Origin of the sequence: Nitrospira sp. (assembly GCA_005116745.1) — a bacterium.
Lineage (GTDB): Bacteria > Nitrospirota > Nitrospiria > Nitrospirales > Nitrospiraceae > Nitrospira_D.
The window spans coordinates 292707-338331 of record SWDS01000010.1; the positions used below are offsets into that span (position 1 = coordinate 292707).

The following is a 45625-nucleotide window of genomic DNA, read 5'->3' on the forward strand; positions in this document are numbered from 1 at the left end:
GTGGCCAGCGGGAATTTGTCGAGCCGTTGGCGTGCGCCGCGGCCGGAGCGGGTGTCGATGGATTCTTCATGGAAGTCCATCCCAATCCAGACGAGGCGCTGTCTGATGGGCCCAATATGGTCCCATTACATCAACTCAAGTCCTTGCTGGAACGGGTTCTACGCATATGCGACGCGGCCAAGCCGAGAAGCTGAAACCTTCAGCGCGGCGCGGTCAATCTACGACGGTGAAGGCAGCTCATCCAGTCGCGAGGGTTGCGAAAAGGCGACGTGACACTATGACAGTGAAGCCATCTGGCCGGGATTCGAAAATTTCGAAAATAGAAGAGAGTCTGGCCGACGGTCGGCGCGTGCTTGAAATTGAAGCGCGAGCCGTCCAATCGCTTGTGGACCGGTTGGATGCCAAGTTCGCAAAGGCGGTGCAGTTGCTTGTTCAGTGTAAGGGAAAGGTCGTCGTGTCGGGCATGGGGAAGTCCGGCTTGATCGGTCAAAAAATCGCCGCGACGCTTGCCAGCACCGGTACGTCGTCGTTTTTTTTGCATCCCGCCGAGGGCGTGCATGGAGATCTGGGCATGTTGGCGCGACGTGATGCGTTGGTCGCGATTTCCAACAGCCCAGAGGGTACCAGAGAAACGGATCCCCGTAGCAAGCTACGGGGAATCACAAGTTCAAACGAATAAGTGAACAAATCAAATATAACCAACCGTGGTTGGAGTGCAATTTCAGGAAAACCAATTACGTGAATCTGGGCTCGCTGCAAAACGTAATAACCCACCAATCCTATTTTCTTGCTTGACTCCTCTTTTCACCGTTTCTTGGATTCAAAGGAGGCAAGGGGGTCGCCACTGCGCTTGGCTCTGTCCTCGGTGTTGCACCGCTGATCGGACCGTTGCTGCTGCTGGCCTGGATCGGAGCGGTGGCTCTCTGGCGCTACTCTTCCGGTGGTGCGCTCACTGCCTTTGGACTCTTTCCCGTCCTTGCTGCCTCTCTTCGACCGACGGCTCCCTTTGCGTTGTTCTCCGTGCTCGTGACCAGTCTCATTGTGATCAAGCACAAGGGAAATATTAAACGGTTGTGGAAGGGGACGGAGAGCAAGATGGGGCAAGGTCGTCCCGGTTGATCCAAGTGCTCGCAGAACCCCCACGTCTGCCTATCAGTATTCCAGTGAAGGAGAACAACGTGGTCGCTCCATGCGCGCAGTTTTGGATTCAACCGGGCCACCCTTGTGAGAAGGGAGGGTGAAGCATCATTATTCGGCAGCCATAAGAGTATAGAAGCAGATGTTATTTGCCAAACAGGGAGAGTTAACCTCGGCAATGAGCTGCTGGCCAACAACAACCAAATCGCCGCTGTTGAACGGTCGGTTCGATCGCTTCGTTGAGCGACAAGAATCCTAAGGGTTCTGGAGTTCTCGCTGCAGCTCGCGGATTCTGGCGACCACTGCGCTATCTACTTGGGCTCCACTGACAGATGTGAACACTCGCTCAACCGAACTAAGACCTGATAGATCACGGATCATCTGCAACGCGCGCTGATACTCTCGCTGGAACTCTGAGATTGCAGCCTCGCGCTCCGTTGAGTCCTGGATATCAAGAATGTCCGGCGGGTCGAGCCAGAGCGCAGTGCAATGCAGACCAACTTCCTCGATATAGAGGCTGAGTCGATCCGACAATTCTGCTATTGCGAGGCCCGCGTGCATGATTGCATCCTTGGCCTCCTTCCGTTTTGAAGGTGGTGCTTCAAGGGACGCGGAGAAGACTCTCCGAGCGTTGCCCATTGCGTGGAATAGAGCCTCAAACGCCTCGAGTCGCCTGCTGAAAATTGCCTGTGCGAAGGATTCCGCTCGGTTCCGCCGCCTGATAAATTCGTTCAACCCGACTCCGGTCAGTGCAGCGCTTGCCCCAATCAGTGGGCCGAGGAGTGAATCAAAGCTCATTGTAGCTCTCGGCCCTCGCCACCCAATTGTTGAGCATACTGACCAGCATAGTTCCGTTATTGCTGTGAATTGCCACCCTTGGACCAGCGCATCTACTGGACTGCGTGCGCGTTGTCCACCTCGATTCAACACGTTCGTGTCGATTATAGTCGTTCTAGCAAAAGAGCCGAGTCATTGTACTTTTTCTAATAGGGAATGAAAAGTACGAGTAAGAGGTATGTGGGAAAGCCGCTACTACTGTCTTGTGCCGAATGATGCCGAACTCAACGTATCGGAATGTGCTATGGAAAACAATCGGGCGACGATGCTGACTTGTGCAGAGTAGCCTAGTTAAGCAAGGAGATGCTCGCAATCTTCCCAGGTGAGGCCAAATGCGTGTACGTCGGCGACGCCGAGCTCGCCACAACCTCACGAATAGTCGGAGGATAGGCTGGGTCGAATTCGCCGTCCATCATTGCCGATTCGGCCCAGGCACCAGGTTGCCCAGCGACAATTCATGGTGCAGGTGGGTAGCAAGCTTTTCAGCAACGGTCTTACGTATGATGAGTACCATGGCCGTTAGACTTTGATGCCCTAAGTCTTACGCAGCGCGTCGTCGTTTGGCGCGCCCGCTCGAACGCGTTGTGAGACGCGATGATTTCTCCGTGAATCGGCCTGTCACGAACTTGTGTAGCACACTGGCAATGAGCGTTTGGTAAGGCACTCCTTCTTCGGCTGCACGGGTTTGGATATCCATCAAATCGGGTGAGGACAATCTCACGTTGACACTCCGGTTCTTGATGAACGTCGCCCGGGCCGCTTCTTTGAAGCGGTTGAGTTCGGCCTTTGAGGGAGCAACGGACTTAAACCGGCCTTTCTCATATTCTTTGGCAATTTGTTCTTCATACGATGGTCGACGTTTTTTCATTTACACACCGCCTTTCAGGTAGTCACGGGTCGCCTTCCTGTTCGGAATGATCGTTTTAAGGAAGTAGTGGTCGGCTTCTTCCACGAACGGAACCAAGTAGGCATAGTGCTCGATCGCGACAACAAACATTCGTTGACGAGGGTATCTGCCGAGGTTGGGATGTACCACGATATCAAGCACTCCATCGGCTTCAATGGCAAGCACGATTTCCTCGAAAGAAATATTTCGTTCAGCTTTCAGTCGTTCATTCTTTTCGTGGCTCCAACGAAACGGCTTCATGGGCCAGTTTAGCCCAATGTGTGTTTCATGTCATCACTAGCTGAGGACGCTCGATCGTCACGTCTGTGTTGAACATGATGCTATGCCTGCACTGGAAAATTAGGTTCGCGGTTCCACCATTGAATTGACTCTCCCTCACCCCATTCATATAATGCGAGTCGCTCTTAGTTCCCTCTTATCTGACAGTCACTTATGCCATCACCCACCAAGGACCGAATGGCTCAAAAACTTGCGAAAGTTCGTATTGGATTGCGCCATGCGTTTGCCGTTCGACCTGAGACTGAGTCCCTCGCCATTGAAGATGTCCAATTGCTGGAACGAATAGCCGAGATGGTCGTCAAGCGTGGTATGGCGGCTCCGGCGACGATGTTTTTGGAATCCATGGGGCCGATGAATTTTCTTGGCAGTCAGGCCCTGCATTTCATCACGCCGATCATTGATTGCGTGATGAGTGCCAAAGAAGTTGAGCAGGTCGCACGATTGCTCGAGCGCCGGGATACGGTGACTCATCTGATTGCCATCATTGAAGCCAAGTCTGCTCCACAGGGAGCAACGGCTCAATGACAGCTTCTGCCTCCAGTCCTCCTAAGATTGATCGCCCCCTCAATGTGATTGTCGCCACCGATTGTGGCAGCACCACGACGAAAGCCATTCTCATCGAAAAAGTCGGTGATGAATATCGACAGACCTATCGCGGTGAAGCGCCGACGACGGTGGAAGCACCGTTTGAGGATGTGACACGCGGTGTTCTGAATGCCATCGCGGAAATTGAAGAGCTTTCGGGCCGGAAGATTCTGGATGGGGACAAGATCATTACGCCTTGCCGGGGCGACAAGACGGGCGTCGATATTTATATCTCGACCAGCAGCGCCGGTGGTGGCTTACAGATGATGGTGACTGGCGTCGTGCAGAATATGACCGGTGAAAGCGCGCAGCGCGCCGCGCTGGGGGCCGGCGCTATCGTCATCGACGTGTTGGCGGCTAACGACGGCCGGTTGCCTCACGAAAAGATCGAGCGGATTCGTTCCATGAGACCTGACATGATTCTGATGTCAGGTGGGACTGATGGAGGGGCGGTCACCCACGTCGTGGAGATGGCGGAATATATCGCTGCGGCGGAACCACGGCCACGGTTTGGCGTGACCTACAAGTTACCGTTGATCTATGCGGGCAATAAGGAAGCCCAACCGCAAGTGAGAAAGATTTTGGAAGATAAGTCGGCGCTGGTGGTGACGGAGAACATCAGGCCGGTCCTGGAGCGAGAGAACTTGGCGCCGGCGCGGAACAAGATTCACGACCTGTTCCTTGAGCATGTGATGCAGCAGGCGCCTGGTTATAAGAAGCTTATGGAAATGGCGGGGGCGCCGATCATGCCGACTCCCGCTGCAGTCGGCCTCATCATGGAGGCGATCGCCAAACGGGAACATCTGAACCTGATCGGTGTGGATATCGGAGGAGCGACGACGGACGTGTTTTCCGTCTTCGACGGCCTATTCAACCGGACGGTCAGTGCCAATCTCGGCATGTCGTATAGCGTGTCGAATGTGCTTGCGGAGGCGGGACTGGCCAATATCATGCGTTGGGTGCCGCTCACGATCGATGAGCAGACGTTGCGCAACCGGATCAAGAACAAGATGATCCGCCCCACCACCATTCCGCAGACGCTCGATGAACTGCAGATCGAGCAGGCGATCGCACGCGAAGCCTTGCGATTAGCCCTGATCCATCACAAGTCCCTTGCGACCGGATTGAAGGGTGTGCAGCAGGAACGAACGATCTCCGACGTCTTCGAACAACAGACCTCCGGCAAGACACTGATCGATATGTTGAAGCTGGATTTGATCGTCGGAAGCGGGGGGATTCTGTCACATGCTCCGCGGCGAATCCAATCGATGTTGATGATGGTCGATGCCTATGAGCCGATGGGCTGTACGCGGTTGTCCGTCGACAGCATCTTCATGATGCCGCATCTTGGAGTGCTCTCCACGATCAATGAGAGGGCAGCGACCGACGTGTTCGTCAGAGATTGCATGGTTTACCTTGGGACCTGTGTGGCGCCGATTGGGCAGGGAAAGGACGGTGATCACTGTGCCGACTATGAAATCACCTGGCCCGATGGGAAGACCACGAAGGAGCCATTGAAGTTCGGCGAGTTGCGATTGTTTCCATTGGAGTCCGGCAAGCAGGCCACGATCAAAGTACAACCTGCCAAGGGGGTCAACATGGGGTCAGGGGCGGGTGTGGCCGTGACCAAGGAAGTTCATGGCGGTGTCGTCGGGCTCTTGCTCGATGGCCGTGGGCGACCGCTCCGACTTCCAGCTGATCAACCAGGCCGTGTCACAGCGCTGACGAAATGGTTCAATGCCGTTGGGCTCTATCCAGGACCGAGTATCGAGCGATGAGAAACGAGGCAGACCTCCGCACCAGTCTCTTTACTCAGCACTCAGTCCGCAGCATTCAGGATTCTCGTTAAATGGCCCATTCGTACACCCCTGGCTTAACAGTGACGGATCAGACGGTCATTCACCGTCGGCGCATGTTGCCGTTGCCGGGGACGGTCGTGGTCACTGTCGGCGATCTGGTCCGTTCCGATCAAGTTGTGGCGCGTGCAGAGTTGCCGGGGAAAGTGTTTCCGGTCAATCTTGCCAATCAGCTCAGCGTGGCTCCGGGTGAGATCAAAGACTATCTGATCAAAAAAGAAGGCGATGTTGTCGAAAAGGACGAAATCCTCGCTGAGAACAAACCGCTGATCAAATGGTTTAAGACGGAGATTCGTTCGCCGGTCGCGGGGACGATCGAATCGGTGTCGAGCATCACAGGACAAGTCCTCTTGCGCGAACCTCCACGAGTGCTTCAGCTGCTCGCCTATGCGAACGGCATGATCATCGAAACGATTCCGCAGCAGGGCGTCGTGGTCGAAACGACGTGTAGCCTGGTCCAGGGGATCTTCGGCATCGGTGGAGAAACGTCCGGGGAGATTGTCATGGCGGTGAAGGGGCCTGATGAAGCGTTGACGCCTGGACACTTCAATAGCGCCATGAAGGACAAAGTCGTGGTCGGGGGATCCTTCCTTTCAGCCGAGGCGATGAAGCAGGCCAAGGCGGTTGGTGTTGCCGGTTTGGTGGTCGGTGGGATTCACGATGAAGATTTGCGCGCCTTGCTAGGCTATGACCTGGGTGTGGCCATTACTGGAACAGAACAGGTGGGGTTCACGCTGATTCTAACTGAGGGGTTCGGGACGATTCCGATGGCGGCTAAGACCTTCAAGCTACTTTCCTCGCATGTCGGCCAGAAGGCCTCGATTTCCGGTGCCACCCAGATCAGGGCCGGTGTGATTCGTCCTGAGATTATTATTCCTCAGGAACACACCAGTTCGAAGGGGGCAGCTCAGTCACAACGCGAAGGCATTCGTCTCGGCGACCCGGTCCGGATCATCCGCGATCCGATGTTTGGGCGTATCGGTGAAGTATCGGCGCTTCCATCAGGGCTCACCAAGATCCCCACAGAGAGTGAGGTGCGGGTCTTAGAAGTGAAATTTGCCGATGGAAAGAAAGCCGTTATCCCGCGGACGAACATCGAGGTGATCGAAGGGGCATGAGCGACGTGAATTCTCAGGCGTTAATCGGGCAACGGAGCGTCTGTATGATTGTCTGGACACTACTGGTGTCTGGCTGGCTCTGTTCCTCTGCCTTGGCACAGACATCGATCAGTGCGCCTCAAGATATGCGGGTCTTCGATACGCCGAGTGATGGTGGAGGCAGCCTCACGGTGCAGTGGGCTCCTTCGTCATGGGATGGTCCTGATGCACGGTATCAAGTCTTGGCCGGTGATGCGGCTGTGACCGACCCGGCAGCGCTCACGATCATCGCGGAGTTCCCAGGGAACTCGAAGTACGTCAAAGATGCAAAAACCGCGTGGTGGACAAGGAACGTCGACAAAACCTGGCATCAGGTCCTGGTCAGAAGCGCGAAGGGATTCGAGGTCAAGGATGGGACATCCTATGCCGTTGCTGTGGCAGCCGTTCAAGGCGACCAGCGGGTCTTCAGCCAGGTCTTGGTGGCCAGTCCTTCGCCGGACTGGTTTAATTGGAATCAGCTCAATAATCTCATCATCGCGTTGTCGTTCGGCGGGCTCGTGTTTTACTCGATCAGCTACGCGAAGCGACACGAGATCTTCCTACGGCGGATTCCAGGTCTTGATGCAGTTGATGAAGCGATCGGACGTGCGACGGAGCTGGGTAAGCCGATCCTCTATCTGACCGGCGCGCATGATCTGCATGATCCTTCGACGATCGCCGCCGCGGTTATTTTGGGGAAAGTTGCCAAACGGGCCGCGCTGTACGAAACCGAACTGCTGGTGCCGCACCGCGAACCGATCACGATGGCAGTCTGCCAGGAAATTACCAAGCAGGCCTATTTGGAAGCGGGCAAGCCGGATCTTTTCAAGGAAGACGCCAACTTTTTCATCACGGCCGATCAGTTCAGTTACACGGCGGCAGTGGATGGGATTATGTTGCGGAAGAAGCCGGCCGCGAACTTCTTCATGGGTGCGTACTTCGCCGAATCGTTGCTGCTGACGGAGACAGGCGCAAGTACCGGTGCCATTCAGATCGCCGGCACCGACTCAGATCACCAGCTGCCGTTCTTTGTGACGACTTGCGACTACACCTTGATCGGCGAGGAGCTCTACGCTGCCAGTGCATACCTCTCCAAAGAACCGGTGCAGATCGGGACGCTCCTCGGTCAGGATATCGGGAAGGCGGTCATCCTGAGTGCCATCGGTATTGGCATCGTATTGGCGACGATGGGAGCCGTCACCGGCGCACAATGGCCCCAGTTGTTTCTCGATCTGTTAAGGGATTTAAAATGATCTTTCTCCGCCGACAGCTCCCCCTCTTGATCACCTTGGTCACCGGCCTTCTGTTTGCCGCCCAGTATTACGTCCCGCATCCCGCTTCGGAACAGATGCTCACCTCCGCGACAAAGTGGTTACAGATCGTCGGTGGGTTTGCCTTGATCTTGGGAGTGACCAGTCTGTTTCATCAGCATGCGGTGAAGATCAGACGCCAAGAAGCCGGGTGGGGCTACAGTCTCGTACTGTACGTCGGGATGCTCGGCACCATCGCGGTTGGGCTCTGGGCCAATGGCAAGGAAAGTGTCGAAGGGACCATGACGGCCTTCGGCTGGGTCTACAACTACATGATGGTGCCGCTACAAGGGACCATGTTTGCCATCCTGGCCTTCTTTATCGCATCGGCTGCCTATCGCTCGTTCAGGGCCAAGAGTCGTGAAGCGGCCGTGCTGTTAGTGGCAGCTGTGATTGTCATGATGGGACGGGTGCCGTTGGGTGAGTATTTGATTCCCCTGAGCGGCGATGTGTCCTCGTGGATTTTGAATGTGCTGAACTCATCTGTGCGTCGCGCCATTCTGATCGGAGTGAGTCTCGGGGCCGTGGCGTTGTCCTTCAAGATCATCTTTGGTGTAGAGCGGTCGTATCTCGGGGGAGGGAAGGACTAGTGCAGGCTGTGAGCGAACGATGTGGATGGCGGGTATGACCTTCTCGGAAAAAATGCTCAAGATTGATCGGCGGATCATTTTCATGATGATCGGTCTCTGCACGCTCTTGCCGCTGCTCTATCCGGTTGGCTTGCCGATCAAGACTTCATCGGAAGTGCGTGGTGTGTATGACCATATTGAATCGTTGCCGGAAGGTTCGGTGTTCCTTCTGTCGATTGATTTCGACCCGGCCTCCAAACCCGAGCTGTATCCGCAAGCGATCGCGCTGCTGCGTCATGCGTTCAAAAAGAACCTTCACGTGATCACGATGACACTGTGGGTGTCCGGAACAGGAATGGCGGATCAGTTAGTGACGCAAGTTGCCAAAGAAATGGGCAAAGAAAATGGCACGGATTACACATTTCTCGGGTGGAGTCCCGGTGGCCAAGCAGTGATCATCAACATGGGACAGGACCTCTACTCGGCCTATCCCAGTGACTATCGAGGCAAGCCCACGAAGGAGTTGCCGATTCTTGAAGGGGTGCGCAGCTTGAAGGATGTCAGCTACCTGGTGAGTTTGGGGGCAGGACGGCCGGGGGTGGAAGAGTGGTATGTCTTTGGTAAGGATAAGTATAAGTTTGAAATGGGTGGTGGGTGCACGGGCGTGATGGCTCCCGGTTTATATCCATTGCTACGGAGCGGTCAGATCAACGGCCTCATCGGGGGGCTCCGTGGCGCAGCGGAATACGAAAACCTGATCGGACAGAAAGGCAAGGCCGTGGCTGGGATGGACGCGCAGTCGGCCACGCATCTCGCCATCATTGCGCTGGTGATCATGTGCAATTTGTTCTATTTTTCTCTACGCCAGCAAAGAGGGTGAAGCACCAGTGACGACGATGCCGTTTGAAATGATCGTAGGCGCGTGGGTCGCAACCGGGTTGACCCTCCTGATCTTCTCGTTCCTCTACAAAGACAACCCGCTGTTCAAACTCGCGGAACATCTCTATGTAGGGGTGTCGGTCGGCTACGTGATCGTGAAGACCTACGATACGGTCATCGTGCATCTGGTCGTCAAGCCGATCGTTGAGAATGGTGAAATCGCCCTGCTGATTCCCGTTGCCATTGGGATGCTGATGCTGACTCGGTATGTGCCAAAGGTGGCCTGGATGTCTCGGTATGCGTTCGCCTTCATTGTGGGAATGGGCGCTGGGTTGGCGATCCCAAGAACGGTGTCATCCTTCATTCTCAAACAAGTCGAGGATACCATTCGGCCGTTGTTGTCGATGACTGGGTCGGAAGGCGTCACGTTCTCGATGAATCTGCTCAATCCGGCCAGCCACCTCAACGCGATCATCATCTTCATCGGTGTTAGCTCGGTGTTGTTCTACTTCTTTTTCTCGATCGAGCATAGCGGAGTGGGGAAAGCGGTGGCACGAACCGGTATTCTCTTCTTGATGATTTCGTTCGGCGCCGGGTTTGGCTACACGGTCATGGCACGCATGTCGCTGTTGATCGGCCGCTTGACGGACTTGATCGAATTCTCCGATACCTCCTATGGTCGTCCGACTGTTTGGCTGTCGCTACTCACGGTTGGGGCTCTCTTTCTGCTCGCTCGACGGGGTCGAGAGCAACCTCCTGATATTCATTGAGAAGGAGGGGTCGTCGAAGCGGTTGCAGCTGTAACCGTTTGTCCCCTACAATGTCCTCCGCTATGACCTCCGGTATCGCAAAAAGTCCTGCTCAATACCCTGCCTTGCGGAATCTGCAATTTTCTCCCATTAAGCAGGGAGAGGATCAGCTGATCGTGCTCTGGGATCCCAGTGGTTTGAGCAAGGAGAAGTTGGTCCTACCGCTCAATTTCTTCTTCATCGTGCAACATTTCGATGGAGAACATTCCATCCAGGACATCGGTGCGCTCTATCTGAAACGGTTTGGCGAGTTTCTGATGCCGAATAAGGTAGAGCAGCTCGTGACGGATTTGGAGCAGAAACTCTTTTTAGAGGGGGAACGGGTCGAGGCTGCCAAACAACAGGCCCGGATTGCGTATCGGCGGCAACCAATCCGGCAGGCGGCGTTTGCTGGCCGCAGTTACGAGGCGGACGGTGTCAAACTGAAGAAGCAGATCGATGGGTTCTTTACATCCGGTGAGGGGCCGGACTTTAAGCCGTCAGAGAACCAAGGCAAATTGATCAAGGGGCTGGTCGCCCCCACGTATGACCTTAAACAAGCTGGATCGGTCTACGCATGGGCTTACAAGGAGCTACAGGAAGCTCAACAGCCGGATGTCTATGTCATCATCGGGACTGCCCATGCAGGCCTGGAGAACTTCTTTGCCGTCACAGACAAGGATTTTGAGACACCATTAGGAGCGGTGCCGGCCGATCGACCGATCGTGGATCAACTGAAGGGGATGGTGCCGAAATTCTTTGACGAAGAGATGGCTCACCAAACAGAACATGCTATTGAATTTCAGCTGCCGTTTCTCCAGACCACTGTTGGTAAACCGTTCACGATCGTCCCGATTCTCTCGTCATTTTCTGCGCTCAGCCTCAATGATCCAGCTGTTCAGAGCTCTGTGGAGCAGCTTCTTAGCGCATTCCGAGAGGTGATCGCGGCGTCGGGAAAGACCGTGTGTATCATTGCGGCAGGGGAATTGGCGCATCTGGGGATGCGCTACGGCGATAGTGCGCCACCCACCGATTTCTCTTTCCATCGTTCAATGCAGCAGGACCTGGAAATGTTGAAACCGGTCGAAGAGCTCAAGCCGGCTGGATTCTCCGGGTATATTCAAAAAGAAAACGATCAACGGCGGATATCCGGCTTCTCACCGATCTATAGTCTGCTCCGATTAATCCAAGCCGAAAAAGGCCAAGTGCTCCGCTACGACCGCGGCATCACCGATCAGTACAATTCCACCGTCACCTACGCCAGCCTGGCGTTCTTCTAGCGCGGAACCAATCGAACAATTGCCGCAAGAGACTGCTGGCAGAGTCCTGCCCGATCTGGGTGACGGGTGTGACCTGGTGATCGAGACAACTTTGAGAGATGAGCGTATCTGCGAGTTTGGCCCAATGGCGTTTCTTGAGATCTCCACTCAAGGAAGACCGGTGCACTCATAGAATCTTTCGATTAGGGGAAGAGTGGGCATCGGGAACGACATGGATGGTGGTTTCTCCTGGTGGCCATGGCAACAGCTACAACCAGAGCCCACCTGTATCCAAAACATTTCTGCACAGAATCATTTTAGATACATGTCTCATTCTCACCGATTGCTAGTGTATCGCTTTGATACGATCTAATTTTGACCGAAGACCATCCTTTGTTCGCGATTCAACAATAAACCTCAATGAATCAACACCGTTGAGACCTCTTCAGGATGATGTGTGAGCGGTGGGGATTTATCTGATTCGAAGAGACTTACATTCCGCCTTAATGGAATGATTGTTGTGTGAGCCTTCATCTTTGACGAGGGTAACGTCTAAGCGTAAGTGAGGGACCCGCTACAAGTAAGGGAGTGCGATCGGCACCAACTCATGGTTGCGATGGAACCTCAAAGAATTCGGGTTATTGAAAGTCAAGATATTGGTGATGGCCTACCGCTTCTTGCGTTGCTGAAAGGAGATAGAAAAATGGACAAGCGCCCTAAAGTCTGTATCGACCGGATCTTGCCAAGAGATCTCATGCGGTTGCAGCGGACCAAACCGATGCGCGACGGCGGGAGGCGTGCCATTGCTCCCATCGGGAAGACCTGGATGAATGGCTCGACGCTCAGGGTGCGGTTTATGGGAGGCACTCCAACCGAACAGACCGTTGCCCGGCAACAGGCCGAATGGTGGTCTCAGGTGGCCAATCTTACGTTTGTATTCAACGATGCGCTGAATGCGGAAATACGGATCACCTTCGATCAGAACGATGGAGCCTGGTCCTATGTCGGCACTGATTGCCGCGGCATTCCATTGGATCAACCCACCATGAACCTCGGCTTTCTCGATGGGGGGACTGCGGGCCATGAGTTCGGGCATGCCATTGGATTGGCGCATGAACATCAAAACCCGGCGGGAGGCATCCAGTGGAACGAAGCCGTGGTGGTTCGTGAAACCGCAAAATCACCGAACTTCTGGGATGAGGCGACCACGCGCCACAACATTCTTCGCAAGTACAGCGCGAATCAGGTCAATGGGACGTCATTCGACCCGGACTCCATTATGCTGTATTTCTTTCCCGCCTCATGGACTCTCAACGGGATCGGCACCAAAGCGAATGAGGTCTTGTCCACGGTGGATAAGGCCTTCATCGCCGGTGCCAAAATGTATCCAAAGGCCGGGGGGACAACGTCGACCGCTGTCGATCTCCTCGTGAATGCCACGCGCCGCACACAGGCGTCGATTGGAAAGGTGGGTGAGGAGGACTTGTACAGGTTTACGGCTGCGGCGGACGGGCGTTATGTCATCGATACGCTGGGACCGACGGATGTGGTGATGAAACTGTTCGGGCCAAACAGCGAGACCGCCTTGATCGCAGAAGACGATGATTCTGGCCTCGACAGCAACGCCAAGATCGCAGGGGATTTCATTGCCGGGGAATATTTTGTCCAGATTCGACACTATTCTCGCGTGAGTGGAAGAGGAAAATATTCGATCAAGGTGCGAAAAGTGTGAGAGCGGCGAGGGACGGAGGCTGCGATCTGTAGAGCAGCCAGGGGGTCAGAGCGCAAAAGGGAGTTCAGTTATGCTTATTTCCGTCATCAATCATACCAACGGCAAGATTCTGGATGAGCATGTGCAGGTCGCCTTGCGGGCGATCAACCGGCAAATTCGCGAAGACTATGAACCCTATTGGCACATCGGAGGGGAGCTCCGATTGGAGGGGAAAAGCGGCAAGAAGCCGTCGAAGCAGAGTCTTGCCGACATGCGGGGCGATGCCGTGTTGTATTTATGGGACTCGATGGATGTCGACGACGCGCTCGGCTATCACGACCGCAATAATGCGGGGGTGCCCTACGGCTTTGTTTTTACCGAGCTGGCGAAACAGCTGAAGGAAGATTGGACGGTTACCTTGTCGCATGAAGCGCTGGAGTTGCTCGGAGATTCGGAGGTGAATCTGCTGGTTCAAGGCCCGCATCCAGCTGATACAAAGCGGACGGTTTTTCATTGGTATGAAATGTGTGACGCCGTGCAGGCGGAAATCTATGAGATCGACGGAGTCAACGTCTCGAATTTTGTTCTACCCTTGTACTTCACGGGTGGCGAGGAGAAAGGCGGCCGGAACGATTTCCTTGGTCGAGCCTATCAAGGTAAGACCTTGCACTCATTTGGAGTGAATCCTGGCGGATATGTCGGGTACTTCGACCCCGAAAAGGGAGACCATGACACATTTTCAATAGACGGAGACCAGGTGGCAGCGAGACGTCTGAAGTTCAAGTCCCAGGCTAAAGGCGCGCGGCGTGGGATTCGATATCAGCGATATGCCGCACAATCATCCAGGAGGCGAAGATGAAGAGACAAGGGCTTGTTCTCAAATACAGGGTTATCGTGGCAATGCTGGTTACGAATCATCACCAATAGCGTCATAGAGGGAGATCGTAATGAGGCGCAAAGGCAGTGTGCTCCAAGGAGACAACGATCCCCATTGAGAAGAAGCAAGGCTCGGACGATCGCTATTGCGCGAAGTTCAGGCCTGTCCATCGAAGACCATCGCTTGGTGGGAGATGACGTCTCCTTCGTCGAGACCCCAAACCAAAGAGGAGTCCTTGCTCCACGCTATCTGGTGTTCCATTACACCGCTGGGAAAAGTGCCACGAGTTCAATCACCTGGTTGATAAACCAGGAATCGAAGGCCTCCGCTCATATCGTACTAGGCAGGGATGGCTCGATTACTCAACTTGCTCCGTTCAACGTCAAGACGTGGCACGCGGGCATGAGTCATTGGGATGGGTTGAGCGGCCTGAACAGTTATGCCATTGGAATAGAGATGGATAATGCAGGCCCGCTCACGAAAGTCGGCGACAAGTATCAGGCCTGGTTCGGCACGCTCTACGACGAGGATCAAGTCAGCTATAGCAGGCACAGACTGGACGGTGAACTACGCTGGTGGCATGCCTACACCGAAGTGCAGATCCAAGGCGCCTTGGATCTCGCACAACTCCTGGTTCGACGCTACGATCTGAAGGATGTGATAGGCCATGACGATATCGCTCCCGACCGAAAGCGAGATCCCGGTCCCGCCTTCCCATTGGAGCATGTCCGTGCCTCGGTCCTGGGTCGTGAAGAAGAGGAGCCGGAGCGGTATGAAGTGACAGCGTCCACGCTGAATATTCGAAACGGTCCCGGTGTAGAGTTTCCCTCTGTTGCCGAACCGCTCAAGAAGGGAACGATGGTCGTGCTGTTGGAGAAGCGCGACCGATGGAACAGGGTGGAACTGGCAAAGAATGGAGATATTGAAGGTTGGGTGCATAACCGGTTCTTGGCCAAGATCTGAGGCTTCAAGAGTATAGCTATTCTATTGATGAACCAGGCTGAGTTACTGAGAAAGGCTTCCCGTGGCTCCTGCCGTGTAAGCAGTGACCGATATCGTCTGTACTCTCGTCCAACCGACTCCCTTCAGTGCCCTCGTCTCTTGTAGCTAGATTGCTCCCAGCGAAATACGAAAGACACAAGCACCCGGTGCTACACAGCGCTTCAATTGCCCCTTCCTGCCCCAATTTCACGATCAGCGCTGTCTAGGCAAGTAGACAGCGTAACGTTCTGTATTTATTAACATTGCGTGGTTTTGGCGTAGCTGCTGGTTCATCCTGTAGAAAAAATCGCCACAAACGAACGATGAGTTTCCCCTATCTGAATCGCTCTAACAATCTGTTTTGACGAGATATTTCCCATTGATGCTGTTCGTTGCCGTTTTTCGGCACAGCGATTGCTGACAATAATTGTCGCTGGTGAAGGTATGGGTGATTTTGGACCGGCCTCCGAATGACCCATTCCTTCGCAAGAAGGAACCCTTCACCAGCTCTTACCCCTCCTGAGATGCGAGGCCGGAAGTGGTTCGGAGGCCGGTTCTTGTTCATAGAGATGATGAAGAGAGGATTCTTCAAAAGAGAGGATTCTTCACATGATGATCAACCAGCAGTTGTCAACTCACTGCCTAATAGGGCAGCAACACCAGGGAGAGGAGGCCGAGACATGAGGTCTATTCAGTTTAAGCAGTACTGGAGGTGGAGGTGGTCTAGTGCGGTGCGGATGCTCCAGTCCGTGTTGTTAACGGGCAGTCTGCTTATCGCACCCGGGTTGTTTGCGGCGGAATCGGGTGATCGTCAGCATGGGGGGCATGCGACACCGGTGGCAATGCCGGGCTGGACTCAACAGCTGAAGGGGCAGACGGTGGTAGAGAATGCCATCGAAGGGCGCGCCGACAATGCGCAAAAGATGGAGATGCAGCATCATCGCCTGATGGAGAAGCTCGGACAGCAGGCTCAAACTGATGCCCAGGTGCAACAGACGTCTGGCGCATTCAATGGCATGTCGATGATGCACCAGTACATGGGGCAGGATGGAAGCAGCTTCCTTCTCATGACGGATCCAGGAAAGGGTGAACCGGTCCTCAACTCTGGAGGGAAGTGCCCTGCCGGCGTGCCGGTGAAACAGTTCGATGTGTCGATGGTCAACATCGAGATCACATTAAACCGTTGGCTCGATTTTTATCCGGGCTATATGTATGTGTTGTTGGAAGATCTCGATAAGGTTCGAGAGGAAGAAGCAAAGAACAAAGACGCTCGAGAGAAGGATGGATTTGATACGGGCGCTGTCACGACCGGTTTGCAAGGCGATATGATTCAGCCGCTCGTCATGCGGGCGAATCCCGGTGACTGCGTGAAAATGACGCTGCGCAATCAAATGGAAGGTGAGGATGGGAGTCTCTTCATTCAGGCGTCCAGCATGGTCGTGAGCTCGACGGGCAAGCCGGCGACAACCACGAACCCTGAATCTATTGTGGCGCCAGGCAAGGCGCAAGAATTTGAGTGGTATCTTCATCCACAGATGCAGGAGGGGGTGCGCCAGTTTCATTCCTTCAGCCATGACCGCGAGCTGACGGTGTTGGGCCTCTTCGGGGCGTTCGTTGTGGAGCCGAAGGGTTCCAAGTACGTCGATGCCTTGGGGAGTGGGGGGCCTGCGCCTGAGGTGAAGAGTGGTTGGCAGGTCAATATTGATAATGGGTCAGGACCGGATTTCCGTGAGTTCGTGCTCTTCTATCATGAGATCGGCGACGAAGCGTTCCGACCACTAAACAAGAAGGGCGACTTCCTGCCTCAGCGTGACCCGCTAACGGACGCCTATCGTCCGGGTGGTCGTGGAATTAACTATCGCAGTGAGCCGTTCGGGATCGATCAGATGCATCTTCAGCACGAGTATTTCGGGTTTGAAGATGAATCGATGGCCTATAGTTCCTATACGTTCGGCGATACGCCGACCACGATCGCCCGTGGCTACTTGGGCGATCCAGTGAAGTGGCGGATTGTTCACGGTGGTTCAGAAGTGTTCCATTCACATCATCCGCATAGTGGGACGATACGGTGGCAGCGGAGCCCCGGCACTGAGCCCAACAATCTTTGGGCCATGGGTGCGGATGGGCCTGTGAAGTATCCGGTGGTGCGAACCAAGTCCGATCGTGTGGACGTGGAAGTCATCGGTCCATCAGAAGCATTGGATCTTGAGCCAGAATGCGGCGGCGGCGGGTGTCAGCACCTTGCCGGTGAGTTCCTCTATCACTGCCATGTGGCCCACCATTATGTGGCTGGGATGTGGGGCTACGGTCGGTTCTACAATACGCTCCAAGTAGGAGCGGCACACACGGACAGCATGCCGGATCTCCGGGAATTGCCGGATCGTCAAGGCCGGATGAAGCTCGGTGTCTCTTCGGATAAGTTGATCGGCACCACGGTCGATTGGTTCGGAAAGACGTTTAAGATTGTCGATAAGGGTCAGAAGACCAACTGGAAGTCTAACCCGGTCGTGGTGAACATCAAGGATTGGGTTGAGATGTTTGTCCCGGCACAAGGAAAGCCGGGCCATACCGAAGATGAAAAAGGGCAGATCCTGTCCTACGATTCAACGGTGTGGGATTGGAAGTGGGACGGGAATATCGCGCGCGGTGAACGGGAAAGTACTGCGCAGAATCCCAAATATGCATGGGCGGCCAAGTGGGATGACAGCACCAGGCCTGCCATTTTGTTCGACCCGACCACAGCCAAAATGGCGTGGCCGTTGTTCAAACCACATTTCGGCAAACGTGTGCCGTTCTCAGCGAACCATAGCGGCGCGCCCTGGCTGGAACCGATTCACCAGGATGAAAATGGCGAGCGGACCTCCGAGCCGGCCAAGCCGGGTGAGCAGGGTCGATGGAGTCTCTGTCCGGATAATGCCAATCGCAAGCACTACAACATCCACTTCGTGCGGATGCCAATCACTCTGGCCAAGAAGCAGGGGAAAGAGCCGGCTATGGTCGATAAGGACGGCTTGATCTACGTGCTTCATGAGGAAGAGCGTTTGACCAGAGCGAATGACGATTTGAAGCTCCCCGCGGTCATTCGTGCCAACGTGTATGACTGTGTGGATGTGCTGCTGACGAGCGAGTGGGATGACGACGACTACACGAATTTCCAGTCGTCCAAGATCAACATCCACCCTCATTTCTTCCAGTTCGACACGGGGAACTCGGATGGTGTGATTTCAGGGTTTGAGTATGAGATGTCGGTCCGGCCCTTCACCATGTGGGGGAAGAAGACCAAGCATGGGTTGCCGGCGCCAATGGTCGGTAAACTGGTTAGTGGGGCGAAGGCCGGTGCTAAGTCGGTCAAAATCCAGATGGCTCCAGGCGCGACGAAGTTTCATGTGAATACCGAAGTCATGATTGGGATGGATTGTTTGGAGAAAGGTAACGATCCCACAGCATCATTGCCTCGAGATAAGAGCTGTCAGGAAGTGGCACGGATCAAGGAAATCACGGGTGATCAGATTACGTTCTTCAAGCCACTCAAGAACAGTCACCCGGCGAATGATCTTGTGTCGCCGGAGTTTGTCCGCTATCGCTGGTGGGTGGACGTAGATCTGGGGACCGTGTTCTGGCATGACCACGCGTTTGGCGCAACGACCTGGCCACATGGCGGGTTCGGCGTGACGATCGTGGAACCGTTCGGATCCACCTATCATGATCCGAAGAACGGCAAGTTGGTCTACAGTGGTCCGATTGCGGACATCCACAGCAACGAGCCGATTGGGGCCGGTGTGAGTGGCAGTTTCCGTGAACTGATGGTATCGATCCATGACACGGTGCCGCACACTGTGAACGTGATCGAGGCCGGCAATCCTCCTGGACAACCGGTAGAAGTGGCGTTGGAAGCCGGCAAGACGGTGTCGTTCCAGATGCCGGAACATATCCTGAATGCGCCGAATAAGTACATCAACGGCGGGACGCATACGACCGGCAGTGGCTTCAATTTCCGCGCGGCTCCGTTTGCACAACGCCTGTCCAACAATCCGGATACGTCGAAGCTGTTCAGCAGCGCGATCCATGGAGACCCGGGTACGCCATTGGTCCGCGCGTACACAGGCGACACCATGGTGTTTCGTCTGTTGCATCAGCTGATGAACGAATCCCATGTGTGGACCATTTCGGGCCATACCTTCCTCACAGAACGGTATGCGGCGGATGCCAATCGGAAGAACTCGATTCACGTCGGGATTGCCGAACGGTATGATTTGGTCACAAAGGCTGGCGGATTCCAGGGCATGCCTGGTGACTACATCCACTTTAATGGCAGAAGTTCACACTTCGCGGAAGGTGGATGGGGTATCCTTCGGGTGCTTGATCAGCAAGTTCCCGACTTGATGCCTCTGCCGAAGGGGACCAATCCTTTGAGCATTCCTGCCACGCCGAGCTCCGTCTGCCCGGCGGATGCACCGGTGAAGAACTTCAGTGTGGTGGCATTGGATCGCCCCATGAAGTTGAATCCGAAGGCGCCGGACGTGATCGAAGTGGATTTCGAGCGGAAGATTGAAATGACCATGCCGGAAGGCAAGATCTTCGCGCTTGAAGGGGAGGCGACAACGGTGTCCAGCGGTGCAACGCCGCATCCGCTGACGCTACGGGCCAATTTGGGCGACTGTATCAAGGTGAATTTGACCAATAAGATGAAGGCGAGCCGGGCCTCGTTCTTTGCGCCTGGATTGGCCTTTGATCCGAAGGACAGCCAAGGTTTAAACGTCGGCAACAATGGTGGCGACCAGACCATTGGCCCAGGTGAAAAGCGTCAGTATACCTACTATGCGCATCCGTCGAACAAGGAGACGACCTCCTTGGTGTGGGACGGTGGCAACATCGTGGTGAACCCACGGAACGGATTGTATGGCGCGATCATTGTGGGCCCACGGGGATCTCAGTACCGTGACCCGGTGACCGGTGGGGACATTTCACAGAAGAATTCCTGGCGAGCGGACGTGATCGTGGATACGACGCTCCCAGAGAACATAGGTAAACGGAACTACCGAGACGTAGCCCTTTTCTTTCAAGATGAGGACAACATCATCGGAACGGCATTCATGCCGTATGTTCAGAATGTCGCGGGGTTGACGTCTGTCAACTACCGCGCGGAGCCGTACAAGTTCCGTGAGGAGCAAGGTTGTTCGCTGGGTAAGATTTTCCAGCCTTGCGTCGTAGGCAAGCCGGAAGATCCGGCGACGCCTGTCATCGAGGCCCATGCCGGTGATGCGCTGCGCATCCACGTGATCGGCGCCAATAGCGAGCAAAACGGGATGTTCGGGATCGAAGGCCATGAGTGGCCGATCGAACCGTATATGCCGGGTGCCGATATGATCAGTGTGGTGGAGTACGCCGGTTCTGAAACCCTCGATGTGTTCCTCCGGGGTGGTGCGGGTGGTCCGTACCGTCAAGTTGGTGACTTCGTGTGGTCGAATCAGCGGTTGCCCTACACGCAGTCCGGACAGTGGGGGTATCTCCGAGTATTGCCGGCTGGTGATACACGGATTCAACCACTCGGCGCTGTCGGAGCCGCAGTTAAGCGGGCTGACCTGGCACCGCAACCTAAAGCTACTCCGACCGCGATGAAATAGCGGAACGGAGAGAGTGTCGCATCTGTGGGGGAGTCGCCTGTTTCATGCGGCTCCCCCACTTGCGTTTTTGGTAGGATGCACAGGGATCTCGAGAAGGATCATTGAGGACGTGCGCACTGGGAATGGCATGGAGACGGGTATGCAGGGGAAAGACTGAATACTCACTAGAGGTGACGAGGCGAGGGAGGCTGGAGGGATCGAACATGAAGCTCATAACTCGATGTATGGTGGGGCTGGTCTTGTTGTCGTTGTCCGCCCCGGCGCTTGCGTATCAGGAAATGACGGTGTCGGATGGCGGGACGATCACAGGTACTGTGAAGCTCGATGGGCTGGTTCCCAAGCCAAAGGGCTACAATCTCACGACGTTGCCGGACCAATTCTATTGTGGGCGGATTTCCGATGGGCAGGGCTGGCGTATTCTACAGCCGTTCCAGATTGGAGCAGTAGGCGAGTTTCGCGAGGTGGTGGTCTATCTGGAGGGAATCGAGAAGGGCAAGCCCTTTGAAGAAGAGAGTGTGCCGCAAATTGAAGCAAGAGACTGTCTCTTTCTCCCATTTACAACCATCGTGCGGGATGATCAATCGGTGACGGTGGTCAACATGGACCCTGTCATGCACGACATACAGGCGTATGAAACCTCACATCTCGGTGCGCGTGTGTTGTTCAACGTGCCGCTGCCGATGAATCCGGAGCATCCGCGAAACTTCAAGGATCGCAGTGATGTCGGACTATATCACAAGCACATGGCTGGCCCGCCCATGAAGCAGTTGGTGAATCTCAGTAAAGGCCGGCGGATCTTCGTGATGCAGTGCGGGTTTCATGCCTATATGGAGAGCTGGGGGATCGCGGTGAATAATCCCTACTTCGCGAAGACCGACGAACAGGGACGGTTCACCATCACCAATGTTCCTCCGGGTACTTACAAGTTGGTCGTCTGGCATCCGTATGTGAGGACACCGGTTGAGCAAACCATTACTGTGCGTCCGAAAGAGACGATGGAAACGACGCTGATGGTTCCGGCCCCGACGGGCCGGCTCTATGCTAATGAGGTCTTAGTGCACGATTATGTCCGCTACAATGTGACGGAAGAAGCCCAGAAAGAAATCGATCCCATGATCCAAAAACAGACACGCTGAGGGATGTTCGGATTGAGACAGGTTGAGGGACAGGCGCGATCACTCGTCGGTCTCAGGCAATATTCATGGATCGTTGTCTTGTGTAGTCTGCTGGGGCTTATGGCAGCCCCGGCGTGGGCTGATCACGAAGGCTCCAAGCAGCCCCCACTGTGGACTCCACAAGATGAAGCGGAGCGATTGGGCGCCATGGAGGTGCCGGGTGGAATGGTACTGGTTCCGGCAGGATCGTTTCTCATGGGGAGTGATCCTCGAAAGGACCGTGCCGCCGGTCCGCAGGAACAGCCGCAGCACCAAGTCTATGTTGATACCTTCACGATCGACCGGTTCGAGGTGTCAAACGTTACGTATCTTAGATTCGTGCTTGGGACTGGAGTCGCCTGGCCGAAATTCTGGCGAGAGAATCCCTTTCCGGAAAAGGCTGCCCTCCACCCCGTGATTAACGTCAGTTGGTATGAAGCCGACGCCTTTTGTCGATGGGCCGGCAAACGGCTCCCCACTGAAGCCGAATGGGAGAAGGCGGCACGTGGGGGGGACGGTCGGATTTTCCCGTGGGGCAACGAACCGGCCGGTTGGATCAAGAGCAATATCGCCCATCCTGGGTCGAAGCGTGGATTTAAGTACCCACCGCTCGCCAATATCAATCGCTATGACAAAGGTGCCAGCCCATACGGCGCCTACCAAATGGCGGGTAATGTCAGCGAATGGGTGTCGGATTGGTTTGATCCTGAGTACTATCGGCAGGGTCACGACAAAAATCCGCCAGGGCCCAAGAACGGAGAACTCAAAGTGTTTCGTGGAGGGTCTTGGAATGAAGACCCGGAGGTTGCTCGCTCCGCCGGCCGCAATGCCGGTCCCCCAGATCGGGAGAGTTATCTGACGGGGTTTCGCTGTGCGAAGTCTGGAGACGATGGAAATGGTGACGCGTCGAATATCGACCAAGATGGTACCGCACTGACAGTGATGTGGTTTCCCGAATGACGGACGATATGCGATGAATCATAAGATCAGGGATGAAAGGTAAAATCATGAAAGAAGGAAGAGTGCGGAAATGGAGCTGGGCTGGTCTGGCCCTAGGCGTGACAGGCGTCATAGTTGTAATGACACACAATGCGTGGGCATTGGATATTCAGGATATTAGGGTGGAGTGGACGGACGCGGGAAAGCAGCTCGCCACCGAGCGCGTGGTCAATTGGAAATCTAAGGGGGAGATGGTCTTGATCCCGGCGGGGGAGTTCATCATGGGCAGCGATAAGAAGACGGATCGGCTTGCCTATCGGAGTGAAATTCCTCAGCGACGTGTCTATCTCGATGCTTTTGAGATTGGGAAATATGAGGTGACGGCATTGGAGTATCTCAAGTTCATCCTCGCGACGAATCGTCCCCCGCAGCTGGATTGGCGGTACGATGGGGGGAATTTCCAGGAATCGATGGCGCACCATCCGATCATGCACGTCACCTGGTCCGATGCCGATGCGTACTGCAAATGGGCAGACCAGCGTCTCCCGACTGAAGCCGAATGGGAGAAAGCAGCGCGTGGGATGGACGGACGGCTCTTTCCATGGGGACATGAATATGCCGGCCCGACACGCGCGAACTTCGGGCGTACTGGACTCTCCGGGCCTGTTAGGGATCGCCCCGAGCGATTGCTACTCTACCCACCCATTATTTCAGTCGACAAGTATGAGAATGCCGTGAGCCCCCATGGACTCTATCAGACGATCGGTAATGTGGCAGAGTGGGTCTCCGACTGGTATGATCAGGATTACTACAAGTCCGCACCGGATCGAAACCCTCAGGGGCCGGAAACCGGAACTCAAAAGGCGTTTCGTGGCGGGGGCTGGATGGACAGTACCACCACGATGAGAGTGGCGATGAGAAACGGCACCGATCCGAACACCAAAATAAATTGGCTGGGATTTCGTTGCGCAAAGTCGGTGACAGACGATCAGCTATCAGGTAAGACCTCTCGCATGCACGATGAGTTGCCAACCTTGGAGGCTTCACGCTGATGGTACTCACGTGGTTTGCTTCGTACAGGACTCGCGCGGCAGCAGCCAATCGACGATTCGCCGCTTGCTTGCTTGTTATCATGATCCCGGTGGCCTTTCCGTACGAGAGTGCTGCAGCGCCTGGAGGAAAGACAGAGGTATTGCCAATACAGAAAGCCGCTCCTGCGGCGGTCGTGATTGAAACCGCCGGGAATGAAGTGGAGTTGCGCCGTCACATGCGTGCCAGAACTGGTGTAGTCGAACTGAAGACCGAGAAGGTTCGTTTTTCACAGGCTCCGACCGGGAGTTTCGGCTTCATTGCCCCACCGTCTCTCGGGATCGCGTTGGTGATGCAGAGTGCCGATCTCGAACTGGATAAGGTGGCTCCTGTCGCTAATGCCTACGAAGTTCATAAGCTTGCAGATGGCAGCGGATTGTTAGTGGGGTTTATGGGAAAGGAGCTTGCGCCAGAGGTCTCCTCCAGCGAACGACCACATACTCTTCGAATCGCAATCTATTCCAATCCGTTGGGAAAAGCGCCGCTTATCGTGGCGGTGCCGATCATCAAGCTGATGGTCGACCGAATGCCGATCCGGATTGAGCCCAAGAAACTCGATAGTGCCGTGATGCTAGAAATGGATTTGCAGAGCACTGCGAACCGAAAGTCACCTATTGGGCAGTGACGGTACATGATGCGGAGAAACCATGCGCCTACATAGTGATTGACAGGAAATATGAAGTTGAGTATTTTACAATCCCAATTCAATGAATTCTAACAGCCCTCCGAGTTGAGAGGGGTCGATGAAATTGATCAAATTCTGGGTGCCTAAAGTTCTCTATTGAGCGTGACTAAAAGCGGAGGAGGAGTGGGCCGAGTGGCATTGCTACTCGGTATTTCTTAAGGAGGCCGGTCCATGTTTTACTATCGTTACTCATCAATGAGATTCATGAGCGGGCTCGCTGGTGTCATGTTGTTGGTCGCACCGGCATTCGTGTCCGCAGAGTCTTCATCGCATGTTGCCATGAACCATCAGCTGCCGGGTTGGGCGGAACAGCTCAAGGGGCAGACGATCGTCGAGGACGCCATGTCTGGAAGAGCTGATCGATCCGCAAAGGTCGAGCAGCAGCACCAGCGTATCATGGATCATATGTCGAAGGATCCACAGGTGCAGGCCGTGAACACCGGCATGTACAACACGTCGGCCATGATGCACCAGTACGGAGCCGGCGGGCAGGATCTGTTGCTTATGTCCGACCCTCGGGTCGAGCCGGTGGCTGCAACTGGGGGAGGCAAGTGCCCAGCGACTGTACCGGTGAAGCAGTATAATGTGTCCGCGATCAATGTCGAGATCACGCTCAATCAGTGGCTCGATTTCTATCCCGGCTACATGTATGTGTTGGACGAAGATATCGACAAGGTGAGGGCTGAAGAAACCAAGAACAAGGAAGCACGGGACAAAGAGGGGTTTGATCCAGGGGCTGTAATTCCTGGTGTGCAAGCGCAGTGGATTCAGCCCTTGACGATCCGTGCGAATCAGGGAGATTGTGTCAAGATCAAGCTGAGCAATAAATTAGAAGGCGGCGAGGACGTCAGCCTGCACATCCACGGGTCGTCGATGGTGGTGAGCGCCACGGGTGCGGCGGCGACGACCGCGAATTCGGATGCAATTGCGAATAAAGACAAGTCTGTGGACTTGGAATGGTACATCCATCCCAGCCTGCAGGAGGGGGTTCGTCAGTTTCATACATATAGTAACGATCGGGAGTTGACGGTCATGGGCATGTTCGGTTCTTTTGTTGTGGAGCCCAAAGGCTCCACGTACTGGGAACCGCTCGGAACCGGAGACGCGACCACGGCGACCAGTGGCTGGCAGGTCATGATCAAGAATGGGACTGGTCCTGACTTCCGTGAATTCGTGTTGTATTACCACGAAGTTGGTGACGAAGCCTTTCGTCCGCTCAACAAGAAGGGTGATTTCTTGCCACAACGTGATCCGTTGACGGATACGTACCGCCCTGGCGGCCGCGCGATCAACTATCGAAGCGAGCCGTTCGGGATCAACAACATGCACTTACAGCATGAATATTTTGGGTTTGAGGATGAGTCGATGGGGTATAGTTCCTATACTTTCGGCGACCCTTCTCCAACTATCCCGCGATCCTATATGGGTGACCCGGCGAAGTTCCGTCTTGTGCATGGTGGGTCTGAAGTGTTCCATAGCCACCACCCACATGGTGGAACCATCCGATGGCCGCGGAGTCCACGGGCGATTGATGATATGAATCTGTGGGCCACGGCGATGAACGGTCCGGTCAAATATCCTGTCATCCGTGCCAAGACCGATCGCGTCGATGTGGAAGTTATCGGCCCATCAGAGGCGTTGGACCTGGAGACGGAGTGCGGGTCCGGTCTCTGTCAACAGCTGGCCGGAGATTTCCTCTTCCATTGCCATGTGGCGCACCATTATGTGTCTGGGATGTGGGGCTACTGGCGCGTGTATAACACGATTCAGCAGGGTGACCTGCGGAACGATGTGATGCCGGACCTGCGCGAGTTGCCAGATCGCAAAGGCCGCATCAAAACGCCGATTTCGTCGGATAAGCTCATCGGTCAAACGGTGGATTGGTTCGGCACTCAGTTTAAGATCATCGAGAAAGGCCAGAGCAACTGGAAGGGCAATCCGGCGACGATTACGATCAAGGATTGGGTCACGATGCAGATGCCGACGGCTGGGAAGCCTGGCCACAAGGATGATGAGAAGGGTCAGATTGTCTCGTATGATGCGACGGTGCTGGATTGGACTTGGGACGGCAATCGTGCCATGAGTGAGAAGGAAAGCACGATTGTAAATCCGAAGTATGTATCGCCGCATCCGGGCAAGCGGCATCCGATTATGTTTGAGCCGTTGACAGGGAAGGTGGCTTGGCCACATCTCACCCCGCACTTTGGAAAACGTGTGATGTTTTCTCCGAATCACAGTGGGGCGCCATGGCTGGAAATGATCCGACGTGACGACAATGGAGAAGAAAGCCTCGATCAAGCCAAGCCCGGCGAGCAAGGGAATTGGAGTCTCTGTCCGGTGAATGCCGGGCGGAAGAGCTACAATGTTCATTTCATCAAGGTGCCGATCAAGATTGCCAAGGCGCAAGGGAAAGAACCGGCCGTCATCGATCAGAACGGCTTGATCTACGTGTTGCACGAAGAGGAAGCGGCGATTCGGGCCAACGACGATCTCAAGTATCCGTTGGTCGTGCGCGGCAATATTTACGATTGCGTGGACTGGACCCTGACCAGTGAGTGGGATGACGACGACTACACCAATTTCCAGGCGTCGAAGATCAACACGCATTGGCACTTCCTGCAGTTCGATAATCAGGCATCGGACGGTGTGATCACTGGATTCTCCTACGAGCAATCGGTCCGCCCGTTCACGATGCTCGAGAAGAAAAATCCCAAGGGGCTTCCTGCTCCGATGAATACGGTGTTGACCTCGGCTGTGAAGAAGGGCGCGAAAACAATCTCGGTGAAGAACGCCAAGCAGTATCACGTCGGAACCTTGATCTTGGTCGGCGCTGATAATGTGAAGGGTAATGAAATCTCACGCATCGTAGCCATCAAGGGCGATCAGATCACGTTATCCAAAGGGTTAAAGAACGATCACCCAGCCAAGGACATCGTGACGGTTGAATTCGTCCGTCAGCGGTTCTGGGTGGATGCGGATGTGGGAACCGTGTTTTGGCACGACCACGCCTTCGGAGCCACGACGTGGCCGCACGGTGGATTCGGGACCTTTATCGCCGAACCTGTGGGATCGACCTATCACGATCCCACGACAGGGAAACAAATCCGTAGCGGTCCCATCGCGGATATTCATACCAACGAGCCTGTGGGTCATGGGGTGAATAACAGCTTCCGTGAGCTCATGGTTCAGGTGCATGATACGGTACCGCATACCGTGAATATCGTCACGGCAGGGAATCCTCCTGGACAGCCTATCGAGGTGGCTCTGGAGGCAGGGAAGACCGTGTCCTTCGCCATGCCAGAAAAAATCTATATGACTCCCATGCCGTTCTTGAATGGCGGGACACATACAACAGGAAGCGGTTTGAACTTCCGGGCCGGACCAATCGCCCAACGTTTGGCGACGAATCCGGATGTATCACAAATCTTCAACAGCCAGATCCACGGAGATCCCTATACGCCACTTCTGAGAGCGTACACGGGCGACACCATGGTGTTCCGACTGTTGCATACCCTCATGAACGAGACCATGACGTGGACCTTGTCAGGCCATACATTCTGGACGGAACGGTATGCGCCCGATGCAAACCGCAAAAACTCCATTCATATCGGCATTGCCGAACGGTATGATTTGGTGGTGCCGGAAGCTGGTGGTCCTCGTCATCAAGCGGGTGATTTCATTCACTTTAACGGCCGATCTTCAAAGCTGTCGGAAGGTGCATGGGGCATTGTGCGTGTGTATGACAAGGAACAGTCGGATCTGAAGAAACTGCCGGCGGGGTTCTCGAACAAAGGCGAGATCCCGAAGGCGTTGCCGGTGTGTCCCGCCGACTCTCCGGTCAAGAGTTTCAACGTGGTGGCGATGGACTATCCGTCGATGACCTTTAATCCAAAGGCTCCGGAAACCATTGAGGTGGATTTTGAGCGAAAGATACAGCTCTCTAATCCAGAGGCTAAGATTTATGCCCTGGAGGATGATGTGGCAAAGGTATCCGGGAACTCAAAGCCCATGCCACTAACCATTCGGGTTAATATTGGAGACTGTGTCAAGGTTCATCTGAAGAACAAAATGAAGGACAGTAAGGCATCATTCTCCGCCATCGGACTCGCGTTTGACCCCAAAGATTCGATGGGAGCAAACGTCGGGAACAATCCTGGCGATCAGACGATCGCTCCCGGTGGTGACCGCGTCTATACATACTATGCCGATCCCTTTAACGGTGAGACCACTTCTCTCGTGTGGGATTGGGGTAATGTCATGACGAATCCGAGAAACGGCTTGTTCGGTGCGATCGTGGTCGGTCCGAAAGGATCGAAGTATCGGGATCCAAAGACCGGCGTCGATCTGTCGAACAAGAATGCCTGGGCAGCCGACGTGATCATCGACAGGTCTGTTTCTGGAAACGAAATGCGTCCGAACTATCGCGATGTCGCCTTGTTCTTCCAGGACGAGGACAATATCATCGGCACGAGCTTCATGCCGTATGTGCAGAATGTCGCGGGTTTAACCGGTATCAACTATCGGTCTGAGCCGTACTTGTATCGGCAAGATCAAGGTTGTTCTTTGGGGAAGATGTTCCAGCCGTGCAAGGCGGACAAGCCTGAAGATCCGGCAACGCCCATCATCGAATCGCATGCCGGCGATCCGGTGCGTATCCATGTAATCGGCGTCAATAACGAACAGAACGGTATGTTCGGCGTTGAAAAACACGAATGGCCGATCGAGCCATTTATGCGCGGCGCGGACCAGATCAGTGTCGTGGAATTCTCCGGTTCCGAAGTTCTTGATGCCTTCATCCCTTCGGCTGGAGGGCCATATCGATTGCCTGGCGACTATGTATACAGCAACCAGCGGTTGCCGTATTCTCAGTCGGGGCAATGGGGCTACTTGAGGGTCCTGCCAAATGGGGACAACAGACTCCAGCCGTTGAGTGCTGGTGGAGTAGGCTCTAAGCATGCGGAGAGTGACCATCAACCTCAGGTTGTTCCGACGGCGATGAAGTAGACGCCCAGGAATTCTGGGGAGGAGCGAGAAGGGGGAGCCGCGCTGAAGGCGCGGCTCCCCTGTTTTTTATCAAGTCTCATGAGCCCTGCAATCGTGCACGGATATCGGTATAATAGTTTTTTTAAGATCCGACCACTCACGTCTGTATGGTGAGAGGAGCAGAACAATGAAACTGACACGCTATGTGCTCATTGCGGTTGCGACGATAGGTCTCTCTTCGTCGGCCTACGCGTATAAAGAGGTCACCGTATCGGATGGTGGCACCCTCACCGGCACCGTGAAGCTGGAGGGTCAGGTGCCCAAGCCAAAAGGCTACAATCTCACGACGCTGCCGGATCAGTTTTACTGCGGACGTATTTCTGATGGTGAAGGTTGGCGTATCCTGCAGCCATTCAATGTTGGACCGGAGGGTGAATTTCGTGATGTTGTGGTCTATCTGGAGGACGTTGAAAAAGGTAAACTCTTCGAGGATGAGGGTGCACGGAAAATTGAGGCGAAAGATTGTCTCTTCGTCCCATTCACAACCGTCGTGCGTGAGAGTCAACCGATGACAGTCGTCAACATGGATCCGGTCATGCATGACATCCAAGCGTATGAGACGTCACATCTTGGCCCACGGGTATTATTCAACGTTCCCCTTCCGATGAATCCGGCCCATCCGCGTAATCTCAAAGATCGCAGTGACGCCGGGATGTATCACAAGCATATGGCCGGCGCGCCGATGAAACAATTGGTCAACCTGAGCAAAGGCAGACGGGTGTTCGTCATGCAGTGCGGATTTCATGCCTATATGGAGAGTTGGGGAGTCGCGGTCACCAACCCATACTTTGCCAAGACAGATGAGCAGGGGAGATTCACCCTCACCGATGTACCGCCTGGGACCTACAAGCTCGTCGTGTGGCACCCCTATGTCCGGAGTGCCACCGAACAGACAGTGACGATCGGACCGAAGGGGACGGTCGAGACTCAACTGATGGTGGCAGCCCCGACCGGGCGACTCTACGCCAATGAGGTACTCGATCATGCGTATATCCAATATAATGTGACTGAAGAAACAAAGAGAAAAATTGATCCGATGATCAAGAAACAGAGCCACTGAATATTGATAAGAGGAGAAGAAAGTGAGCGTAGGAAGTACGTCGTTCACGTTGGGAATCGGGGCCCTCATCCTATTGATGAGGATAGTGCCTGGTTACGCTTATGAAGCTATCGAGATTGAGCACGGTGGATCAATAGAAGGCACGATCACCCTCGATGGATTAGTGCCTGAACCGAAGGGGTTCAACCTCATTACCTTTCCCGACCCTGCGTATTGTGGTCGCATTTCCAACGGTCGTGGGTGGCGCTTACTCCACGACTTTGTCGTGAGCCCCCTGGGAGGACTGAAGGATGCCATTGTCCTGTTGGAAGGGGTCGAAGCCGGGAAACCGTTCGAGATGTCTGTTCCGTTGATCGAAGCACACGATTGCATGTTCCAGCCGTTTATGACGGTCGTTCGGAACGGGCATGCAGTCGAAGTGATGAATATGGATCCCGTCATGCACGACATTCAAGGGTATGAAACATCGATTGAGGCTGGTGCGCGTGTCTTGTTTAACACACCGCTTGTCATGAACCATCAGCATCGACGAGGAGATCTCCATGCGATGCATAACCATGCTCCAGGCAAATCACTGGTCGGGCCAATTTATCTGAATAAGGGCCGCCGTACCTTTTATATGCAATGCGGATTTCACGCCTATATGGAAAGTTGGGCGATGGCGGTGAACAATCCCTATTATGCGCTGACCGACGCTGAAGGGAGGTTCAAGATCGATCAGATTCCTCCTGGTACCTATCAGTTGGTGGTCTGGCATCCACAGACCGGACCAGGCACCACGAAATCCATCGTGGTGCGCCCCGATGGTAAACTTGTCGAGCAACTCTCAGTGCCTGCTCCGAAGGGGAATCGATCGGCATATCGAGTGATGGACAACCCACGATTTGGTCTGGAATCGTTGGGGTATTCCATCGATATCAAACCACTACTCGAACATCAGCATTGACAGCCGATGCTTCTCTACGCTGCGAGGAACGCCTGCAGCTTGGTGGTGTGTGCGTTCGTCTGTGTCGGTTCGCTGTGTTGGTCAATCTCCAGTTCGCACGGCGACGATCACCTTTCCGGTGTATTGGAATTTTCCGGTACGCTCATTAAGCAAGTCAATGGAAAGCAATATCGGGCACAAGTGTTTGCCAAGGGCGATTGGCTCAGGGTGGAGTATACCTATGCCATTCGAACCGAGCTTGGCTTTGCGGCAATTGAAATCGTTAGGCCGGATATTGGGGAAGTATGGTATGTCCTTCCGCAACGAAAGGAATTGTTGGTGATGCCTTTGACTGAAGATATTCTTCCCGTTCGTCCTGAATTAGTTGGAGAAACCGAGAGAATGGCGGTCGGAGATGACGAGATTGCTGGTCGAGTCGCACGGTTGTTTGATGTTCGAACGGAGCGCCACGGGCACCTCGAACGATTCTATGAATGGATCGATGCAGAGACTGGGATTGTGCTCAAGTTGGTCAGTCAGGACCGTGATTGGTCGTGTGAATATGCGCGAGTGCGTCTGTCGCCTCAGCCCACCATGTACTTCGAAGCGCCACCAGGCTATAGAAAACGACCGAGCACAGCCAATCAGAAGCGGGTGGAGTAGAGGATGATCGCCTTGTTGATTCGACGAGCGGTGTTGACCGTGTTTCCCCTCGCGTGCGTTCTTCTCATCTTCGAACCGGCAGGTGGCGGGACGCAGTCCGAGCTGCAAAAGATTCACGCGTTGTACGACAACGCAGAGTACCCAAAAGTTCTTGAGGAGTTGGCCAAACTGAACACAGAGACATCCGGCGTACTGGACGTTCGCCGACTCAAGATCCGCACGTTGCTGAGGCTCGGCAATCCTAAAGATGCGTTCACGGAATATGACAAGCTGACGCAGTCATTACAGCAGGATGATCGAGTGATGCTTCGAGAGGTGGCTCTTGGATTTGTCGTGGTCCTTACGAAAGATATGCGAGAGCAGATGCGTGGAGCGGCGTATACCGCTCTGAAAGAGTGGCAGAGTCCCGACGCCGTTCCATTCTTCGAGGAGGGCCTCAGTGACGGCTCCGGTCTTATCAGAGCCTTGGCAGCTGAAGGGCTTGCCAAGCTGGAGGCTGGACGCCGCTCGCCGAAATTTCAGCAGGCCCTGGAGGATCAGGCGGCGTTAGTGAAGGAGGCAGTTCTCAAGGGGTTTGCGAAGTCAGATGATGTGTCGGTGGTCGCACTCGTTGAACCGCTGCTCAAGGACCCAGAGGTACGGGTACGTGTGGCGGCTGCCGAGGTCCTCTGTCACCTGAAACGTTCGAAGGGGTGTGACTTACTGTGGCGGTATGCCAAGGCGCTTAATCCCGATGAACGAACCTCGGCGATACGCGCATTGGTCCAGCGTTCAGCAGCACAGGTTTTGCCGGTGCTCCTGGAGGCGAGCGAACACACGCAGCCGTCGGTGCGTGGGGCCGCCGCGACAGGGCTTGGCCATATGTCGGCGGTGGAGGCATTGCCCGTACTGACACGACTGCTGCGGGATCCGCTCCCGCCGGTGCGAATCGCCGCCGCGGTCAGCTTAGGACAGATGCATGGTGTGGACGCACGGTCGCCATTGACCAAAGCGCTCGAGGAGCATGACCCCGCAGTCAGAGCGTTCGTCATCGGTTCGCTGCTGGGGCAGGGCGAACGGTATGAGCTTGTGGCCGGCCCAGTCCAGACTCTCAGCACCACGAAAGAGCCGGCTGTGCGTGCCGCTGTGGCACGAGCCTTAGGGCATGCGGTACAATCTAATCGAGACACGGCACGATCGGCGTTGATGCTGCTGATTCAGGATACCGTGCCACGAGTACGGATTGCGGCGATCAAGTCCATGGCAAAAATTGAAGGAGTGGATGCGATCTCGCTCCTCAAGCACAGTCTTCACGACGAAGATGATGCCGTCAGGGCAACAGCCGGAGGTGCGCTACTGATTAGTGTTGTGCTGAAAGAATAGGTGCGGGACGTCTTGTTGAGCCGTTGCGCCTATTGGTCTGTTTGGACCGGCGGCGTGTGTCGAGGCTATGGTACGAGGAACCGACTCTGATCTTGTGGAAGGGGTGTCGTCCGATGATGGTTCGAATTCTTGCTGGGTTAGCTTTGTTGTGTCTTGGGCTCAATGGTTCTCTTTTGTTTGCAAATGAACAATCGGCTCGCAATCTGGTTGAGCTGTCGACGAGCAAGGACGGGGCCCCGATGATCATAGTGCCGGCTGGCTCGTTTCCAATGGGTGTACCTGATGGAGATCGAGACGGGGGGCGGGATGAATATCCTCGTCATGAGGTATTTGTCGACACGTTTGCGATCGACAAGTTTGAAGTGACAAACGGTCTCTATCTGGGCTTCGTCAAGGCCACTGGACATCGCGTGCCACAAAATCCAACAAATCCTACGAGAAATCTTTGGCACGGTGACACCATTACAGAGTCACTTGCCGAGCGTCCTGTGATCAATGTTGATTGGTTGGACGCGGACGCTTACTGCAAATGGGCGGGAAAGCGACTCCCGACGGAAGCCGAGTGGGAAAAGACAGCCAAAGGAACGTCCGACAGGCGATTTCCATGGGGGAATGTGGAGCCAACCGCTAAGCACCTCAATTATAATCAACGCTGGATTGGCGAGAAGACCCTCATGCCTGTTGGAAGTTATGAGGCGGGGAAGAGCCCATTTGGCGCATATGATATGGCCGGTAACGTCTGGGAATGGGTCAATGACTGGTATGACACCCAGTATTATGAGAAGAGCCCACAGAAGAACCCGAAAGGTCCAGATGCTGGTGTGAAGAAGGTTATTCGTGGCGCAGGATGGCAAAACGAAACGCCCACCGTCCGCATTTTTACCCGTGTCGAGAGCGATCCGACGGGTCGCAATGAATCGACAGGATTCCGGTGTGCAGCCGATGTTCCGCTGAAATAGTCAGCGAAGGCTCACCAGAATCCGTGCCTTCCCCCTGCGTGCTCAGGCGATCACACCCTGAGCCTACAGCCGTGCCACATCATCTTGATCCGGACCGTTTTCGTTGGGATAAGACGATGCAGCGGTGGTTTAGTTTAGTGCTTCCGGTGAAGTCTTCGCATCTCGTGCACAACGGAAGCCGAGCCAATTCATCTTTGTGCCGGGGTCTGTTCCGTTGCGTTGCGCGGCTCGTACGCTCGGCGTGCTGTCGACCCAGCTGCCGCCACGGAAGCTCCGCTGGGTTCCCTTTTCTGGTCCCTTCGGATTCTGGTCGGGTGCCGTCGCATAGTATTTGGAGTCATACCAGTCGGCGACCCACTCGGCCACATTCCCGGACATCTGAAAAGCCATGTACGGACTCACGGCATTGTCGTACTTGTCGACAGAAATAATCGGTGGATAGAGCAAGAGGCGCTCGGGGCGATCACGTACGGGGCCTGACAGACCAGTCCGTCCGAAGTTCGATCTCGACAATCCAGCCATCTGATTGCCCCAGGGATAGATACGTCCATCTTCCCCACGCGCGGATTTTTCCCATTCTGCTTCGGTTGGGAGCCGTTTGCCGGCCCATCGACAGTAGGCATCGGCTTCAGTCCAGGATATATGCATGACGGGATGATTCGACATCGTTTCTTGGAAGTTTCCGCCGTCATACTGCCAGTCGATCAGAGGCGGCAGATCATGAGCCAGGACGTATTTTAGAAATTGGACGGTTGTGACTTCAAATTTGTCAATTTCGTAGGCGTCTAGATAGACTTTGCGCTGCGGGAGTTCGGCTTGGTAGGCGTTCCGATCAACCTTCTTGTCGCTTCCCATTAAAAACTCGCCGGCAGGAATCATGATCATGTCGTCATGCGCCGGCAGCTTGGCTCGCTCCTCCGCCAGTCGTTTTCCTTCGGGCGTCCATTGCCGGACGACATCAGCCACGTCCAATGCAAGTGCTCCGCCCACAGCGATCAGTCCCGTTAGTGTCATACCTAAGGCGATTCGATAAACTCGCACGATCCATCCTCCTTCTAATATTACATATGAGGTTCGTTCTGTTGGGGCTCCGGCGTATCAAACGCTTCCAGCGGCTGAAAGTTCACAGGTAGATTAAACAGGTAGTCTGAAACCGAGCGCATTTTTACGTGCTGATACTCGACGATCCAGCTGCCGTCTTTCTTGGCAAGTTTCATGGGGAACTGGATATCTGTGGCAACCCATTGGTAGTAGGCATCGACTCGCTCCCCTTGCTTCGTCGTGACCTCATACAGCACCGTGGGATGTCCTTCGCGTACTTCTGAACCGATTTCCTGCCTGGCGACTTCTCCCTCCAGCCGTTCACTGACTCTCAGGTCATGGTCTGGGCTATAGGGAATGGTCTTGAAGTGTTTCATTCTTGAAAGTAAGAGCCAAACGATCTGCTTGTCCTTCCGCACGATGCTGACGTTCACTGGTCCCGTGCTATGGTGTTCGATCCGCCACATGGCGTCCCGGTAGTAGATGTAGGCTTTGTGCTGCTTCTCATTGATCTTCGTCACCTGATCGGCGGTAAACTCAAGGCCTGAAGCCTCCTGTCCAAACAGCAGCACAGTCCACACAAGCGCGAATACCAACCAAAGCTGGCGCATCGGGCAAGATCCTACCATAAGAATCGGCGTATTTTCCTCACTGGTCGTCGACAGGTTCGTATGGATATTCTGCAGAGTGGTGTTGAGTAGGAGTCTATCGTTACGGGAGTGGAGACGTCGATGATCGTGCGCACCGGAACCCAATCGTGGCCGAACGTTGATCCGGAGCTGCCCCGCCTCTGGTCGCGGATCGGAGCATCACTTGCTTACTTTTCCAGGAGCCTCCGCGAACGCCTTTATAGCGCCCTGCAGTTGGGCCTGGTGGATTACGCTCCGGCATATACGCATAGTAGTCGAAGCCGAACCAGTCCTGTACCCATTCAGCGACGTTCCCTGCCATATGGTGAAGGCCATAGGGACTCTTCCCGGCTTCATGTGAATCGACGGCGGCCAGAATGGGGATTTCATGAACATGATGTTGCCCAAACATGGCGAGGCTGGAGGTGGGAGCCGCTTCGCCCCATGGGTAGAGGGTACCCGCAGAGCCGCGTGCGGCCTTTTCCCATTCGGCTTCCGTCGGAAGTCTTGCACGTTTATCCCTGCAAAGTCCATTTGCCTCAGCCCAGGTCACATAGAGTGCGGGCCAGCGGGTCAGAGTCTGGTCTGAAACGAAATGGACGGTAATGACGTGCCAGATGAGGTGCTGTAGCTTATGGGAGGGGTACAGATTCTTCCTCTGTAGATAGGAAAGGTATTCCCCGAGGCTTACTTCCTCACGATCGATTTCATAGGCCTCCAACCAGACCTGATGCTGAGGGAGTTCCGTATCATCGAACTGTGTCCACTGTCCATACGGATCACCATCGACTCTCTTGGAACCGAGTAAAAATGAACCGGCAGGGATGGTCACCGTCGGTGATGGTTGGGCCAGCCCAGCGATCCGAGTCAAGTGCTTGGCCAGTTCCGGTGCGGGTTTTGATTCAGATGCCGCCATACTGGGGCATGGCATGATGAGAAGGAGAAGAATGGAGATTCCAGACCACGTGCAACTGTTCTGCATCAAGCTGTATCCAGGATATTCATAGTGGGCTCTTCTATGTGAGACTATAAGCTCGGGGTCAATGTCTTACAAGAGAGGCGGAGTGCATTCCATCCACTATCATGAGGGCTGAATTGAACGAGAGTGATGGGGTATGCTGGTACGATTGTTAGGGGGGAAAGGCTCCTGTTTCTATTTCACTGTGGTCCCATATGAAGGGCCTTTTGAAAGGATTGTCGAATGAGTGATCTCGCCTCTTCTCGATCTCGGTGTGCGGGGCTATTCACGCTCGTTGTAGCTGTTGTATCGATGATGCCCAGTCTTGAGCTGAGAGCCGAAACGACGCCGCTCAGCCAAGACGTGTTTCAACGAGCGAGACAGGTGACGGTGGGAATTCTGGCAGACACCCAAGATCAACGAACCCCGGAGAAGCCAGGAAAAGTTGCTGTTCGGGGCACAGGCTTTCATCTGCGAGACGGGTATGTGGTTACAGCCAGACATGCTGCGGAAAAGCATGATCCGACGACTGGGACTCTCCTCCAGAAGCGAATTCGTATACTGACCAATGATCTGCATGAACTTCCAGCCGATCTCGTTGGTGACAGTGCCTTTATGGATGTCGTGCTCTATCGAGTGAGTGAACAGCATCGCTCGAAGCTACAGGCTGGGACGTCATTTGCTACGGAGGACGTTTCACCAGGAATGGAAGTGTTTACTGTCGGTTATCCGCTTGGCTGGGGGCCGACCATGGCATTCGGGCGGATCGGAAACACCAATACATTCTTGCAAACCGTCGATACCCGCCTTATGCAGGCGGACCTTTCGGCATGCAGCGGAAACTCGGGAGGCGGACTGTTTAATGCGCAAGGAGAAGTTGTCGGCATTCTGCATGCCGTGATCCAAACCGATAAAGAAGAAACCCAGACGTATTGTAGCCGTATGACTTTTGCCATTCCGGGAAGCCTCGCCGAGCGTATCGTCCAAGCCGCTCTTTCAGGGAAGCCTTTTACGTTTTCAAAACTCGGGATCCATATGACATCGGTGAAAGATGGCACGAGGTTGCGCGTGGCGGTCAAAGATGTCGCGGAGCCGGCGAAGACGGCAGGGATTCAGAAGCACGATATCTTGCTGGCGATCGAGGACACAGAAATTCTCGACGGTGCGCAGCTTAAAAACTATCTCATCGAGCACACGACCCCAGGCCAAAGGGTTTCCGTCAAAGTTCGCCGAATCGATGCCGACCTGACGTTTCATGTGGTGTTAGGTGGAGGATGACCGTGTTCTTTCGGCGTAAACGTGATCATGAATCCAAGGAACTGGCCATTTTGAACCATTGTTATCGGCACGAATGGATCACCGTGTCGCAATCCAGTGACCTGCGTATCTCGATGCTGACCATTGGGGCAGACGGATAAGCAGCATTCGTGGCGTATCCTCTCGAAGCGGCGGCAATATCTTGAAGCCCCGATCGTGGCCGGCCATTTATTGTCGGTGAATGAGACGATGGACGGAAAGGTCTCGCGCGAGTTCGTGGAGAACGAGACGTTGAACGGCTATCCTACGGAGTTGTTCGAGGTCACGGTTGCTGAACAGGGTGAAACACGTCAACATGATCGGTGGGTAACCAAGGCCGAGCGGTTTCCACTCAAGACGGTGAGTAAGCAGGGGAAGTGGTCGGAGGAGTTTCGTCGAGTGATCTTCACAGAGCAATCTCCGTTTCTCTTCGAACTTCCACGATGGCTGGATAACGCGAATCCATCCGCCGATACGCAACCGTAGTCGCATGACCGGAGGAAACATGAGACAGGCAATGATGAGCGCATTATGGGCAGCGGGCTGTATGTCGGCCTTTCTGACAATCGGACATGGAACCGATGCCGGGGCCTATGAGTCGGCACCGGTGGTGGACGGAGGGACGGTGCGGGGGACGGTCACGTTCAAGGGCATCGTGCCCGAGCCGAAGGAATTCCAGTTGCGCCGCTCCCCGGACAGCGAGTTTTGCGGGGCGCTGTCCGATGGCAATGGGCATCGGCTCCTGAAGGAAGTTACGATCGGGCCGGAGGGGGGACTCAAGGATGTGGTCGTCCTCGTGGAAGGCATCCAGAAAGGGAAGCCGTTTACCTTCACCGATGCCGAAGTAGAAGCCAGTCTCTGTCAGTTCCTGCCCTTCGTGACGGTGGTGAGCGACAATCGCCGCATCACGGTGTTTAATCGTGATCCGGTGCCCCACGACATTCAAGGCTATGCGTACGATCAAGCCGGCGTCGATATCGTTCTCCAACGGCCTGCGTTGCACGGGAGCGGGACTACCGATGTCGTGCAGCTGGTCAAAGGGCGAAAAGCGTTTACCATGCAGTGCGGCATGCATCCCTACATGCAGAACTGGGGCTATGCGATCGATAATCCGTATTATGGGGTCACGGGCCCCACTGGTTCGTTCGCCATCGGCGATCTCCCAGCCGGGACGTATCACATCAAGGCCTGGCATCCGATCCTCGGAAGCCAAGAGCGGGACATTACCGTCAAGCCCAATGAGACGGTGTCACTCGATCTGTGGTTTGAAGCCAAGTGATGGGGTGGGGGTGTGAGGTTCGCCTCACCTTTGGGCTTGCCAAGTAGTGATAGTATCCTTGCAATACGAGAGGGACGAGGCGTGGAGCCGACCAGCAGTTTGACGTTATAGCGTTGCGCAGCGATGCAAGCGATCCATGATCGCGACCCCCAACCCTTCTTCCTGACAAGGCTCCGCATAGATTCGATCTAGACCAAGGGAGTCCAGCCTTCGCAATGCTGCAAACAGATGGCGTGCGGCTTCCCTTAGATCGCCGGTTGAAGAAAGAACTTCAACGGCAGCAAAGCGATCGTCGGTGTCTCTTGCATGCGAGTGGATGAGTAAGCCCGTGCGCACGCCATCTTTCAGGATTGGCCTTGCTCCAGCTGAGGCTAAGATCGTCAGTGGTGTCTGCGTTGCGTAGTGGCGTGATAATTGACCAGGCGCGATTGGTGTGTGATTCACAGACACCGATCGACGAATAGCACCGATGACGGCACTGAGTTGTTCGATGGTGATGCTGCCTGGGCGCAACAACTCGGGCTGTGATCCTGCCAGTGAAACAATCGTCGATTCAACTCCAATCGGACATGGTCCGTCATCAAGTATGAGGTCGACGGTACTCCCAAGCCCAGCAGCAACGTGCTGAGCCGTTGTTGGACTGACATAGCCGAATAGATTGGCGCTGGGGGCTGCGATCGGGGTGCCTGCCTCTCGAATAAGACTCTGTGCCACCGGATGGTTTGGCATTCTCACTGCAACCGTCGAGAGCCCAGCGGTGATGAGATCTGGGACGGCAGTTTGTTTCGGTAAGATCAATGTGAGCGGGCCTGGCCAGAAGTGATCCATAAGCTGTTGAGCAAGAGGTGGGACGAATTCCACCAGAGTCTCTAACTGTTTCCGATCGGCGATGTGAACGATGAGCGGGTCGAACTGAGGACGTTGTTTAGCTTCAAAGATCTTCGCGGCTGCCTCAGCATTCATCGCATCGCAGCCGAGTCCATAGACCGTTTCGGTCGGAAACGCGACGAGTCCACCTGTTTTGATGATTCTTCCCGCTCGTCGAATGGATTCAGCATCTGATGCCGAGCGGATGGCGCCCTTCACATGATTATTCTCTCTCTCCATAGGAAGACTGCACAGCGGCCTGATCGTCTACTCCTTCACGGTCATCGTAATCCTGATCGGATCGAGTGGGTTGTCTCGCTCGTCACGAGAGACACCGACAATCTTGTCGACGACGTCGATCCCACGAAAGACTTCTCCAAACACTGTGTAGCACCGATCCAACCCGCTGTTGTCTCCGACGCAGATAAAAAACTGTGAGCCGTTATCGTTGAAGTCACGCGTACTATTGCTCTCACGCGGCATTTTCGCCATGGAAACCGCACCGCGCTTGTGTGGGTAGTCATTCGGTTCGGGGGAAAGAAAGTATCCTGGTCCGCCCGTGCCGTGGAGTGCACGCTCGGGAGTTTTACTCAACGGATCGCCACCCTGAATGATGAACCCAGGCACCACACGATGGAACGTGGTGCCGTCATAGAACCCCATCTTGATGAGATTGATGAGGTTCTCCACATGGCGCGGGGCGGCGTCTGGGTAGAAGCGAATCTTGATCTCACCGAATCTCGTGGCGATCGTGACGCGGGGATCCTTCTTTTGAAACTGCATGCTCATAGTCTGACTGTATCAAGGCAGTCTTCTCGATGACAAGGACTGGTGACGACGTTGAGTTCGTGCGATCACGGCTCAGGGCCAGTTTCTGTGAGTCCATCACCTGGGGTGATGCCGAGCCACATAATTCCACCGATAAGGGCCATGATTGCGGCAAAGCCGAGCGAAGCTGGCCATCCCCACTGGTGAGCGAGCCATGGTGTGATCGTAGGCGAAAGGGCGCCGCCGAGATTGGCGCCCATATTCATGAGACCTGACAAGCTACCGGCATGGGTCGGTGACAGATCGCTTGTCGAGGACCAATAGGCGCCGATGGTGAAGTAGAGCCAGCCTGCACCCAATGAGAGGCCGGCGATCGCCAGGTAGGGAGACTCCACGCTCGCACCGAGCGCGATCGAGCTTGCGGCTAACACCATACCTGTCATGCCTACGATCTGGCGACCTTTGGTGATGCCGTGGCGCATCGCTAGCCGATCGGTAACCCATCCGCCGAGTGGACATGAGATAAGAATTGTGAGAAAGGGGGCGGCAGCAAACACCCCACCACTTAAGATAGTGAAGCCACGCGCATTGACGAGGTAAAGATAGAACCATGACATGTAGACGTACGCGACATAGCCGAGACATCCGTAACTCAACGTGAGCCACCACACGCTTGGTGTTTTTCGGAAGGTCGCCCAAGGAATTGATGGCTGGGTGACGGGAACCGACGTCTTGGATTGTCCTGTCTCGTGATCGTGGTGCCATCGGTGACTTGTCGGACGATCAGCGGCCAAGAGCCACCAGATAGCGGCGAGGCCTATCCCTAAGCCGCTCGAAAGGTAAAACGCTACTTGCCAACCATAGTTAACCATGATCCAAGCGGTGAGGGGGGGAGTAATCGCTGCGCCGATTCCGATCCCACCAATGGCGATGCCGATGCCGAGACCGCGTTCATGTGCCGGGAGCCAGTCGGTGACCGCGCGATTAAACGTCGGCAAGGCTGCCGCTTCTCCTACTCCAAGGAGAAATCTGATACAAGCCAGAGCGCCGATCACTCCCAAGGGCCCGGCCAGAAATGATGTCGCCGCGACGGCTGTCCAAGCGGTGAAGCAGGACCACCAGATGAGTGCGATCGTCAGCACGATGCGTATGCCCCAACGATCACTGAGCCAGCCACCGGGGATTTGGAACAGAGCGTACCCGACGACGAATGCGGAGAAGACCAAGCCCATGTCCTGATCGGTCAATCCCAGCGCTGGCATCATTTGCCGCGCGGTGACGGAGATATTGACGCGATCGATGTAGGTCACAACGCTGATAGCAAAGAGGAGGCCGAGAATCAACCAGCGCAGGGGGGAAGGAGGGAAAGATTGAAGGCCCTTCGTGGAGATCGTCTCGCTCACAGTAGTTTCGACCAGAGACACATGGCGTGAGCGTTGTTGAGATTGTGAAGAGGTTTCGGCTCAATCAAATGAATGGCTGCCCCTTCTCGAAGGGGCAGCCATTCAGACGTCTACTTAGTGACGATTTCGAGTAACTCGACTTCGAACACCAACGTGGATCCAGGCTTGATAACCGGCGGTGATCCTGCGTCACCATACGCCAGATTTGAGGGGCAGACGAGCCGACTTTTCCCGCCCACCTTGACCTGTTGGACGCCCTCCGTCCAGCACTTAATGACTTTGTCCAGTGGAAATGTCGCTGGTTCCCCTCGCTTGACGGAACTATCGAAGACTGTCCCATCGGTTAAGGTGCCATGGTAATGGACCTTGACTGTATCCGTTGCCTTTGGTGTGGCCCCGGTTCCAGGCTTGATGGTGGTGATCACGATGCCGGATTCAGTTTTGGTGGCGCCCTTCTCCGAAGCCGCTTTGGTTAGAAATGCGGCTCCTGCCTTCTTCTCACCATCAGCAACCAGCGCCAATCGAGCCTGTTGCAGTTGCTGGATCTTTGGCCCGAATGTTTGGAGGTCAGCTTTGGGGGTGCGCTTCAGTACGCCGTCGGTAAGGCCATTTTTGACCATATCGAGTTCGGCGTCGCTTAGCGAAAAGGTTCCAAGCGATTGGCTAATGGCCAATCCAAGAGCATACAAAGTCTTCTGGTCATCATTCGCTGGATCCTGCGGGGCCGCTAATAACGGTGTCGAGAGAGTGAGAAGCCCTATGGCAAAACATAGTGTACGAATTCGCATGGAGTGGGGATCCTTTCTTATGATGGGCGATGGGTCAATGTCGCACGTAAGGATACGATAGGTTTTCCAAATCTCACAACAGAAATTTCACTAGAAGATTAGGTAGGGCCAGTCAGGCGAGGTTCTATGTTCCACGCAACTATGCCATTGAGCGTGTGGCGGAGAGGGAGGGATTTGAACCCTCGGTAGAGATTTTGTCCCTACGGCGGTTTAGCAAACCGCTGCCTTCGGCCACTCGGCCACCTCTCCACGTCACAATTAATGGATTACGCCGCATCCACAGCGGAAAGTGTCGCCAGGGCGGGAATCACCGACGAAGGGGTATCTTACCTCAGCTGATAGGGAGGGTACAAGAGAGGAGTGCTGTCTTAGAATTGTACGAATGATCATGCTGTAGCCCATATCATTCTGAGCGCAGGCTCTATGGGGAAGAACGTGTGCTTGTGGACAAACGTGTAAGCAATCTGAGCGTGAGGGTGCCCGAGTGATCTCTCATCCTTGGTGTCCAGCTCATCAGTTCAAAGAACTTTTGTCGGAGGCTCGATGGTCGGACTGTGCGTATGGGTTTCTCCTGGAAGGCGCTCGATTGATCTTCGCTATTCAGGAGCGGGATCGCATAACAAAGTTTGGCGTAGCTTGGTCGGACGACACCGCTGAGGATCAGCATGTGAAGTGCCTTCCGTTTTTGTCGTGTGTGCTCTATCTCAGTTTGCAGCGGCATTACGATGATCTCCATTTTCGCGAGCCACACCCACGCTGCCAAAGTCAGATCCACAGGACGCGTTTGAAGTCCGTATCCAGGCTTCGTGGACGGCTGCATTGGCGGCAACGAACAAATAGGCTTGGATTATCTAATGTTCCGGAGGTTCGAAGGACAAGTTGGTATGTCTTTCCTCCACAAAATGGACATGCTTCCTGATGCAGGTTCTGTTGGATCAATTCCCGTGGGTTGATTTGGTTTTCCATTCTTCGTCCCTCTATTCAGTATCCATATTGTGATTCGCCTGGTGTCAGAATAGGGCCCCTGTTGGTATGACGAACATATTGGAATGAGGTTGCTGTCACACGCGAATCATGATCTGTTGGCCTATCTTGACTGATGTTGGTACGTGGTTTTCGTCAGCAGCGACGAATTGTGTAAGCCTCGTCTGGTCTTTGGGTGACACAAGAAGAAGCTCAATCTGGATCCACTCATTCTTGACCCATTGCACCTCCGCTAATTCGATCACGCTAAAAGTGTCTTCATCGGGGAACCACAAGCGGAGCTTGACATAATCACCAGGGCGCAGCTTTGTAGGGTTTAAGATGATTGGGTGAGAGGAGGATAGTTCATACAGGCACCCATCGCCTCTCAAGCCGTGGCCTCCCTTTGACAGCATACAGTCGATCCCAATTTTTGATAGAAGTCCTGCAGGCATGTTCTCTCCTTGTGTGGAAAGTCTGAACAGTAGGGAAACAGTACTACAGGGGGGGAGTGAGGGCTATTACTCTGGTAGGTGGAAAGACCGAACTAAAGAGGCATCAGCATGAGTCACGCACCACATTGGAGTATTAAAAAAATATGTGAATAGTCAATCATTACAGTTATTTACGAATTAGCATTAATGTAACTATTGCAGTAGTTGATAGGCTAGGGATATTCATGAGGCTGTACAGGACTTACTTAATCTGTATGGTCTGTTGTGAGTGGTCGCAGGTTGCGGAAAAATCAACCTTACTCCTGGCTTCGTTGATGAGATCGGCAACAGACCGTCCCTGTTGTATTGCAACAGGTGCCACTTCTGGCAACGGTTTCTCATCATGACCTACAGAATGTACTGCGTCACTGATGATGAAGATCCACGGATCCTCGGGAGTTGCCAGATCCGGTCTGACCTTGATCCTGTCAAAGAAACCTTGCGGAGGTGAGAGGGTAGCCAGGAGGGGAGGAATTATCAAGATCTCCGTTGAAAGTTTCTGAACAACCCCATGGTAATGGTTAC

Annotated in this window: 38 protein-coding genes, 1 tRNA gene and 1 pseudogene (1 of these 40 running past the window's edge); 28 read left to right on the forward strand and 12 right to left on the reverse strand. The window is 54.5% G+C overall.

All coding sequences use genetic code 11. From position 1 onward, the window contains the following. The 3 genes from E8D52_16240 to E8D52_16250 all read left to right on the forward strand — a co-directional run. Window positions 1-194: the 3' end of a 3-deoxy-8-phosphooctulonate synthase gene (locus E8D52_16240; GenBank protein TKB65938.1), read on the forward strand. It extends 634 nt beyond the left edge of the window; only the last 194 of its 828 coding nucleotides appear in the window; its start codon lies off the left edge, out of view; it ends in the stop codon at window positions 192-194. An 83-nt stretch (window positions 195-277) separates the two neighbouring features. After that, the gene (locus E8D52_16245; GenBank protein ID TKB65939.1) at window positions 278-679 is read left to right on the forward strand and encodes an SIS domain-containing protein; all 402 of its coding nucleotides are present in this window, start codon (window positions 278-280) and stop codon (window positions 677-679) included. A 236-nt stretch (window positions 680-915) separates the two neighbouring features. Beyond that, the gene (locus E8D52_16250) at window positions 916-1119 is read left to right on the forward strand and encodes a hypothetical protein (protein ID TKB65940.1); all 204 of its coding nucleotides are present in this window, start codon (window positions 916-918) and stop codon (window positions 1117-1119) included. A 273-nt stretch (window positions 1120-1392) separates the two neighbouring features. Here E8D52_16250 and E8D52_16255 read toward each other — a convergent pair whose 3' ends face one another. The 3 genes from E8D52_16255 to E8D52_16265 all read right to left on the reverse strand — a co-directional run bounded on the left by E8D52_16255 (window position 1393) and on the right by E8D52_16265 (window position 3121). Further along, window positions 1393-1935, reverse strand: a complete 543-nt coding sequence (locus E8D52_16255; protein TKB65941.1) for a hypothetical protein — start codon at window positions 1933-1935, stop codon at window positions 1393-1395. Between the two features lie 580 nt (window positions 1936-2515). Beyond that, on the reverse strand, window positions 2516-2842 hold the full coding sequence (locus E8D52_16260; protein ID TKB65942.1) for a hypothetical protein: 327 nt from the start codon (window positions 2840-2842) through the stop codon (window positions 2516-2518). Next, window positions 2843-3121, reverse strand: a complete 279-nt coding sequence (locus E8D52_16265; protein TKB65943.1) for a BrnT family toxin — start codon at window positions 3119-3121, stop codon at window positions 2843-2845. It abuts the gene before it with no gap. Between the two features lie 192 nt (window positions 3122-3313). Here E8D52_16265 and E8D52_16270 point away from each other — a divergent pair, with 192 nt between their 5' ends. From E8D52_16270 to E8D52_16375, 22 genes and pseudogenes are all read left to right on the forward strand, one after another. Next, on the forward strand, window positions 3314-3685 hold the full coding sequence (locus E8D52_16270) for a hypothetical protein (GenBank protein TKB65944.1): 372 nt from the start codon (window positions 3314-3316) through the stop codon (window positions 3683-3685). Next, entirely contained in the window at window positions 3682-5523 is a 1842-nt protein-coding gene (locus E8D52_16275; protein TKB65945.1) for a methylaspartate mutase, read from the forward strand. Before E8D52_16270 ends, E8D52_16275 begins: the two co-directional genes overlap by 4 nt. 71 nt (window positions 5524-5594) lie before the next feature. Beyond that, a complete protein-coding gene (locus tag E8D52_16280) occupies window positions 5595-6719 on the forward strand; it encodes a hypothetical protein (protein TKB65946.1) in 1125 nt (374 codons plus the stop codon). A gap of 116 nt (window positions 6720-6835) precedes the next feature. Then, window positions 6836-7990, forward strand: a pseudogene (locus E8D52_16285) (hypothetical protein). Then, complete coding sequence (locus tag E8D52_16290; GenBank protein TKB65947.1) at window positions 7987-8637, forward strand: hypothetical protein; 651 nt, start codon at window positions 7987-7989, stop codon at window positions 8635-8637. Before E8D52_16285 ends, E8D52_16290 begins: the two are co-directional and overlap by 4 nt. Before the next feature lie 34 nt (window positions 8638-8671). Next, window positions 8672-9496, forward strand: coding sequence for a hypothetical protein (locus E8D52_16295; GenBank protein ID TKB65948.1), 825 nt, complete (start codon window positions 8672-8674; stop codon window positions 9494-9496). Between the two features lie 16 nt (window positions 9497-9512). Continuing rightward, window positions 9513-10265, forward strand: coding sequence for a hypothetical protein (locus E8D52_16300; protein ID TKB66365.1), 753 nt, complete (start codon window positions 9513-9515; stop codon window positions 10263-10265). Between the two features lie 50 nt (window positions 10266-10315). After that, window positions 10316-11563, forward strand: coding sequence for an AmmeMemoRadiSam system protein B (amrB, locus tag E8D52_16305; protein TKB65949.1), 1248 nt, complete (start codon window positions 10316-10318; stop codon window positions 11561-11563). 682 nt (window positions 11564-12245) lie between these two features. Next, a complete protein-coding gene (locus tag E8D52_16310) occupies window positions 12246-13274 on the forward strand; it encodes a peptidase (GenBank protein TKB65950.1) in 1029 nt (342 codons plus the stop codon). A 70-nt stretch (window positions 13275-13344) separates the two neighbouring features. Next, on the forward strand, window positions 13345-14112 hold the full coding sequence (locus E8D52_16315; GenBank protein TKB65951.1) for a hypothetical protein: 768 nt from the start codon (window positions 13345-13347) through the stop codon (window positions 14110-14112). A 180-nt stretch (window positions 14113-14292) separates the two neighbouring features. Then, complete coding sequence (locus E8D52_16320) at window positions 14293-15093, forward strand: N-acetylmuramoyl-L-alanine amidase (GenBank protein ID TKB66366.1); 801 nt, start codon at window positions 14293-14295, stop codon at window positions 15091-15093. Window positions 15094-15791: 698 nt separating this feature from the next. Further along, entirely contained in the window at window positions 15792-20735 is a 4944-nt protein-coding gene (locus tag E8D52_16325) for a hypothetical protein (protein TKB65952.1), read from the forward strand. 224 nt (window positions 20736-20959) lie between these two features. Beyond that, window positions 20960-21871, forward strand: a complete 912-nt coding sequence (locus E8D52_16330; GenBank protein ID TKB66367.1) for a carboxypeptidase regulatory-like domain-containing protein — start codon at window positions 20960-20962, stop codon at window positions 21869-21871. 3 nt (window positions 21872-21874) lie between these two features. Then, complete coding sequence (locus E8D52_16335) at window positions 21875-22849, forward strand: formylglycine-generating enzyme family protein (GenBank protein ID TKB65953.1); 975 nt, start codon at window positions 21875-21877, stop codon at window positions 22847-22849. A 47-nt stretch (window positions 22850-22896) separates the two neighbouring features. Next, window positions 22897-23880, forward strand: a complete 984-nt coding sequence (locus tag E8D52_16340; protein TKB66368.1) for a formylglycine-generating enzyme family protein — start codon at window positions 22897-22899, stop codon at window positions 23878-23880. After that, window positions 23880-24542 (forward strand): hypothetical protein, encoded by a 663-nt coding sequence (locus tag E8D52_16345; GenBank protein TKB65954.1) that lies wholly within the window; start codon window positions 23880-23882, stop codon window positions 24540-24542. The genes E8D52_16340 and E8D52_16345 overlap by 1 nt, the downstream gene beginning before the upstream one ends. Before the next feature lie 231 nt (window positions 24543-24773). Continuing rightward, on the forward strand, window positions 24774-29606 hold the full coding sequence (locus tag E8D52_16350) for a hypothetical protein (protein TKB65955.1): 4833 nt from the start codon (window positions 24774-24776) through the stop codon (window positions 29604-29606). Between the two features lie 166 nt (window positions 29607-29772). Next, window positions 29773-30705: a carboxypeptidase regulatory-like domain-containing protein gene (locus E8D52_16355; GenBank protein ID TKB65956.1), complete on the forward strand. Its 933-nt coding sequence runs from the start codon at window positions 29773-29775 to the stop codon at window positions 30703-30705. A 76-nt stretch (window positions 30706-30781) separates the two neighbouring features. After that, on the forward strand, window positions 30782-31651 hold the full coding sequence (locus E8D52_16360; protein TKB66369.1) for a carboxypeptidase regulatory-like domain-containing protein: 870 nt from the start codon (window positions 30782-30784) through the stop codon (window positions 31649-31651). A 6-nt stretch (window positions 31652-31657) separates the two neighbouring features. Further along, a complete protein-coding gene (locus E8D52_16365) occupies window positions 31658-32293 on the forward strand; it encodes a hypothetical protein (GenBank protein TKB65957.1) in 636 nt (211 codons plus the stop codon). Between the two features lie 3 nt (window positions 32294-32296). Beyond that, window positions 32297-33655, forward strand: a complete 1359-nt coding sequence (locus E8D52_16370; protein ID TKB65958.1) for a hypothetical protein — start codon at window positions 32297-32299, stop codon at window positions 33653-33655. 113 nt (window positions 33656-33768) lie between these two features. Continuing rightward, complete coding sequence (locus E8D52_16375) at window positions 33769-34614, forward strand: formylglycine-generating enzyme family protein (protein ID TKB65959.1); 846 nt, start codon at window positions 33769-33771, stop codon at window positions 34612-34614. Between the two features lie 129 nt (window positions 34615-34743). Here the strand turns inward: E8D52_16375 and E8D52_16380 are convergent, their stop codons facing one another. The 3 genes from E8D52_16380 to E8D52_16390 form a co-directional block, all read right to left on the reverse strand. Beyond that, window positions 34744-35628, reverse strand: a complete 885-nt coding sequence (locus E8D52_16380; protein TKB66370.1) for a formylglycine-generating enzyme family protein — start codon at window positions 35626-35628, stop codon at window positions 34744-34746. A 47-nt stretch (window positions 35629-35675) separates the two neighbouring features. Next, window positions 35676-36266: a hypothetical protein gene (locus E8D52_16385; GenBank protein TKB65960.1), complete on the reverse strand. Its 591-nt coding sequence runs from the start codon at window positions 36264-36266 to the stop codon at window positions 35676-35678. A gap of 100 nt (window positions 36267-36366) precedes the next feature. Further along, a complete protein-coding gene (locus E8D52_16390) occupies window positions 36367-37266 on the reverse strand; it encodes a formylglycine-generating enzyme family protein (protein TKB65961.1) in 900 nt (299 codons plus the stop codon). 219 nt (window positions 37267-37485) lie between these two features. Here E8D52_16390 and E8D52_16395 point away from each other — a divergent pair, with 219 nt between their 5' ends. The 3 genes from E8D52_16395 to E8D52_16405 all read left to right on the forward strand — a co-directional run bounded on the left by E8D52_16395 (window position 37486) and on the right by E8D52_16405 (window position 39817). Beyond that, complete coding sequence (locus E8D52_16395; GenBank protein ID TKB65962.1) at window positions 37486-38520, forward strand: serine protease; 1035 nt, start codon at window positions 37486-37488, stop codon at window positions 38518-38520. 123 nt (window positions 38521-38643) lie between these two features. Continuing rightward, entirely contained in the window at window positions 38644-39024 is a 381-nt protein-coding gene (locus E8D52_16400; GenBank protein TKB65963.1) for a hypothetical protein, read from the forward strand. Between the two features lie 19 nt (window positions 39025-39043). Further along, complete coding sequence (locus E8D52_16405; protein ID TKB65964.1) at window positions 39044-39817, forward strand: carboxypeptidase regulatory-like domain-containing protein; 774 nt, start codon at window positions 39044-39046, stop codon at window positions 39815-39817. 105 nt (window positions 39818-39922) lie between these two features. Here E8D52_16405 and E8D52_16410 read toward each other — a convergent pair whose 3' ends face one another. The 6 genes from E8D52_16410 to E8D52_16435 form a co-directional block, all read right to left on the reverse strand. Next, the gene (locus E8D52_16410; GenBank protein TKB65965.1) at window positions 39923-40924 is read right to left on the reverse strand and encodes a threonylcarbamoyl-AMP synthase; all 1002 of its coding nucleotides are present in this window, start codon (window positions 40922-40924) and stop codon (window positions 39923-39925) included. A 27-nt stretch (window positions 40925-40951) separates the two neighbouring features. After that, window positions 40952-41473 (reverse strand): peptidylprolyl isomerase, encoded by a 522-nt coding sequence (locus E8D52_16415; GenBank protein ID TKB65966.1) that lies wholly within the window; start codon window positions 41471-41473, stop codon window positions 40952-40954. 65 nt (window positions 41474-41538) lie between these two features. Further along, the gene (locus E8D52_16420) at window positions 41539-42876 is read right to left on the reverse strand and encodes an MFS transporter (protein ID TKB65967.1); all 1338 of its coding nucleotides are present in this window, start codon (window positions 42874-42876) and stop codon (window positions 41539-41541) included. 89 nt (window positions 42877-42965) lie between these two features. Continuing rightward, window positions 42966-43643 carry an FKBP-type peptidyl-prolyl cis-trans isomerase gene (locus E8D52_16425; GenBank protein TKB65968.1) on the reverse strand — a complete coding sequence of 226 codons (678 nt, stop codon included), beginning with the start codon at window positions 43641-43643 and terminating at the stop codon, window positions 42966-42968. Between the two features lie 156 nt (window positions 43644-43799). Continuing rightward, a tRNA-Ser gene (locus E8D52_16430) sits at window positions 43800-43892 on the reverse strand. 812 nt (window positions 43893-44704) lie between these two features. Then, the gene (locus E8D52_16435) at window positions 44705-45061 is read right to left on the reverse strand and encodes a hypothetical protein (GenBank protein ID TKB65969.1); all 357 of its coding nucleotides are present in this window, start codon (window positions 45059-45061) and stop codon (window positions 44705-44707) included. Window positions 45062-45625: the final 564 nt, after the last annotated feature.

Bases quoted from the DNA above. Each gene is read 5' to 3' on its own strand.
- E8D52_16245 (TKB65939.1), top strand. From the start codon at position 278: ATGACAGTGAAGCCATCTGGCCGGGATTCGAAAATTTCGAAAATAGAA.
- E8D52_16255 (TKB65941.1), bottom strand. From the start codon at position 1,935: ATGAGCTTTGATTCACTCCTCGGCCCACTGATTGGGGCAAGCGCTGCA.
- E8D52_16260 (TKB65942.1), bottom strand. From the start codon at position 2,842: ATGAAAAAACGTCGACCATCGTATGAAGAACAAATTGCCAAAGAATAT.
- E8D52_16265 (TKB65943.1), bottom strand. From the start codon at position 3,121: ATGAAGCCGTTTCGTTGGAGCCACGAAAAGAATGAACGACTGAAAGCT.
- E8D52_16270 (TKB65944.1), top strand. From the start codon at position 3,314: ATGCCATCACCCACCAAGGACCGAATGGCTCAAAAACTTGCGAAAGTT.
- E8D52_16275 (TKB65945.1), top strand. From the start codon at position 3,682: ATGACAGCTTCTGCCTCCAGTCCTCCTAAGATTGATCGCCCCCTCAAT.
- E8D52_16280 (TKB65946.1), top strand. From the start codon at position 5,595: ATGGCCCATTCGTACACCCCTGGCTTAACAGTGACGGATCAGACGGTC.
- E8D52_16290 (TKB65947.1), top strand. From the start codon at position 7,987: ATGATCTTTCTCCGCCGACAGCTCCCCCTCTTGATCACCTTGGTCACC.
- E8D52_16295 (TKB65948.1), top strand. From the start codon at position 8,672: ATGACCTTCTCGGAAAAAATGCTCAAGATTGATCGGCGGATCATTTTC.
- E8D52_16300 (TKB66365.1), top strand. From the start codon at position 9,513: ATGCCGTTTGAAATGATCGTAGGCGCGTGGGTCGCAACCGGGTTGACC.
- amrB (TKB65949.1), top strand. From the start codon at position 10,316: ATGTCCTCCGCTATGACCTCCGGTATCGCAAAAAGTCCTGCTCAATAC.
- E8D52_16310 (TKB65950.1), top strand. From the start codon at position 12,246: ATGGACAAGCGCCCTAAAGTCTGTATCGACCGGATCTTGCCAAGAGAT.
- E8D52_16315 (TKB65951.1), top strand. From the start codon at position 13,345: ATGCTTATTTCCGTCATCAATCATACCAACGGCAAGATTCTGGATGAG.
- E8D52_16325 (TKB65952.1), top strand. From the start codon at position 15,792: ATGAGGTCTATTCAGTTTAAGCAGTACTGGAGGTGGAGGTGGTCTAGT.
- E8D52_16330 (TKB66367.1), top strand. From the start codon at position 20,960: ATGGTGGGGCTGGTCTTGTTGTCGTTGTCCGCCCCGGCGCTTGCGTAT.
- E8D52_16335 (TKB65953.1), top strand. From the start codon at position 21,875: ATGTTCGGATTGAGACAGGTTGAGGGACAGGCGCGATCACTCGTCGGT.
- E8D52_16340 (TKB66368.1), top strand. From the start codon at position 22,897: ATGAAAGAAGGAAGAGTGCGGAAATGGAGCTGGGCTGGTCTGGCCCTA.
- E8D52_16345 (TKB65954.1), top strand. From the start codon at position 23,880: ATGGTACTCACGTGGTTTGCTTCGTACAGGACTCGCGCGGCAGCAGCC.
- E8D52_16350 (TKB65955.1), top strand. From the start codon at position 24,774: ATGTTTTACTATCGTTACTCATCAATGAGATTCATGAGCGGGCTCGCT.
- E8D52_16355 (TKB65956.1), top strand. From the start codon at position 29,773: ATGAAACTGACACGCTATGTGCTCATTGCGGTTGCGACGATAGGTCTC.
- E8D52_16360 (TKB66369.1), top strand. From the start codon at position 30,782: ATGAGGATAGTGCCTGGTTACGCTTATGAAGCTATCGAGATTGAGCAC.
- E8D52_16365 (TKB65957.1), top strand. From the start codon at position 31,658: ATGCTTCTCTACGCTGCGAGGAACGCCTGCAGCTTGGTGGTGTGTGCG.
- E8D52_16370 (TKB65958.1), top strand. From the start codon at position 32,297: ATGATCGCCTTGTTGATTCGACGAGCGGTGTTGACCGTGTTTCCCCTC.
- E8D52_16375 (TKB65959.1), top strand. From the start codon at position 33,769: ATGATGGTTCGAATTCTTGCTGGGTTAGCTTTGTTGTGTCTTGGGCTC.
- E8D52_16380 (TKB66370.1), bottom strand. From the start codon at position 35,628: ATGACACTAACGGGACTGATCGCTGTGGGCGGAGCACTTGCATTGGAC.
- E8D52_16385 (TKB65960.1), bottom strand. From the start codon at position 36,266: ATGCGCCAGCTTTGGTTGGTATTCGCGCTTGTGTGGACTGTGCTGCTG.
- E8D52_16390 (TKB65961.1), bottom strand. From the start codon at position 37,266: ATGCAGAACAGTTGCACGTGGTCTGGAATCTCCATTCTTCTCCTTCTC.
- E8D52_16395 (TKB65962.1), top strand. From the start codon at position 37,486: ATGAGTGATCTCGCCTCTTCTCGATCTCGGTGTGCGGGGCTATTCACG.
- E8D52_16405 (TKB65964.1), top strand. From the start codon at position 39,044: ATGAGACAGGCAATGATGAGCGCATTATGGGCAGCGGGCTGTATGTCG.
- E8D52_16410 (TKB65965.1), bottom strand. From the start codon at position 40,924: ATGGAGAGAGAGAATAATCATGTGAAGGGCGCCATCCGCTCGGCATCA.
- E8D52_16415 (TKB65966.1), bottom strand. From the start codon at position 41,473: ATGAGCATGCAGTTTCAAAAGAAGGATCCCCGCGTCACGATCGCCACG.
- E8D52_16425 (TKB65968.1), bottom strand. From the start codon at position 43,643: ATGCGAATTCGTACACTATGTTTTGCCATAGGGCTTCTCACTCTCTCG.
- E8D52_16435 (TKB65969.1), bottom strand. From the start codon at position 45,061: ATGCCTGCAGGACTTCTATCAAAAATTGGGATCGACTGTATGCTGTCA.